A 56,868-nucleotide genomic window follows, 5' to 3' on the forward strand; every position below is an offset into this window, starting at 1 on the left:
GTCGCCCGACCGGTGACGTCGCCTGCGCCGTCGGCCGCGAGGACCTCGAGCGCGACGGTGCCCTCGTCGGCCCCGTCCGCGTCCTCAGCCAGCCCTGCGGCGGCTGCCGCCGCGCCGGCGCCGCGGGTGCGCCGACGCGTCCTGGTCCGGGAGGCCGCCGCTTCCCTTGCCGCGGGACGGTCGGTGTCGCCCGGCTGGCCCGCGGCGGGCCGGCCGCCGCGGCGCGCCTTGCGGCCGCCACCGAGATCCTCGATCTCCTCGGCGGCCAGCCCGGCGCGGGTACGGGCTGCGCGAGGCAGCACGCCGGTCGACCCGGCCGGGATGCCGAGCGCCTCGAACAGGTGCGGGGAGGTGGAGTACGTCTCCAGCGGCGCGTCGAACGGGAGCGCGAGCGCCCGGTTCACCAGCTGCCAACGGGCCAGGTCGTCCCAGTCGACGAACGTGACCGCGACGCCGCTGCCGCCGGCCCGGCCGGTGCGGCCGATCCGGTGCAGGTAGACGCTCTCGTCCTCCGGGCACTGGTAGTTGACGACGTGGGTCACGCCGCCGATGTCGATGCCGCGGGCGGCGACGTCGGTGGCCACCAGCACGTCGATCTTGCCGGCCCGGAACGCGCGCAGCGCCTGCTCGCGCTGGCCCTGGTTGAGGTCGCCGTGCACGGCGGCGGCGGCGAAGCCTCGGTTCGACAGGTCCTCGGCCACCTTGTCCGCGGTGCGCCTGGTCCGCACGAACACGATCGACAGCCCGCGGCCGTCGGACTGCAGGACCCTGGACAGCACTTCCATCTTGTCCAGCGCATGCGCGCGGAAGACGTGCTGGCTGGTGGTCGGGACGGTGCGGCCCTCGTCGGGCTGCTCGGCGGTGACATGCACCGGCCGGATCATGAAGCGACGAGCGAGCGCGATCACCGGACCGGGCATCGTCGCCGAGAACAGCATGGTCTGGCGACCGGCCGGCAGCAGCGAGACGATGCGCTCCACGTCCGGCAGGAAACCGAGGTCGAGCATCTCGTCGGCCTCGTCGAGCACCAGCGTCGCGACATTGCCCAGGTTGAGCGCGCGCTGACGGGCGAGGTCCAGCAGACGACCCGGGGTGCCGACGACGACGTCGACGCCCGTGCGCAGGGCGGTCAGCTGCGGCTCGTAGGCCCGGCCGCCGTACACCGACAGGACGCGTATCTGCCGGCGTGCGCCCGCCCGCTCGAGGTCGGCCGTGACCTGGATGCACAGCTCACGAGTCGGCACGACGATGAGCGCCTGCGGGCGGCCATCGGCGCCCTCGTCCAGGCCGATGACCTTCTGGATGATGGGGATGCCAAAACCCAGCGTCTTGCCGGTGCCGGTGCGCGCCTGGCCGATGATGTCGGTACCGGCGAGCGCGAGCGGGAGCGTCAGCTCCTGGATGGGGAAGGGGTGGATAATGCCGGCGGCCGTGAGGGCGTCGACCGTCTCCTGACGAACGCCGAGATCGGCGAAAGTGATCTTTGGTTCGACGGTCGCCGGGACCTCTACCTGCTCCGAAGAGGCAGGGTCCGCGCCGGCCGGGGCAGCGTCAGTTGCGGAGGTGGTTTCGGTGATGGTTAGGGATGTGGCTGTGACGGACAGCGGGTCGCTCCTGGTCTACTCCTGAGCGGTGTCCGACGTTGAGGCGCCGCTCGCGACGTGCCGGGCCGCGCCAGCGACCCGATCGAGCGGGGTGGGCCAGCGGCCTCGAAACCAGTGATTTCGAAGCCAGCAGGTTGGCCCAGCAGCCCGGGGACCGGGGCGACGCGTTGCCTTCGGCGGCCGATCGGTCTGTGATGACCACCGGCTACAACAAGGATAGCCTGTGTGACCGCTTGATGGGCGCGCTTCGCGACGATCGTGGCCCGTCCAGCGTTACTCAGACGGAACATGACCTGGCCCGTTGCCGTGGGCCGGGTGGCGAGGAGCGAGCGGCACCAACGGGTAACACGTCGGGTGACGACGTTGGATCAATCAGCCTGGGAGTTGAGGTACGTGACGGACAGCACAGTGCTTCCGGGGGCTGCGGGGTCCACAGGGACCGATGGGCACCCAGGTGCCCCTGCCGCTCCGCGAGACCCGCGAACGGCGCCCACGACCGGGCTTCCGCGAACAGTTCCGGACGAGGCCGCGAACCCGGCCCGGGATGACCTGACCGGTGGAATGGCGACCGCTGGCGTGGTCGTCGAGCGGGGGGTCGTCGACGAGGCCGTCGTCGACCTGCTCGGGCTGATCGCCTATGGCGAGCTCACCGCGTTCGAGCGGCTGGCCACCGACGCGCGGATGGCACCGACGCTCTCCGACAAGATCTCGCTGGCGGCGATGGCGGCGGCGGAGTTCACGCACTTCGAGGCGATCAGCATGGCGCTCGCCGGCCGTGGCGTCGACCCGGAGGCGGCGATGGCGCCGTTCATCGGCCCGTTGACGGCCTTCCATGCCATGACCGCTCCGGCCGACTGGCTGGAGAGCCTGATCAAGGCCTATGTGGGCGACAGCATCGCGGCGGACTTCTACCGCGCGATCGCGCACCGGCTCGACGACGACGCCCGGGCGCTCGTGCTCGATGTGCTCGCCGACACCGGGCACGCGGCCTTCGTGGTCGACCGGGTCCGGGCCGCGATTGCCGCCAACCCGGTGGCCGCCGGTCGGCTGGCCCTCTGGGCGCGCCGCCTGGTCGGTGAGGCGCTCAACCAGGCCCAGCAGGTCGCCGTGGAACGCGACGCCCTCACCGGCCTGCTCGTGGGCGTCGGCGACCTGGAGACGGTCGCAGCGATCTTCAACAGCATCATGAAAGCCCACACGGAGCGGATGGCCGCGCTGGGCCTGTCGTCCTGACGCGCCCGGCCCGTCCTCATGGGCGGGTCTGTCCAACCCGGAACCGAACGGGGTCCGTCCTCCCGGAACGCCACTGGGGCGCGACCTCACGGTCGCGCCCCAGTGGCTCGTGATCCCTGTGCCGGCTAGCTCCGAGTTCCAGCTTGCCGCGGTTCCAGTTGGCTTCGAGCTCCAGATCGAGCTGACGCGCTAGGAAGCGCTGATGCTCTAGGAAGAGCCGAAGCCGACGCGGCGGGACTCGGCCTCCGCGATCTCGATGTAGGCCAGCTTGGCGGCCGGGACGACCACCCTCCGGCCCTTCTCGTCCACCAGGGAGAGCAGTCCGTTGTCCGCGGCGAGGGCCGCGGCGACCGCCTCGGCGACCTGGTCCGGTGTCTGAGCGCTCTCGAGCACCAGCTCCCGGCCGACGTTCTGCACGCCGATCTTGACCTCCACCCGGATGACCTCGCCTTCGTCTGCACTGCGGGCTGATAGTTGCCGTCGGTAGTTGCCGTCGGGCCTCCGGCCGCGGGGGGACTTCGCCATTGTCGCGGCCGGGTCCCCAGGGATCGGCGTCAACCGGTCCCTGGTGGAGCGTCTTCGTCCGGGGCGTCCGCCGGATGAGCGACGAACGTGGCCGGCGGGCGCGCACCGCCGCCGGGCGATTACCGGACACACTATGGCCCTGGTAGCCCCGGCGGCTGACCCGAGTCGTCGTGTTCGCTCCCGGCACAGCGGCCATCGCCCGCTCGTGCGTCGCCCGAGAACGGGTCGCGGTGCCGGGCGCGCGAATCAGCCGGCGTCGGCGTCGACGTCCGCGGCCGGCTCGGCGTCGTCGGCGGTGGCCGCGGCGGCCGAGCTGCGGGGGTAGCCGCCGATTCCGTGCCAGGCGAGCTCACTCATCGCCTCGACAGCTCGCTCCGGCGCCACCGTGCCACCGCGTACGAGCCACCAGCGCGAGCACGTCTCGGCGAGCCCAACCAGACCGACCGCCAGCAGGTCGGCCTCGTCCTGGGACAGCCCCGTGTCGGCGACGATCGTCGCGGCGATCGCGCGCACGCACCGGGCGAAGGCGTCCTCGACCCGCTTGCGGACCGCCGGCTCGCTGCGCAGGTCGGACTCCAGCACCAGCTGGTGGGCGCCGCTCGGGTCGTTGACGAAGTCGAAGTAGGCCCGGACCGAGCGTTCCACCCGCAGGCGGTTGTCGGTCGTCGACGCGAGCGCCTCACGCACACTGCTGACGAGCTTCTCGGAGTGCTCGTCGAGCAGCGCCAGGTACAGGTCGAGCTTGCCGGGGAAGTGCTGGTAAAGCACGGGCTTGCTGACGCCGGCCCGCTCGGCGATCTCGTCCATGGCGGCGGCGTGGTAGCCCTGCGCGACGAATACCTCGCGCGCGGCGCCGAGCAGCTGGAAGCGACGGGCAGTGCGCGGGAGGCGGGGCGTCCTGCCTGGGCGCGACTGCGGCGCTGCCGGCTCGACGGTCACAACCACCTCCTGTTCGATCTCGACAACACTACTCACCCAGGTGGCCGGGTGCCCCGCCTCGGGGGGACACGCCACCCGCGCCACCACCAAGCGGCTGTCAGCGGTAGGCGTCCTCGTCCTCCTCCTCCACCTCCAGGCTCTGCTCGACCGCGTCGTACTCATCGGCCTCGGCGGCAACGGGCGGCGGGGCCGGCGGGTCGTCCAGACGGGTCTCGCGCATTTCACGCGCCTGCTCCGCGGCGTCGGCGTCCGGCACGTCGAGCGGAAGTTCGGTCGGTGCGCTCATGGTCCCTCCACGTCATAGCGGGAGACCACGGCATACCCAGGCGAGCGCGGCCTGAACGCCCGTCCGGGCAGGCTCCGACCCGGGCCCCTCGGTGGTCGGCGGTGGTTGGTGGTGGTTGGCGTTGGTCGGCCTTCGGCCTTCGGCGTCGGTCGTCGGGACGGGCGCTGGAGATGGTGCCGATCGTCAGGACAGCAGCGGAGCGAACAGGTCTCCGTGTGCCTGGACGCGGTCGAGGACCTGGCCAGCGGTGAAGGCGAGGTCGCGGGCCTCCTTGGCGGCCGCGACCTCGTCCCAGGTCACCGGGGTCGAGACCGTCGGCGCGGCCCTGGCTCGCAGGGAGTAGACGGAGACGGTCGTCTTCGCGGGGTTGTTCTGCGACCAGTCGAGCAGCACCCGGCCGCCGCGCAGGTCCTTGCGCATGTTCGACACCACCAGGTCCGGATGGTCCTTGGACAGCCGTTCGGCGATGATCCGCATGTCGTCGCGCACCCGCATGCTTTCGCGCCCGTCATCCACCCTGCCGTACACCTGCAGGCCCTTGGACCCGCTGGTCTTCACGCACAGCGGCTCGGGCAGGACGTCACGCAGCAGCAGCGCGACCCGCGCGCAGTCGAGCACATCGGTCCCTGGACCGGGATCGAGGTCCGCGACGAGGATGTCCGGTCTGCCGGTCGAGACCCGCCACATGGGGGTGTGCATCTCCAGCGCTGCGAGGTTCGCCAGCCACACCAGCGTGGCCTGGGCATCGGCCACCAGATAGTCGATCGTGCGGCGGTTCTTCGTCGACCCGGGTGACGGCAGGGTCGCGACCGGCACCCAGTCCGGGCGGTGCGCGGGGGCGTTCTTGCTGAAGAAGCCCTCGCCCGCCACCCCTTCGGGGAAGCGCACCACCGTCAGCGGGCGGTCGGCGAGGTGCGGGAGCAGGACGTCGGCGATCCGGGTGTAGTAGTCAATGACCTCGGCCTTTGTCGTCCCAGTGGCCGGATAGAGCACTTTGTTCAGATTGGACAGCTTCAGCCGCCGACCGGCCACCTCGACGGTGGTGCTCGCGCCGCTCGCCTCACCCATTCGCGCCTCCCGCGCTCTGCCCTCACGTCCGTGCCGACCAGCCGCCGGAACGCCTCGGCACGACCCAGCGTCTCGCGGGAAGCGCCCAGGCGGGCTCATTCCGACCGCACCCGCGCGGACGGCGCGGGGACGCGGCTGGCTGGCTCCCTTGCGCGGCGGTCCGGCTTCCTTCTATCGACGGCGTTCGTGGCCTCCACTCATCGGTGCCGGGCGCGGCGCTGGCCGCCTCGTCGGCGGCCCGGGCTCGGGTAAAAGCGCAGGTCAACGGAATCGAACGAACATATGTTCGAATAAGTTTCCGTGATCCGGCAGACACGACGCGGCGCGTGCCTCACCATGAGAGTGACGGGAGGTGACCTGAAACATGCGTTCGATCTGGAAGGGCGCCATCAGCTTCGGCCTCGTCTCGATCCCTGTGAGGTTGTACTCGGCCACCGAGGAACGGGACGTCGCCTTTCACCAGGTCCGACGCTCGGACGGGTCTCGAATTCGTTACAAGCGGGTCGCCGCGGCCGATGGCGAGGAGGTCCCGTACTCCGAGATCGCGAAGGGCTACGAGCTGACGGACGGCGAGACCGTCGTCCTGACGGACGAGGACTTCGCGAACCTGCCGCTGTCGACGTCCCGAGCGATCGAGGTACTGGAGTTCGTGCCGCTGGAGCAGGTCGACCCGATCTACTTCGCGAAGAGCTACTACCTGGAACCGGACAAGCTGGCGGCCAAGCCGTACGTGCTGCTGCGCGACGCGCTGGAGTCGTCCGGGCGGGTCGCGCTGGTGAAGATCGCCCTGCGGCAGCGCGAGCAGTTGGCGACGCTGCGGGTCCGCGACGGCGTCTTCGTGCTGGAGACCATGCTCTGGCCGGACGAGGTGCGCGTGCCCGACTTCCCGTTCGTGGAGCAGGACATCGAGGTCCGCCCGCAGGAGCTGGCGATGGCGGGCTCGCTGATCGAGACGCTCGCCGGCGACTTCGACCCGACGAAGTTCGGTGACGAGTACCGCGCGGCGCTCCTGCAGGTGATCGACGCCAAGATCGCCGGCAGGGAGATCGTGGCTCCGCCGGAGCAGGAGAAGGCCGCGCCGGCCGGCGACCTGATGGCCGCGCTGCGGGCCAGCATCGAGGCGGCGCGGGCAGGCCGACCGTCGAGCGGCGCCGCGCCGCCGGCCGGGGCCGGCAAGGAAGCGCGAGCCGGTAAGGAAGCGGAGCCGGCCGAAGTGGAGCCGGCCGAGGTCGAGGTCGAGGCCAAGGAGCCGGCGGCGGCCGGGGGTAAGGGCAGGTCCGGCGCCAAGAAGGCCGCCGCCAAGACCGGCTCGTCCAGGTCCGCCCCGGCCAAGACGGCGTCGAAGTCCGCGTCGACCGGGCAGAAGACGGCTCCGGGCAAGAGCGCGCCGGCCAAGACGCCGGCCAAGGCGTCCACTCGCCGCTCGGCCTGACCGCCTTCCGGCAGCGCCGGGAACATCTGGCCTCGCGGGCGCGCTGCATCTCAGGTCGTGGACCTCCACCCTTGGCTGGGCAGGCCGGCGGTGGAGTCAACTGTGGCATCGTCGAAGGGGCTGTCCCCGCCCGGCGATGCCGATAGCAAGGAGCACGCGTGTCCCTTCCACCTCTGGTGGAGCCCGCCGACGGGCTCTCCGTCGACGAGGTCCGCCGATACTCCCGACACCTGATCATTCCGGATGTCGCGATGGACGGGCAGAAGCGCCTCAAGAACGCCAAGGTCCTGGCGGTCGGCGCGGGTGGCCTCGGATCGCCGACCCTCATGTACCTGGCCGCCGCCGGGGTCGGGACGCTCGGCATCGTCGAGTTCGACACCGTCGACGAGTCGAACCTGCAGCGGCAGATCATCCACGGCCAGTCCGACGTCGGCCGGAGCAAGGCGGAGTCAGCGCGCGACAGCGTTCGGGAGATCAACCCGTACGTCAACGTCGTGCTGCACGAGACGCGACTCGACATCGACAACGTCATGGAGATCTTCAGCCAGTACGACCTGATCGTCGACGGCACCGACAACTTCGCGACCCGTTACCTGGTCAACGACGCCGCGGTGCTGCTCGGCAAGCCCTACGTCTGGGGCTCGATCTACCGGTTCGACGGGCAGGCCAGCGTCTTCTGGGCCGAGCACGGCCCGTGCTACCGCTGCCTCTACCCGGAGCCGCCGCCGCCCGGCATGGTTCCGTCCTGCGCCGAGGGCGGGGTGCTCGGCGTGCTGTGCGCGTCGATCGGCTCGATCCAGGCCACCGAGGCCATCAAGGTGCTGACCGGCGTGGGCGACTCGCTGGTCGGCCGGCTGATGGTCTATGACGCCCTGGAGATGAGCTACCGCACGATCAAGGTCCGCAAGGACCCGGAGTGCCCGCTGTGCGGCAAGAACCCGTCGATCACCACGCTCATCGAGGACTACGAGGCGTTCTGCGGCGTGGTCTCCGAGGAGGCGCAGCTCGCCGCCGCCGGCTCGACGATCACCGCGTCCGAGCTCAAGGAGTGGCTGGACGAGGGCGCCGCGATCGAGCTGGTCGACGTCCGTGAGCCAGCCGAGTGGGAGATCGTCCGGATCCCCGGCGCGCGGTTGATCCCCAAGGGTGACCTGCCCGCCCACCTGTCGGAGCTGCCGCAGGACAAGCGGGTCGTCGTCTACTGCAAGTCCGGCGTCCGCTCGGCCGACGCGCTCGCCACCCTGAAGGGCGCCGGCTTCTCGTCGGCCGTGCACGTCCAGGGCGGCGTCACCGCCTGGGCCACCCAGGTCGACAAGACCCTCCCGGTCTACTAGGCCGATCCAGCCCGTCACGAGGGCCCCGGTGCCGACGAACCTGGTCGGTACCGGGGCCCTCGGCCGGTTTGCGGGGCTGTCGGACCTCGCTGGCATGCTGCCCCCATGCGAGGACCTAGGCCTGATGGTCGGGGAGCGGGCGCGCCCGCGAGCGTGTCCGCCGGGCTGGGCACCCGAATCCGTGTCCACGTCGGCGGGCGGCCGGGGGAGTACGCCCGCGCGGTGCTCGACACCGTCGCCCAGATCCCGGCCGGCAAGGTGATGACCTACGGCGACGTCGCCGAGTACGTCGGCGGCGGCACCGGCCGGCACGTCGGCGCGGTGCTCGCCCGCTTCGGCCACGAGGAGGACGTCCCGTGGCATCGCGTGATCCGCGCCAGCGGCGAGCCCAACCCCTCCGCTCCCGTGGAGGCCATCACCCGCCTGATCGCCGACAGCACCCCGCTACGCCCCGGCGGCGACCGCGTGGATCTCCGTCTCGCCCGCTGGGACGGCCAGCCGGCCTGAGGCGAGCCGACCTGACGTGGCCCTGACGCCTGGCCGCGCCGGGTCGGCTACCTGGCGGTGTAGCCGGCGTCGGCCAGGTAGACGCTGCCGGTGACGACGGAGGAGCGGTCGGAGAGCAGGAAGAGGACGATCTCGGCCACCTCGTCGACGGTGGCGAAGCGGGCCATGGGCGCGAGCAGGGCGGCGCCGCGCATCTTGCGCCCGGATTCCTGGTTCATCATCGCGGTATCGACGAAGCTCGGCGCGACCGCGTTGATCCGGATGCCACGGGTGGCGTACTCCAGCGCCGACGTCTTCGTGAGGCCGATGACGCCGTGCTTCGCCGCGGAGTAGGCGGCGGCGTCCGTGAAGCCGACGACACCGAGCACCGACGCCATGTTCACGATCGAGCCGCCGCCCGCCTCGAGCATCGCCGGGATCTCGGCGCGCAGGCAGTAGAAGACGCCGTTGAGGTTGATCTCGATGGCACGCCGCCAGTCGTCGACCGGGATCTTGTCGACGGGCTGGCGCGGCAGGGCGATGCCGGCGTTGTTCACGGCCAGGTCGAGCCTGCCGAACGCGCGCGCCGCCGCCGCGACGGCCTCGGTCACCGCGTCCGGGTCGGTCACGTCCAGCCCCATGGCGAGTGCCGTGGCGCCCGCGTGCTGGAGCTCGTCGGCGGTCTTCTTGGCGGCGGCCTCGTCGATGTCGGTGACGACGACGCGCGCGCCCGCGGCGCCGAGCAGGCGCGCACACGCCGCCCCGATGCCCGCGCCCGCCCCGGTAACCAGCGCCACCTTGTCCGCGCACTCTCCCATACCGTGCAGACTCCCACAGTGAGCGCCGACGGGCCTCGCCGGTGGGAGGCCGGCGCGGGCCAGGCGCGCCGGGCGCGCTCGGGGCGATCGCGAAACTGTCGGAGTCACGTGGTCTGCTGTATCCGTGTCCACCTCGTCCGCCGTCACACGAACGACCGTGACGCCGTCCGCCGTGACGCCGCCGGTCGCCCTGACGCGGCCGGGCGCCGACGTACGCCGCTACCGGCTCGACCGGTCGGCGCCGGCTGGGTCTCGCCCAGCCGAGCCGGCGCGGCTGGACGAGGCCCAGCGGGCGGTGCTGGAGCACCGGGGCGGGCCGCTGCTGGTGCTCGCGGGGCCGGGCACGGGAAAGACGACCACGCTGGTCGAGGCCGTCGCCCGCCGGGTGGAGGCGGGGGTGGATCTCGGCTCGATCCTCGTGCTGACGTTCAGCCGGCGGGCCGCGCGGGAGCTCTCCGAGCGGATCACCGCGCGAGTCGGTGTGCCCGTCGGCGGCGCGGTGGCCTGGACCTTCCATTCCTGGTGCTACGCGGTGCTGCGGGAGTTCCCGCGTCCGGGCGATCTGTCGCCGCGGCTGCTGACCGGCCCGGAGCAGTTCACCCGCCTGCGCGACCTGATCGAGGGCTCGCGCGAGCTCGGCCGGCCGCGCTGGCCGGCGTCGCTCGACGTGTGCCTGCGTACCCGGGGCTTCGGCGAGGAGGTCGAGGCGCTGCTCGCCCGGGTCCGTGAGCTCGGCTTCGACCCCGCCGGTCTGCAGGCGCTCGCCGCCCGCGCGGGGCGGCCCGACTGGTCGGCGCTCGCCGAGTTCTACACGGACTACCTGGACAATCTGGGTTACGACGGCGCGGTCGACTACCCGGAGCTCGGCCACCGGGCGGCGACGCTCGTCGAGGACCCGGAGCTCGGCCAGCCGCTGCGGGCCCGGTACCGGGCCGTCCTCGTCGACGAGTACCAGGACACCGACCCGGCACAGGAGCGGCTGCTGGCCGCGCTGACGGCGGGCGGGGCCGACCTGGTCGCGTTCGGCGACCCGGACCAGTCGATCTACGCGTTCCGGGGCGCGCGGGTGCGCGGCCTGCTCGACTTCCCCAGTCGGTTCCCGCGCGCCGACGGTTCGCCAGCGGACGTGCGCGCGCTCGGGGTATGCCGGCGGATGGCGCCGGCTGTGCTGGCCGCGAGCCGGCAGGTCGCCAGCCGGCTGCCGATGTCGGGCCTGCCAGCGTCCGCCCTGCGGGCCCACCGCGCGCTCGTCCCCGCCGAGCCGGACCAGGCCGGCCAGGTCGAGGCGCTGTCGTTCCCGTCCGAGGCAGCGGAGACCGAGGCGATCGTCGACCTGCTGCGCCGCGAGCACCTCGCGGGCGGGGTGGCCTGGCATGAGATGGCGGTGCTGACCCGATCCGCCGACGCGTTGCCGCCGGTGGCGCGGGCACTGACGGCGGCCGGGGTACCCGTCGACCTGACCGGTGACGAGCCGCCGCTGGCGGCCCGGCCGGCGGCGGCGCTCCTGCTCACCGCTCTTCGCTGCGCCGACGATCCCGCGTCGCTGACCGCGGCGGACGCCCGCGCGCTGCTGCTGTCCCCGCTGGGTGGCGCGGATCCGACCGGCCTGCGGGCCCTTGGCCGCGCGCTGCGTGAACACGCCCGCGCGGCAGAGACGGCCGAGGCCGCTGAGACGGCCGATGTGACCGAGGCGGCGGCAGCCGAGGTCGGTGCCGTGCGCGGGCCGGCCTCGTCCGCCGAGATGGTCCGGGCCGCTCTGGCCGACCCCGCGTCGATTCCGGACGACCTCGACACCGACCTCGCCCGCCCGGTGGCCGAGGCCGGCGCGCTGCTGCGTGAGGTACGCCGTCGGCTGCGGGCCGGCGGCACCCCACAGGACGCGCTCTGGGCGCTGTGGGAGGGCACCGACTGGCCGGCGCGGCTGCGGCGGGCCTCCGCCAGTGGCTATGGCGCGAGGCGACGCGCGGCCGAGGCCGATCTCGACGCCGTCGTCGCCCTGTTCGACGCGGTCGACCGGCTCGGCGAGCGGCGCGGGCCGGGCGGAGGCGCGCGCGGGCTGATCGCGGACCTGACCAGCCAGGACTTCGCCGCCGACAACCGGGCGGGCGCCGAGATCCGCCCGGACGCGGTCCGGCTGCTCACCGCGCACCGCGCCAAGGGCCTCGAATGGGACATCGTCGTCGTTCGCGGGGTCCAGGACGGAGCGTGGCCCGACCTGCGCGCGCAGCACTCGCTGCTCGGCACCGAGCAGCTGGACACACCCGAGCGAGGCGGCCTGCGCCCGCCGGAAACTCCCCGTGACCGCTGGGCCGAGGAGCGCCGGCTGTTCTACGTCGCGGTCACCCGAGCGCGGCGCCGGCTGGTCGTCACCGCCGTCGACACCGCGGGCGAGGGCGCCGCGACGGCCGAGAACGGCTCCCGGCGCAGCGAGTTCCTCACCGAGCTGGGCGTCGCGGTGGCGGACGGCTCGTCCTGGACGCCGCGGCCGCTCACCCTGGCGAGCCTGGTCGCCACCCTGCGCCGGGCGTCGGTCGAGGCCACGGCCAGCCCGGCGCTGCGCCGCGCGGCCCGCCGCCGGCTCGCGGCGCTGGCGGCGGCCGCCGACCATGCCGGCCGGCCGCTGGTGCCCGCCGCGCACCCCGACCGCTGGTGGGGCGTGCGTGACGTCACCTCGTCCGACGTTCCGGTCGTCCCGGCGGACGAGCCGATCCGGCTGTCCGGGTCGTCGCTGACGAGCCTGCGCGACTGCTCGCTGCGCTGGTTCCTGGAGCACGAGGCGCACGCCGGGCGCCCGGCGACGACGGCGCAGAGCTTCGGCCGGGTCGTGCACGCCCTCGTCGACGAGGTCACCGCGGGCCGTACCCCGGCCGACCTCGCCGCCCTGGACGCCCGCCTCGAGACGGTCTGGCGGCACCTCGCCTTCGAGGCCCGCTGGCGTTCGGACCAGGAGCGCGCGGCGGCGCGGGAAGCTCTCGCCCGGTTCCTCGACTGGCACGCGGCCGAGCGCGGCCGGGTCGTCGTGGGCTCGGAGGAGCGGTTCGGCATCGACCTGACCGTCGACGGACGCCCGATCCGGCTGCGCGGCTCGATCGACCGTCTAGAGCTCGACGACGCCGGCCGGGTGCACGTCATCGACTTCAAGACCGGCCGGGCGGCCGTCGGCACCCGCGACCTGGCCGAGCACGTCCAGCTGGGCACCTACCAGCTCGCCGTCCGCGAGGGCGCCGTCGACGACAAGGTCGCGCCGACGTCCACCTCCCAACCGGACCCGGCGGACCGGCCGGAGACACCGGCCTCGCCGGACCGGCCGGAGGCGGTGCGGCCCACGGAGGCCGGCGATCGGCGCGCCGTGCCCGGTGGCGCCGAGCTCGTCCTCCTCCGCCGCGACGCGGACGGGGACCGGGTGGGCCCCCGCGAGCCGGGCGCGCCCACCGGCTCACCCCAGGTCCAGCGGCAGGAGGCGCTGCCCGCCGGACGGTCCTGGGTGGACGAACTGCTCGGCCAGGCCGTGCGCACGATCACCACCGAGACGTTCACCCCAACACCGGGGCCGAGCTGCGACTACTGCTCGTTCCGGCGTTCCTGCCCCGCGTGGCCCGCCGAGGGCAGGCAGGTGGTCGAGTGATGGACGCGTCACCGCTTCCGGAGCAGGCGTTCGACGAGCAGGCGTTCGACGAGCCGACTCCCGGCGTCGCCGAGCGCCCCGCCGGGGACCGTGCCACCCGCCGCGCGGACGAGGCCCTGCCCGCCCTGCCCGTCGGCGCCGTCCCGGTGGCGACCGTCGCGCTCGGGACGCGGCCGGCCCGGCCGGCCGGCCCGCCGCAGCCCGCCCTCCCCGGGTTCGGCGGCGGCGCGGACGCCGACGCGGTCCTCGAGGACTGGTTCGAGGCGGCCGCGCCAGGCGACCGTCCCGGACAGGGGGAGGAGACCGGGGGTGGCGGGGGCGAGGCCACCGCCGTCGAGCCGGGCCGGCTGACCAGGGAGGGACTGCGCGGCCTGCTCGGCGTTCCCTTCACCGAGGAGCAGCTGGACGCGATCTGCGCGCCCGCGGCCCCCGGCGTGATCGTCGCCGGCGCGGGCTCCGGCAAGACGTCGGTGATGGCCGCGCGGGTGGTCTGGCTGGTCGCCGCGGTCGGGGTGCCCGCTGAGCAGATCCTCGGCCTCACCTTCACGCGCAAGGCCGCCGGCGAGCTGGCCGAGCGGGTCCGCCGGGCCCTGGCCCAGCTGCGCCGCGCGCGCCTGGCCGTCGCGGGTGCGGACGGCGGCGTCGGCGAACCGACTGTCGCGACCTACAACTCGTTCGCCAGCCGGCTGGTCGCCGACCACGCGCTGCGGCTGGGCCTGGAGCCCGACTGCGTCCTGCTGCCCGCCGCCGCCCGATACCAGCTCGCCGCGCACGTCGCCCGCGGCTACCCGGGCCGCGTCGAGGCGTTCACCGGCTCCATGTCCGCGCTCGTCGAGGCGGTCGTGGCCCTCGACGGCCAGTGCGGCGAGCACCTCGTCGACCCGGACCAGCTGATCGCCTTCGACCGGCGCTGGCTCGCGGACGTGCTCGCGGCGACGGAACGCGCCCGCGCCCGGCAGAACACGGCCACCCTGGTACGGGACCTGCGCAGGCTGGCCTTCACCGCGCGTCGCCGCCTCGAGCTAGCGGAGCTGGTCAAGGACTACCGCGCCACCCGCCGCCACCGGGAGCTGCTCGACTACGGCGACCAGATCACGCTCGCCGCCCAGCTGGCCGAGCAGGTGCCCGAGGTCGGCGTGCTGCTGCGCAGGCAGTACTCGGTGGTGCTCCTGGACGAGTACCAGGACACCTCGGTGGCCCAGCGCCGGCTGCTGGCCGGGCTGTTCGGCGCGGCGCACCCGGTCACGGCCGTCGGCGACCCGGCGCAGGCCATCTACGGCTGGCGCGGCGCCTCGGCGAGCAACCTCGACCGGTTCCCCGAGCACTTCCGCCAGGCCGACGGCACACCGGCGGCGACCTACCAGCTGTCGGTGAACCAGCGCAGTGGCGGGCGGCTGCTCACCCTCGCCAACGCCGTCGCCGAGCGCCTGCCGACCAGGTCCGTCACCGTCCTGCGGCCACGGCCGGAGTCCCTGCTCGCCGGGCAGACCGTGGTCGCGCTGCACGCCACCTGGGCCGACGAGGTTCGCTGGGTCGCCGGCCAGCTCGCCGAGCGGGTCCTGGCGGGATGCCCGCCACGGGAGTGCGCCGTGCTCGCCCGGTCCTGGTCGGACGTGCCGGCGCTGGTGACGGCGCTGACGGACGAGGGCCTGCCCGTCGAGGTGCTCGGGCTCGGCGGCCTGCTGTCCAAGCCCGAGATCGCCGACATCCGGGCGACGCTGGAGGTGCTCGACGACCCCACGGCGAACCCGTCGCTGATCCGCCTGCTGACCGGGCCGCGGCCGCGGCTCGGCCCCCGAGACCTCGCCGCGCTCGGCCGCCGGGCGACCGAGCTTCTGCGCGCCGCCCCCGCCACGCGAAACCCGCCGGCGCCGGCGGGGCCGGCGGGAGCGGGGGCGCTGGACGACGCGGTCGCGGACGTCGACCCGAGCGACGTCGTCTCGCTGGCCGACGCCCTCGCCCACCCGGGCGACGAGATCTCCGCCGAGGGCGCCCGGCGGGTGCGCGCGCTCGCGGCGGAGCTCGCCGAGCTGCGCGCGCACACCGGCGCGGGGTTGGTAGAGCTGGTCCACCGCGTGGTCGAGGCGACGGGCCTCGACGTCGAGCTGGAGCTCGCCGCGCCGCGCGGGACCCGGGGCCGGGAGAACCTCGCGGCCTTCCTGCGGGTCGCGGCGGACTTCGACCGCTCGGCCGCCGGCTACGACGACGCGAGCGGGCGAGCCTCGCTCACCTCGTTCCTGAGCTTCCTGCGGGCCGGCGAGCAGTACGAGCGGGGGCTGGACGCCGACGTCGCCGGCGCGGGCAAGGCCGTCCAGGTGCTCACCATGCACGGCGCCAAGGGCCTGGAATGGGACGTCGTCGCCGTGCCCAACATCAGCCGTGGGTCGTTCCCCGACAGCACCGTCGGCGAGCGGTGGACGACCTCGCCTTCGGTGCTGCCGACCCCGCTGCGCGGCGACGCCGAGGACCTGCCGGAGTTCGCCGTCGCCGACGACCGGGCGGCGTTCGACCGGTTCGCCGACCAGTGCAGGGAGCAGGCGGAGCACGAGGAGCGCCGCCTCGCCTACGTGGCGTTCACCCGGGCACGCTCGGCGCTGATCACCAGCGGCCACTGGTGGGGCCCCACCCAGAAGAAGCCGCGCGGCCCGTCGTCGTTCCTCGACGAGCTGCGCGGGCACGCCCAGCGGGTGGGCAACGGCCGGGTGGACCACTGGGCCGACATCCCCCTGGAGAAGACCAACCCCGCGCTCGAGACGCCGCCGGAGTACGTCTGGCCGGCGCCGATGGACGCGGCCGCGGGGGGCGCCCGGCGGGAGGCCGCGGACGCGGTCCGCGACCTGCTCACGGGTACGCCGACCGCCGCCGTCCTCGCCGCGGCCGCGGCTGCCGGGGTTCCCGAGGCACCGCATGTGCTGGGGGCTCCGGAGGTGCTGGGGGCCCCGGAGGTCAGGAGCGCCGCCGCCACGGTGGCGGCCGTCGCCGAGATCGCCGCGGCGGACGACCGCGCCGGGATGACCGCGCAGGAGCGGGCGCTGCTCGACGCCCTGGACCAGGAGACCCGGCTGCTGCTCGACGAGGAGCTCGCCGCGCGCGCGCCGGTCCGCCGGGTGCCGCTGCCGACAGGGCTCACGGCGACGCAGGTGATGAAGCTGCGCGCGGACCCGGACGGGCTCGCCCGGGAGCTGGTCCGCCCCCTGCCGCGCCGGCCCGTCCCCGCGGCGAGCAGGGGTATCCGCTTCCACACCTGGGTCGAGGAGATCTTCGATCGCCGCCCGCTGCTCGACCACGAGGACCTGCCTGGCGCCGAGGACGACCACCTCGACGACGCGGAGCTGCGCGTCCTGAAGGAGGCCTTCCTCGCCGGTCCGTACGGCGGTCGGCGCCCGCTGGCCGTCGAGACGCCGTTCGAGCTGCCGATCGGCGGCCGGGTGGTGCGCGGCCGCATCGACGCCGTCTACGACCTGGGTGGCGGCCGCTACGAGGTGGTCGACTGGAAGACCGGCGCGACCGCCGCCGACCCGGTCCAGCTCGCGCTCTACCGCCTGGCCTGGGCCCGGCTGCGCGGCATCCCGCCGGGCGCCGTCGACGGGGCCTTCTACTACGTCAGGGACAGCCGCCTGACCCGCCCGGAACTGCCGACCGAGGCGGACCTCGTCGGCCTCCTGCGGCCGCCCCGCACCCCCTGAGCCGCCCACCGATCGCTGAGCCGCCCACCGATCGCTGAGCCGGCTACGGACCGCCGTCGCCGGCCGACGCGAGGTCGACGAGCAGGGCCCGGTGGTCGGAGATCGCCGTCTGCTCGGCCCGCGCGGCGACGACCGGCGGTACGGCGCCGCGGGCAAGGACATGGTCGAACTGCACCCGCGCGGCGTGCGCCGGGTACGTCGGCGCGGCGGCCAGCCGCCGCCAGCCGGTGAGCACCCGCGGCAGCGGCCCCGGCAGGTTCAGATCGCCGAGGATCACCGTCGCCTCGCCGACGCCGTCGGGGGTGTCGTCGGCGCGCAGGGCCCGGGTGAGGCGGCGTAGCTGCGAGGCGTTCCAGCCGGGAACGAAGGACAGGTGCGTGCTCGCGACGGTGAGCGACCCGGCGGGTGTGGCCAGCCTGGCGACGATCGCGACCCGCGGCTCGTCCGCCAGCAGGATCAGCCGCGGCCGCCCGTCCGGCCCGGGCACGGCGATCGGCGAGCGCACCGGCGCCCGCCCGAGCGGCACCACTTGCCACCCACGGACGGGAAAACGGCTGATCAGCGCGATGCCGTAGGCGGGCTCGTCGGGGGAGCGGACCCCGTCGGCCGGCCGCCAGCCGAGGCCCGGGATGCCGTACACGGTCGCCGCGAACCGCCAGGCATCCTCCCCGGCCCCCAACGCGTCGGCCGCGACCGCGCCCAGATCGGCGCCCCCGGACCGGGGCTGGCCGACATCGACCTCCTGCAGCGCCAGCACGTCGCAGCGCAGGGACGTGACGGCCGCGCGGAACCGTGCCAGGTCGACGTTCCCGTCCCTCGGCGAGCGGCCGTTCATCACGTTGAACGTCCCCAGCCGCACGGTCCGCACGGTAACCGATCGGCCCCCGCTGGCCGCGGGCGCGCCTGGCCAGGAAGCCGGATTCGCCGGTTGCGCGAGGATGGTCCGGGTCTGAGCGCGGGACGGTGTGGGAGGAGCGGTACTGATGCGACTTGTCATCGACAGCGACGGCGGGATCGACGACGCGGCGGCGATCGTCTGGCTGTGCGGGCGGCCGGACGTCGAGATCGCGGCCGTCACCGCGGTGGGCGGCAACGTCGAGGTGCGCCAGGCCGCCCGTAACCTGCGGATCATCCTCGAGGCGGGTGGCCGCCCCGACGTCCCGGTGTACGTCGGGGCGGAACCGACGGACCCGGCGCCGCCCATCACCCGGCCGGTGTTCATCCACGGCGAGGACGGGCTGGGTGACGTCGGGCTCGCCGACCCGCGCCGCGGCGCCGACGAGGACACACCCGCCGTCGAGGTGCTGGTCAGGGAGATGCGCCGGGGCGCGTCACTGCTGACGCTGGGGCCCCTGACCAACCTGGCGGCGGCTGTACGCGCCGACGCGGCGGCGGCCGCCTCGAGCCGGCTGACGCTGATGGGCGGCAGCGCGCGCGCCCAGGGCAACGCCCGGCCGAGCGCCGAGGCCAACGTCGCGAACGACCCGCTCGCCGCGGCCACGGCGCTCGCCGCCGGCTGGTCGGCGCCACCGGTGATGGTCGGCCTGGACGTCACCCACGAGGCGACCCTGCGCGACGTCGAGTTCGCCGCGCTCGCGGCGCGGCGGACCGCCGCGTCGGCCTTCCTCTACGGGCCGCTGTCGTTCTACCGCCGCAACGCCGGCTCGCTGTGCGCCGAGGGCGAGACGCCCTGCCACGACCTGCTGGCGGCGATGGCCGTCGTCCGACCGGACATCCTCGGCGTCGAGACGCTGCCGGTCGCGGTCGACACCGGTGGCAGCGCCGCCTGGGGCCAGACGGTCGTGGACCTACGCCAGTTGGGTTGGCGGCGCCACCGCGCCGAACCCGAGATCTCCGCGATCCCCGCGGCGTCCGGGGCCGCTCCCGGCCGCGGGCCGGACGGCAACGCCGACGGCATCGGAGCTCCGGTCTCGGTCGGTCTCACGGTCGACGTCGACTTCTTCCGCGCGGCGATCCGCGAGCTCGCGGGTGAGCCGCGAACCTGACCTAGTCGGCGGGGACGGGCCGGCTTCGAGGGCCTTCGCTCTCGTCGTCGTGCCCGCCCTCGTCGCCGATGATCGTGGCAGCTCCGGCGCGCAGGACGAGCTCCAGCTCGAAGCGGGCGTCCGGGTCGTCGAGGGCGTCACCGAACAGGTCGCGCAGCTGTAGGACCCGGTAGCGGACGGTCTGTGGGTGGATGTGCAGGTGGCGGGCTATCAGCGCGCGCTGGCCGCGCAGGGCCAGCCAGTGCAGCAGTGTCGCGGCGAGCCGCTGCCGGGTCCGCTCGGGCAGGCCCGCGAGCGGGGCGAGCCGGCGATGGGTGAGGTCGGCGAGCAGCGTCGGGTCGCGGGTGAGTAGCAGCGTCGCGAGGTGGTCGTCGGTGAACAGCGGGTTCCCACTCGGATCCGCCGGCAGCAGCCCGTCGTCGCGCGCCTCGCGCGCGAACCTGACCCGCTCGGCGCTCGCGGCCGCCCGCGCCCAGGGCACCGCCGGGCCGACGACGGCCGAGCGGCCCGCGAGCTGTCCGGCCAACCGCTGGCCGCGCGTGTCGTCCCCGTTCACGAACAGCCACAGGTCCGAGCCATGTGTGGTGTTCGGGCAGCCGGTGGGCAGGCCGAGCTCGTGACGGCTGCCGGCGCGCGCTGGTACCAGCACCGCGGCGAGGCGGTCCGGGATCCGCACCGACCCGGCCTGGGCCATCTCCTCGACGGCCGCCGGGTCGGCCCCGGACAGCAGCAGCTCGCCGATCCGGTCCCACAGCCGCTCCCGGGCGCCCGCGTCCGCGGACTGGGCCAGCGCGTATCCCTCGGTGGACGCGGCGCAGACGCCGTCGATGTAGCCGAAGAGCGTCTCGCCGAGGGTTACCAGGCCGGCCGCGTCCAGCCCACCGCGCAGCAGGGCCGCGTCGGCGAACCGCCGCCACGCGACCCGGGTACCGATCCGGTAGGCGGCGAGCAGGTTGTCCAGGGAACGGCCGGCGTGGAACTCGCCGTGTCCCAGCCGCACGTAGATCTCGCGGCTGGCGGCGACGTCGGCCGGATCGTCCGGGCCGCCGTTGACGATCGCGAGGAACCGGCGCAGCGCCTCGGCGACACCCGCCCGTACCCCCCGCCCGAACCGCCCCTCCAGTGGGCGGGCATAGGCCGGCACCTCCGCCGCGATCGCCGCGATGATGTCCTCGCCCACGGAGGCCAACTCGGAGCTGAGTAGAGCCCTCAGGCCGGCCGGAAACTGTCCCTCAGGAACAGTCGCATCCACGACCTTCACGGTAGCCGCCCGGGCCGCCGATCTGCCGGCGCCGCCCGCGCATGCGGGCGGATGCACCGTCTGCCTGGTCTCCTACGGCGTCGCGACCGCGTAGCCCATCTGCGTCAGCTGGTCAGCGGCTGCCTCGGGGAGGCGCCGGACGGCGGCGCGGAGCTGACGGGTCAGGAAGGCGTCTCGGGATCGGGCCAGCACATCCCGCCAGCCGCCGCGCGCCTCGGTGATCCGCTCCACGATCAGGAACTCGACGACGTCCTCGACCGTCGGCCGGAACCGCCGGCCACCGGTCGGTAGGTGCAGATGACCCAGCTCGTCCTTGGCGTCCGGGCATCGGGTCAGCAGCGACGTCCAAGAATCGGACGTCGCGGGAATCTGGAGGTGCGAGTCCGGGTACCCGTCCCGCTTGTCGCGTTCGTAGTCGTAGTGCAGCAGGACCTGTGTCAGCTCGGCGTCGGCGTATAGCCCGACGTAGGACGTGACGACCATGAGGTGCTCGCCGAAGCCGTCGACACTCGTCACGAAGCTAACGTCGAGCCAGCACCGAGGCGCGCGGCCTACCGAAATCGGAATGCCTCGGGGTCCCACGAACCGCTGATTGTTCGGACGATAGCTGACCCAGGCATGGTCGGTGTTTTCCGTCGACAGTCGTCCTCCTATCCGGATCCCACTGCAGATCGTGCCGTTGAGGAACCTGCTCAGGTCGTCGGAGAACCTCTGTGTCTCACGCAGGAGGTTCACGCCAGGGGAGGAGGCTCTTGACGATATGCCAGGACCGGTGGGCCGCCGCGGACTTGAACGCTCCGGTTCTGGCCTGCTCCTCGAGTTCTTCATACGGATACCCCGCGACCTGTAGGGCGTTCAGCCACGCCTGATGCAGGTCCTCGGCGGTCACCTCGACCACGGTGTCTTCGTCGTCGAAGGAGTCGTCCTCCTCCAGAGGTATGGCGGCGGTTGTCATGATGCCCCTCCGTCTCTCGGCCGTACCTGTCCCCTGTATCCACGGTAGTACCAGGCGGCAACTGGTTTTGCCGCCCGGTTGAGCTCGTGGTCACCCCATCGTGCGCGCGTGACGCCTGCTGCCGCCGCCGCGCGGGGCGCAGCCGAGTGTTCCTGTCAGGGATCCCGACAGTATCTCCGTCTCTGGACATGTCGCCACTATAGGGCGGCCGGCGGCGATGTCAAAGAGCTGGACAGTGCACCGGGATTTAGTTCATGGATCGCCAAAACCGGCTCGGCGGGCGGCGAGAATTGCTGCGGCGCGATCTGTGGCGTGGAGCTTTACGAGGATATTTGAAACGTTGTTCGCAACGGTTTTCGCGGTGAGGCCAAGATGGCGTCCAATTCGGCCGTTGGGCCAGCCGTTCGCGAGTAGGGCGAGGATCTCCCGCTCCCGGTCGGTGAGCTCGGGGAAGGGCTTGGCGGCTGGCCGCGGTTCGGCGAAGGTGCGTAGCACCCGTTGCGCGACGTCCGGCCCGAACACCGCGTCGCCACGCGCCGCGGCGCGGACGGTGCGCACGACGTCCTCCTGCTGGGCGCCCTTGAGCAGGTAGCCGCGGGCACCGGCGCGCAGCGCGGCGAAGACGAACTCGTCCTCGCCGTACATGGTCAGCATCACCACCGCCACCGACGGATGCGCGGCCGCGATCCGCCTGGTCGCCTCGACCCCGCCGATCCCCGGCATCTCGATGTCCATGAGGACGACGTCCGGGCGCAGCCGCCCGACCAGCCCGACGGCCTCCTCGCCCGAGGTCGCCTCGCCCACGACGGTGAGGCCGTCCATCGAGTCGAGGAGCACCACCAGCCCGTCGAGCACGATTCGGTGATCGTCCACGATCGCCACGCGGATGTCCGCCGCCGAGCCCTCGGCCCCGCCGCCAGGCACCGCCGCTTCCGGGGGGCTAGCGCCCTCGTTCGTCTCCGTCATCCCGCGCTCCCGGCCAGCTGGACGCTCGTCGCGCCGACGACGCCGACGACGCCCGTGACCTTTGCGTCGTCCGTGGCGGCTGAAGTGTCCATGACCTCCGTGCTGCCCGCGGGCCGTGGCACGGCGCTGCCGGCCAGGGAGAGGGGAAGCTCGACCAGGACGCGGCCGCCAGCGGCGGTCGGCCCGGCGTTCCAGGCGCCGCCGAGCGCCGTGGCCCGTTCCCGCATCGAGGTCAGTCCCACCCCCGGCGACCAGGCGGTCACGGTTCCAGCGGCGTCGCTCGCCCGGCCGTTGTCGCGGATCTCGATGGTCAGCGTCTCGGCGCAGCCGATCGTCACCTCGCACCGGGTGGCGCCCGCGTGCCTGGCGACGTTGGTCACGGCCTCGGTCACGATCCGGTACGCGGCGACCTCGACGGCGGCGGGCAGCGGCGGCAGCGTGTCCGGAGCCGCCAGCGTCACCGGCACCGCGGTGCCGCGCAGCGTCTCACGCAGCGCCGCCAGCAGGCCGAGCTCGTCCAGGGCGGGCGGGCGCAGCGCGTAGACGAGCCGGCGCAGGTCGCCGAGCGCCGACGTGAGGTCGCGGCGCACGTCGGCGAGCAGGTTCGTAGCCCGGGGCAGGTCCCGGCCGGCCAGGTTGCGGGCCGCGTCCACCTTGCTCGCCGCGGCGGTGAGGACCGGCCCGAGGCCGTCGTGCAGGTCGCGGCGCAGCCGGCGGCGTTCCTCCTCGGCGGCGCTGACGATCCGTTCCCGGGAGCGCGTCAGCGCCTCGGTGAGCCGGACGTTGCTGGCGGCCACCGCGACCTGGCGGGCGATGTCGGCGAGCAGCCTGGTTTCGCGCGAGCCGAGCGCGTTCTGCCCGGATCGCAGCCCCACGACGAGCGCGCCGATGTCCTCGCCCTGGTGCACGAGCGGGAAACGAGCGGCGGCCTCACGCCCGGAACGGTCGGCCTCGCGCCCCGCGTCTCCGGTGTCCGCATAGGTGATGGCCCGGACCGATCCGTCGTCGCCGCGCAGCTCCACGGTCGCGCGCGGCAGGCGCAGGGTTCCGGCGAGCGCTTCCACCAGGCTTGGCAACAGCGCCTCGACGCTGCCGGCGGCCTCCAGCCGGGCCGCTACCCGGGTCGCCACCGTGTAGGGCTCGTCGCGCTCGCCGTAGAGGAAGCGGTTGACGATCCGCTGCACCCGCGAGTGGGCCGGAGCCAGGCTGAACGCGGCACCGAGGGCAGCCGCCACCGACCAGGGGCCGCCGACCGCCTGCCCGAACGCGGCGAGCACGGCGGCGCCGGCCGCGTACACCGCGGCGACGAACGCGGTGAGCAGGACGTAGACGAGCGCGCGGTTGAGCACGATCTCGATGCCGTACACCCGGTTCGCGAGCACCACGGCGACGATGACGACCAGTTCGACGACGGTGCCGACGTCGGCGATCATCTCGCCCGCCGGCAACGCCACGACGAACGGCGTCCCCACGATGGCGATGACATTGACCACGGCCAGCCAGCGCAGCACCTGGCGTAGCTCGCCCTCGGCCCGCAGCCAGCGCACCACCATGACGACCGACCCGAGCAGCAGTCCCGACGCGAACAGGAGCACCGGCAGCCATTCGGGGAAGGGAACGCCGATCGGGTTGGTGAGGTTCGCGTACCTGGGCGGCGGGTCGACGAGCTTGCCGGTCCACAGCGGCCCGAGCAGCCAGCCCACGGCGCACAGCCCGATGCTGATGGCGGCGAGCCAGCCGATCCGCCCGCGCGGGAACCGGCCGTAGGGAAAGGTCGCCCAGGTAGTCGCCATCACGACCGGCTCGGTCGCCATGGCTGCGGGGGTGATGATCGACACGGGCAGCGCGCCCGGCAGGTCGTGCCCGCCGTACACGGCGACCATCAGCCAGCCTCCGCCGGCCGCCCCCCCGGCGTGGGCGAACGCTGCGGCGAGTGCCAACCAGCCGAACGGCACCTCCGGCCGGCGCGAGGCCAGCAGCCAGCCGGCGACCAGGAAGGGAACCGCGAGTGTGATCTGGGTCCAGCCGGACCTGCGCGCCGAGTCCCCACCCGGAGCGATGACCCCACTCGGGGTGGCGAGGACGAGTACCACGCCGACGGCGACCAGCGCCAGGATGGTCAGGGCGAGGGCATGCGCAAGCCATCGCCACCGTGACCGCGGGTCGGTCGGCCGCGGCTGGTCCTGAGAGGTCACATCCACGCCTGCTCCCTGTGCTCGGGCTTCCCGGGCGCGGGTCGGTCCATGTGATCGCACCAGGTCGCACCAGTGTGGGGCACAGGCGTTCCCGTCCGGGCCGGGAAATCCTCCCGGCGCCGGCGGGACGGCGTACACGTGCCGGCGGGAACGAGGCGCCCGAATGATCGCCCTGCCACAGCGACCGGTCAGCCGGACCGGTCCGGCCAGGATCCGATCAGGAGACAACGATGAAGACCCACAGCATCGGCGGCCAGGCCCGCCGTCGCCCGCGGCCGCGCGACAACAGCGGAGCCTCGCGCGGCCGCGGGCTCTTCAGTCGACACAGCTGGACCGTCACCGCTGGCGCTCTCGGCCTCGGCGCGGCCGTCCTGCTCGCCGCCTGCTCCGACTCGTCCGACTCTGCCGAGTCGCCCGCCGCCGCGGGTACGCCCGCGGCGGCCACGGCCAACGACACCCAGGCGGCCTGCGCCGCCGTGCTGGCCAGCGACTGGGTGAACATCCCCGGGATCGATCCGGACGGCCCGCCGGCGTCCGCGGCCGAGCTGGCCGCCTGGGCGACGCCGCTGCAGACCCAGGTCACCGCATTGCGCGCCGGTGTCCCGGCAGACCTGACGAGCAAGGTCGACGTGCTGGCCACGGTTGTGCAGGGCGCGAAGGAGGGGAAGCCGGTCTCCACCGAGGACGCCTCGCTCAGCGCCGCGCTTACCGCCGTCAACGGTTGGGCGCACGACTCCTGCGGCTACACCACCCTCGACGTGACCAACAGCGACGGCACCGCCCTCGCCGGCGTGCCGGCGACACTGCCCGCCGGCCCGGTGGCGATGAAGTTCGCCAACACCGGCACCGATCCGGCGAAGGCCGGCTTCATCCTGCTGCTCGGCAAGGTCCGCGACGGCCAGACCGCGACCGCGGCCGACGTGCGGGCCGGCAAGGCCAGTCTCGAGGACATCGCCGACGTCGTCGCGGTGGCCCAGCCCACCGGCTCCGACCCGGCCTACGGCCTGGCCACGCTCAGCCCCGGCCGCTACATCGTCGCCACTCCCGTCGGGCCGCCTCCGGAGTTCGCCACCATCCTCGCGAGCGGTTTCGAGGTCAGCTGACCCCGCTGCCCCGTCGGCACCACGGGTGCCGGCCGGTCCGGCCGTGCGCCCGGGCGGCGCACGGCCGGAGACCGGACCATTCCGATTCCTCATCGCGGACCGGCGTCGCTCGACGCCGTGACCACATCCCGCGCTCGAAGTGATCCAGTCCTGGGCTGCGATCAGTCCTGGACGCCCTGGAAGGAACAGTTGCCATGCCCACCTCCGCAACGCCCGCCGTACCGCCCACCTCGCCGGTTGGCCGGCTGCTCGCCGCGGCCTGTCTGCTCCTCACCGGGTTGGGCGCCGTCCTGGCGACCACCGTTCTTCCCGCGAGCGGGGACGGCGATGACGTCGCCTCGATCGACAGGTTCGCCGCGCATGCTGGCCGGGTCGACGCGGGACTTGCCGCGGAGATCCTGATCCTGCTGCTCGGCGCGGCCACCGCCGTGACCGCGCTGCTGGCGTTCCCCCGGGCCCGCCGGCTCGCCGGTGTCGCCGGCTGGCTCGGGATCATCTCAGGCAGCGCCTGGGTCGGCCTGGTCAGCGCCGACAACGTGCGCGCGGCGGCGGCGGAGACCGACCACGCGGCCGGCGCCGCGCTGATGCACCAGCTGAGCGGCTCGGCGCAGTTCCAGGCGTTCGTCCTGTTCAGCCTCATCGGTGGCCTGGTCTCGATGGTGTGCCTCGGCATCGCGCTGTGGCGGTCGCGGGCCGTGCCCCGCTGGGCGGCGGCGCTGTTCGTCGCCTACGAGCCGGTCAACTTCGCCGGCGGCGGTAGCGGCGTCGTCGGCACCGTCGCGAACGCGCTCCTGCTCGTCGGGTTCGCCGTCTGCGCCGTCACCATCCTGCGCGGCGGTCTCCCGGCCCTCGCCCTTGGCGCGAGCCCGATCGCCGACCCGGCCATCGCGACGGCCTCGACGGCCTCGGCCACCCCGACCACCCGGGCCCCAGCCCACTGACCTTCACCTGGCTTTGGCGGACGAACCGCGTCATCGGCGCTGTGTTCCGTCCGCCAAAGCGCGTGGGCGCCCCAGGCCCGCCGGTTGGCGCTACCGCTGCCGGTGAACCGTCCTGGGCAGTAGCGTGACCAGATGTGTCCTCACGTACCGGCACCGGCCCGACGGCGTCCGCAACGATGACCTCGTCGCTTCCCTCGCCCGCCTATCCACTGGAGAAGACCCGGCTCGACAACGGACTGCGGGTCGTACTTGCCCCCGACACGACGGCGCCGGTCGTGGCCGTCGCCGTGCACTACGACGTCGGCTTCCGGTCCGAGCCGGAGGGCCGTACCGGGTTCGCGCACCTGTTCGAGCACATGATGTTCCAGGGCAGTGAGAACGTCGGGAAGGCCGAACACCCGAAGTACGTGCAGGCCGCCGGTGGAATCTTCAACGGTTCGACGCATCCGGACCACACGGACTACTACGAGCTACTTCCGTCCGGTGCGCTCGAGCTCGCGCTCTTCCTCGAGGCCGACCGGATGCGGGCCCCGAAAATCACCCGCGAGAACCTGGACAACCAGATCGCCGTTGTCCAGGAAGAAATCCGCGTAAATGTGATGAATCGCCCATATGGCGGCTTCCCCTGGATCACCCTGCCACCGGTCGCGTTCGACACGTTCCCGAACGCACACAACGGCTATGGCGACTTCAGTGAACTCGAGGCGGCGAGCCTCGACGACGCGGAGGACTTCTTCGAGAAGTTCTACGCCCCGGGCAACGCCGTCCTGACGATCGCGGGTGACTTCGCCCCCGACGACGTGTTGAAGCTCGTGGAGCGGTACTTCGCCGACATCGCCGCCCGCGCGGTGCCGGATCGGCGCAGCTTCGCCGAGCCGATCCGGTCCGAGGAGCGGCGGGGTGAGCTCGTCGACAAGCTCGCGCCCCGGCCGGCGCTCGCGATCGGGTACCGGGTGCCGGACCCGGACACCGACCTGTCCGCGTTCCTCGCCAACTTCCTGCTGACCGACGTGCTCACGTCCGGCGACGCGAGCCGCCTCGAGCGGCGACTGGTGCAGACCGACCGCTCGGTGATCGGCGTGAGCAGCTACGTCGGCACCTTCGGTGACCCGTTCGACCAGCGCGACCCGCTGCTGCTGACCGTGGAGGCCCGTCACCCGGCCGAGTCGCCGGCCGCCGGGATCCTCACCGCGATCGACGAGGAGCTCGACCGGCTCGCGACCGACGGCCTCGCCGACGGCGAGCTGGAACGGGTGCGGGCCCGCGTCGCTTCGGGGCTGTTGCGCGAGGCGGACGACGCGCTGGGTCGGGCGCTCGCGTTCGGCGCCTTCGAGCTGCACCGGGGCCGTCCGGAGATGCTCAACGAGCTGCCGGCACTGCTGTCCGAGGTGACCGGTGACGCCGTCGCGGCGGCCGCGGCAGCGCTGCGGGCGCAGGGACGCTCCGTGCTGGAGCTGAAGGCCGGGGCGGCGTCGTGACGACGAGCGAGCGCCCGGGGACTGGTCAAGGACAACTAGCGACGGGACGGCGGGGGCTTTGACGACGACGACCGAACGGGCCGGGGTCATCCCGGCCGTCCGCCCGACGGTGCCGGCGGAGCTCCCGACCGTGGTGGAGCGGACGCTGCCGAACGGGCTGCGTGTGCTGGTGGTCGCGCGCACCAGCGTCCCGCTGGTGGAGCTGCGGCTGCGGATCCCGTTCACCGGGCTCGGCGCGGACCACGCCGCGCGGGCCGAGCTGCTGGCCGAGACGCTGTTCACCGGTACGGCGAAGCGGGACCGGGTCGAGATCGCCACCGCCGTGCAGGCCCTCGGTGGATCCCTCTCCACCGGCGTCGACGCCGACCGGCTCGCGGTCGTCGGCTCGGCGCTGGCCACCAATCTCGACCCGCTGCTGGGCATCCTCGCCGAGGTGCTGACGGAGGCGAGCTACCCGGACGACGAGTTCAGCGGCGAGCGCGACCGGGTGGTCGAGGACGCCACGATGGCGCTCAGCCAGCCGGCCGTGATCGCCCGGGAGGCGCTGCTGCGCCGGCTGTTCCCCGGGCACCCGTACGGCAGCGCGGTGGTCGAGCCGGCCGTGCTCGCCCGGGTGGGCGTCGGAGCGGTCCGTGATCTGCACACGGCCAGGATCTCGCCGCGCGGCGCGATCCTGACCCTGGTCGGCGACGTCGACCCGGCGGCGGCGCACGACGCCGTCGAGGCGGCGCTGGGCGGCTGGTCCGGTGGCGAGCCCGAGGCCGTGCCGGCACTCCCGGCGCTGGCGACCGGTCCGATCCTGATCGTGAACCGGCCGGGCGCGGTGCAGACGAACATCCGCCTCGGCGGCGGTGCCCTCGACCGGCACGAGCCCGGCTACCCGGCTCAGCGGCTCGCCAACACGATCTTTGGCGGCTACTTCAGCTCCCGCCTGGTCGACAACATCCGCGAGGACAAGGGCTACACCTACTCGCCGCGCAGCGGCGTGGACCACTACCTGGCCGGCTCCCGGTTCACGGTCGCCGCCGACGTCGCGACCGACGTCACCGGCCCGGCGCTCCTGGAGATCTTCTACGAGCTCGGCCGGATGGCGGTGCTCGCGCCGTCATCCGACGAGCTGGAGGCGGCCCGGCAGTACTCGGTCGGGACGATGGCGCTCGGCAGCGCGACGGCCGCCGGCCTGGCCTCGACGCTGTCGGGGCTCGCGGGCGCGGGCATGGGGGTCGAGTACCTGCGTGACCATCCGGCGGCGCTGACCAGAGTGACCGCCGAGGAGGTGCTCGCCGTGTCCGCCGGCCTGCTCGCGCCGACCAGGCTCATCACGGTGCTCGTCGGGGACGCCGAGAAGATCACGGGCGCGGTCGCGGCGCTCGGGTCTGTGACGGCCGTGGCCGACTCGTCCTCCCAGCGGAGCTCCTAGCCAGTCCTGCGCGGGCCGGGGTGCGGCGCCACCCGGGCCAGCGACCAACCTTGGAACCGTCCCCTGGCCGCTGGCCGCCGGAATCGGTCTCACCGATTCCGGCGGTCCGCTTCGTCCTTCGCGTCAGTGGCGAGTCGGGGTGGCACGCGGTGGGGCGGGCCGGGGCGCTGAGCCCGGGCCGGGACCCGGCCCGGCCGCGGGCCCCGGTCCCGGCCGGCCGCCGAGCTCTCCCGGCAGCGCGATCCGCGGGTCGCTGACCGAGTCGACGACCTGGCGGGCCAGGTCGTGCACCCGCCTGCCCATGCCTCGCGCGGTGCGCCGCAGCCGCTCGAACGCGTCCCGCGGCTTGATGTGGTGGCGCTCGGCCAGCACGCCGATGGCCTGCTCCACGATCACCCTGGAGGCGAGCGCGTGCTCCAGCTGGACCACCGACAGCCGCAGCTTCTCGACCTCGCCGAGCTCCCGGTCGGCGCGGCGCGGCCGGCCGGGCGGGTTCAGGTCTTCGGCCAGCAGATCGGCCAGCACCATCGCGGAGATCAGGTCACCCACCGGCCGGACGTCCGTGCCGGGGCCCTCGACCACCCAGCCGGCGCTGGTCCGGCGCAGCCGTAGCTCGCCGTCCGTGGCCGGTGCCGCGCCGGGCGGCGCCGTCGACGGCTGCGCGGGGCGTGGGGGCGACCGGCCGGGGAGGCGGCGCGGGCCGGGGTCCCGGCCGGGGTGGGGGTCCGGGCCGGGGCGCCTTGCCCGTTCCGGCGACACCTGCGCCGGGCAGGGCTTGGCCTGGCCCGTCGTGCCCCGCGCCGGAGACCGGCGACCCCGCCGGGGTCGTGGGCTCCGCCGACGGCGCGGGTCGCTGACCAGACCCCGGTCGCGGCGCTCCGAGTACGGCGGGGTTGGGGACGGCGCTCGTGGATGGGCCACCGGCCGGGCTCGGCGCCGCCGGTGAGGGCGCCGCCGCCGGCGATGCCGCCGAAAGGGGGGCCGCCGCGGGCGGGGCATCGCCAGTTGGCCACGCGGCACCCAGACCGTCGGCTATGCCGCGGAGCAATGGCAGCGCCGTGGGCACAACTTCGACCGCGCCACGGTCTAGACCGACCAGCAACCCGGCGAGCTCACCCGTCCGGGTAAGGACCGGCACGACGACGTGACTGCCCACTCCGAGGCGTTCGTGTTCGACCGTGTCCGCCAGGCTCGGTTCCATCCCCACATTGGTGCCAATGGCTGGGGCACCGTCAAGCACGCGGGCGACCAGACTCGCCGACCGCGGGTACTGCGTTCCCGGTTCCAGACCAGGCAGCGTCCCAACCACCTCTAGGTAGGTGGCCGTTGTCGTGGAAATTTCCACGAACCCGGTCGCCTCCATGTGGTGGAGGGCTTGCGCGGCCCGCGCGGCAGCGTCCACGGTGCTGCGCGCCTGTCCTGAGGGTGGTGACGACACAGGCCGAACTCTCCCACAAACTTCACGGGCAGTGACGGACACCGTCCCATGAGCCGGCCGTGTATGCGTCCGGAGGGCGTCGAGCACCGATTTTCTCGTTGCTCTGCGTATCCGTTATGCGGCAGAAGTGACCTTCTCGGTGACCTGACGGAGGGACGGATTCGTCATCACAGTCCCATCCGGGAAGACGACCGTGGGCACGGTCGCGTTGCCGTTGTTCGCATCGCGGACCAGTTGCTCGGCAGTGGGGTCGGACTCGATGTCGACGACCTCATACCGGATGCCTGCATCATCCATCTGGCGCTTCAGCCGCTTGCAGTAGCCACACCAGCTGGTGCTGTACATCGTGAGCACTGATCATCCTCTCGCCTCGGCCGAGCAAAGCGCGGCCTGCCTGTAGCCCTGCCGTCACGAGCCAACAACCGACATACCCGGTCAGACGGGGATGCATTCCCACGCCGCGACCACCCGCGACCGGGTGCCAGCCATCCACAACCCGCCGACGGCCCCGCCGCTTCCCACCGCCGCCGGTGACTACGTTTCAGGTCATGTCCGGTGAGCTGGCCGCCGTCTCGCGCACGTCCCGTACGTACCGCCCGGCCGGGTCGGCCGGGTCGGCTGATGCCGACCAGCCGCCCCCGGCCGCCGACGGGGCGCCCGCCGACGGCTCACTCGACGGCCGCGTCGACGGGTCCGAGGAATGGCGGCTCGACCCGGAACAACGCGCCGCGGTGCTCGCGCCGATCGGACCGGTCTGCATCCTTGCCGGTGCGGGAACGGGCAAGACCAGGACGATCACCCACCGGATCGCCCACCTCACCCGGCAGGGAGTGCCCGGCGGGCAGGTGCTCGCGGTGACCTTCACCAACCGGGCCGCCGGCGAGCTGCGCTCCCGGCTGCGGGGGATGGAGGTGGAGGGGGTGCAGGCCCGGACGTTCCACGCGGCGGCGCTGCGCCAGCTCGGGTACTTCTGGCCCAAGGTCGCCGGCGCGGCGCTGCCCGCCCTCGTCCAGAGCCGCATCCCCCTGATCGCCAAGGCCGCCGCCCGGTCGTCCCGGCGCCCCGACCGGGGGGAGCTGCGCGACCTCGCCTCCGAGATCGAGTGGGCGAAGGCCACGATGGTGACGCCCGAGGACTACCCGCGCACGGCCGAGGCGGCGGGGCGCGAGACCGTCTGGCCGGCGGACGCGGTCAGCCGGTTGTACGCGGACTACGAACAGGCCAAGCGCGCGGCCGGTGTGGTGGACTTCGACGACCTGTTGCTGCTGACCGCGGCGATCATCGAGGAGCACTCCTGGGTCGCCACCGAGCTGCGGTCGCGGTACCGCCACTTCGTCGTGGACGAGTACCAGGACGTCAACCCGCTGCAGCAGCGGGTGCTCGACGCCTGGCTGGGGGACCGGGACAGCCTGTGCGTCGTGGGTGACCCGCACCAGACCATCTACTCCTTCAGCGGCGCCTCGCCGCGCTACCTCGTCGGGTTCCCGCGCCGCTTCCCGGCCGCGACCGTCGTCCACCTCGTCCGCGACTACCGCTCGACCCCTCAGGTGGTCGGCCTCGCGAACGCGCTGCTCGGCGCGGCCCCGTCAGGCCCCCCAGGTCCCGCGGGCCCGACGAGCCCGGCGGGTGCCCGTCCCGGTGGGGACGCCGGCCGCGCCGCCGTCTCCGCCGTGGGTGGGGTGGCGGCAGGGCAACCGGGTCTCGTCGCGATGCGTCCGGACGGCCCGGAGCCGGCGCTGGTCGAATGCGTGGACGAGGCGGACGAGGCCAGGGCGGTGGTGGCCCGGATCCGGACGCTGCTCGCCGGCGGAGTACCGGCCAGCGAGATCGCCGTGCTTTACCGGATCAACGCGGCTTCCGAGGCCTACGAGGAGGCGATCGGCGCGGCCGGCATCCCGTACCTGGTGAAGGGCGGCGAGCGGTTCTTCGAACGGCCGGAGGTGCGGGACGCGGTGCGGCTGCTGCGCGCCGCGTTGCGCTCCGCCGAGACGGACCGCCCGGCGGGGCTCGCGGAGACGGTCGCCGACGTGCTGCGGGGCGCCGGCTGGCGGGCGACGGCGCCCACCGTCGGGGCCGAGCGGGAACGCTGGGAGAACCTCGCCGCCCTGCACCGGCTGGCCGTCGACCTGGTGGTGGCCGAGCCCGACGCCGGGTTGGAGCGTTTCGTCGCGGACCTCGCCGACCGGACGGCCCACCAGCACGTCCCCACCGTCGAAGGGGTGACGCTGGCCTCGTTGCACGCGGCCAAGGGCCTGGAATGGGACGCGGTGTTCCTCGTCGGCCTGACCGACGGGATGGTGCCGATCGTGCACGCGCAGACCGACGAGGAGATCGCGGAGGAACGGCGGCTGCTCTATGTCGGCGTCACCCGGGCGCGGGAGCACCTGGCCCTGTCCTGGGCGCTCGCGCGCACCGCGGGTGGGCGGCCCCGGCGGCGGTCGCGGTTTCTCGACGGGCTGCGCCCGGCCGGTGCCAGGCCTGCGGCCGCCGGCCGCCGGACCGCGGGGGCGGGCCCGAGCGGGGGCGGCGGGGAAGGCGGCGCCGCTAACGGGGCGGCCAGGCCAAAGGGGCGGGCCGCCGTGCGCTGCCGGGTGTGCGGCCAGGCGCTCACCGGGGTAGCGGCACGCACCGGCCGGTGCGCGACCTGTCCCCGCCAGGTCGACCGGGACCTGCTCAACCGGCTGCGGGAATGGCGGGCGGGGAAGGCGCGGGAGCTGGGCAGGCCGGCCTTCGTCATCCTCACCGACGCGACGCTGGAGGCGATCGCCGAGAGCCGGCCCGGCACGGTCGCCGAACTGGTCGCCATCCCGGGGATCGGCCAGGTGAAGCTCGACAGCTACGGCGCCGACGTGCTCGCCCTGGTAACCGGGCCACGCTGACCGACCGCCGACCGCCGACCGCCGACCGCCGACCGCCGACCGCCGGACGCCGGACGCGACGGCCGGATGCCGATCGCCGGACGCCGGCCGGCGGATCGCCGGCGCCTCACGGGCGCGCGCCCACCTCGTCGGTGACGGTACCGGCATGAGTCATTGCTTGACGTAACGGACGATTGGTTCGGCTCGACGGGTGTTACCCGTGGTGTCGCCTGGCCGACTTGAAAAATAAGTTGTCGCCGTTCCGAGGTCCCCCTACCGTTACCCATGAACACCGGAGCTGGTGCTCGCTGAGCGCTGGGCCACGGTCCCTGGGTCACCATCCCGCGGATCACCGTCCCAGTGATCGTCGTAGCTCCGGGTCTTGGAACCGATGACGGATGTCGGCCGCGAGAGCGGACCGGCCGCGCGAAGGGAGGCGATAGGGGTGCTCAGTGGCATTCGTATCGCGGTCTTCGGCGCCGGCTGTGCCGAGCTCGGGGCGGTCATCGCGCGTCCGCGCGAGGTCGGCGTCCTGTCAGGTCCCGCGCGCGGATCGCTCGAAACCGCCGTGGCAGGCGGTTTCTGGCGTGGACTCGGCGTGACGGACGCACCGGCCTGGCGGGGCGGGATGGATATCCCGGCGTCGGCCCTCCCGCTCATGGCGGATCTGTCGGCGGCCACCGAGCCGATGGCATATGCGCTGGCGGATGAGGCCCGTCACGGCGTCGTTCCGGCCGCGAAGCCGACCGTCGCCCCGGCGGCACGGCGTGGCGCGAGCGTCATCGCCGCGGCCGCACGGGACAAGTCCGCCTTCCAGACGGCCGCCATTGCCCACACGAACAAGCTCCAGGCCAAGACCCAGGCGTCCACGCGACGTCACCCAGACAGCAGGGGTCCGTCCCAGACGGAACCGCCGGTGTAGCCGGCACCTAGGCCAGAACCCGAGGCCGCGGACCCCACTGGGGCCCGCGGCCTTTGTGTTTTTCCCTTCTGACCGCACCGAAGAGATTCCCGTGTCGGAGGTGACACCGGTGTTCGACCCCTCGATCGTTGCCCGGATCGAGCGGGAGCGTCTTTCGCTTCCCTGCTGGGACGCTGACCCCGACCTGTTCTTCGCGGAGTCGCCGGCGGACGTCGAGTCCGCGAAGGCGATCTGCCGCGACTGCCCTATCCGCCTGGCCTGCCTGGCGACCGCGCTCGACCGCCACGAGCCCTGGGGCGTGTGGGGCGGTGAGCTCGTGGTCACCGGCGTCGTGGTCCCGTACAAGCGCCCCCGCGGCCGTCCCCGCAAGGTGATCGCGGCCTAGACCCCGTGACCGTGCGATCATGAATTTCGATCACACAGCCGACGGGTTTCCCATCATCCGTACCTTCATCGCTGGCCGCCTGGCCGCCCGCACGGGGCGAGCCAGGCGGCCAGCTCCATCTCGTACCCCGACCGCGCCATCAGGTGTTCGGTGATTCGCCCCTCGGGGGTGAGGCGCGCGTCGCCTCTCGGTACGGTGTGCGCCAGTAGTGTTCCGATCGTGCCAAGCAGTGAGCGGACCTACCCCGTCCAGACCGGCGCCGGGCGGAACCCGTCCGGCTCTCTCACCTCGTCGCGGTCCGCTCAGCGGGCCCTGGCCACGGACGTACTGACGTCCCCCGAGCTGGATCACATCGTCGACCTGGTCGCCTGGGTCGACGACGGCTGGCTGCACGTCGCCAACTCCCACGGCGCGGCTCGGGTGCCAGCCGCCGCGCCCGACGGCCCGTGGCAGGTGCTGCGCGGCCGCAACCCGGTCGAGACGCGGGACCCGCTGCACGCGGTGGGGTGCGCCGAGGCGCTCGCCGACCCGTCGCCGCCGAACGAGCGCAACTCGTACCCGCTCGCCGGGCCACGGCTCGCCTCGGTCTTCGCCGACCCGACCCGCTCGCCCGACGTCGTCGTCATGCACACCCCCGGTCACTACTGGCCGGAGCGCGGCGGCCACCTCGGCGAGCACGGATCACTCGACGCCGGCCAGTCGCGCGCTCCGCTGGTGCTGTCCGGCGCCGGTGTGCGCGCCCGCGGCCTGCTGGCGTGGCACGCCAGGGTCGTCGACGTCGGCCCGACGCTGGCCGCGCTCGCGGGCGCCCCGATGCCGGACGTCGAGGGCGCGGCGCTGGCCGACCTGCTTGCCGACGACCTCGCCGGGACGGCGCTGCCGCGCCACGTCGTCGGCCTGCTCTGGGACGGCACCAACTGCAACGACCTGCTCGCGCTGGCGGCGCGGGGCCGGCTGCCGAACGTGGCCCGGCTGCTCGCGCGCGGCTGCGCCCTGACCGGTGGCGCGGTGGCTGAGTTCCCGAGCGTGACGCTGACCAACCACACGTCGGCGCTCACCGGCGTCGGCCCTGGCCGGCATGGAATCCTGAACAACGTCTACTTCGACCGGGCCACCGGCGAGCAGGTCGTCACCAACGAGGTGAGCGTCTGGCACACCGCCTGCCAGCACCTGCGGCCCGGTGTCCGCACGGTGTTCGAGGCGATCGCCGCCGCCCGCCCGGACGCGATGACCGCGTGCGTCAACGAGCCGATCGACCGAGGCGCCACCTACTCGACCTTCGAGCTGGTCCGGGCGCTGGAGAGCCTCGACGGCGCCGGCGGGATGGCCGACCATCTGCCGCGCGGCGACGACGACCCGCACACCAGCCAGGAGTGGGCGACCGCGGACCGGGACTACGGCTGGTCCAGCCGGGTCGACGCGCTCGGGCTCAAGCAGGTGCTCGACCTGTGGGGAAGCGAGGACCCGCCGGCCTTCACCTGGTGGAACACCACCGTGACCGACACCGGCCACCACGGCGGGGGGCCGTACTCGGCCGAGGCGCGGGCCTCGCTCCTGGACTCGGATCGCCGCCTCGGCGTCTTCCTGGACCTGCTGGACGCCCGCGGCCTCACCGATCGGGTCGCGATCATGCTCACCGCCGACCACGGCAGCGAGGGCGCGCGGACCACCTGCACCGGCGACTGGGACGAGGTACTGCGCGCCGCCGGTGTCACCTTTCGGGACGAGGCCTATGGCTTTCTCTACCTCGGTGAGCGCGATGACCTCGGCCGTGGCGAGCTGCCGCCCGAGCAGCGCCGCCCCGGTGACACCGAGACCACGCGCTGACGCCTAGCGCTCCGGCTGGTCCGGCTGGACCGCCGCGGGCTCGGTGCCGCGCTGGCGCGGTGTCCGAGGTGCGCGGGGCGCGCGGGCCCGGCGCTGAGGCGGCGGGTCGAACAGGATCGGGTCGATCGGCCTCACGGTGGCGCCGGCGCCACCGCCGGGCGTGACGGCGACCGTCGGCAGCGGGCGGCCGGGACGGTTCGCCCTGGTCGCGTGCCGGGCGGCGGCCGAGCCGGGTGGCGCGAAGCCGGGCTGCCAGCGCTCCATCTCCGCCCTGAGCGACGTCGTGGCGCCGAGCTGGCAGAGCAGGCCAATCCCGCTCATCGTGACCCGGTGGATCAGCAGGTAGGACGGCGGCAGATTGAGCTGGCGGGAGACCTGGGCGGCCGGCGAGCGCCAGTCCGCCAGCCGCAGTGCCTGTTCTCGCAGCCACTGGCGGGAGAACGTGAACTCCTCCTCGGCGAGCGCGTCGAGCAGCGGGCCGAGATGTTCCAGGAGCTCCTGGGCGTCGACCGTGACGTTCGGCCGGATGAACCCCTCCCGGCGCAGCCCTTCGATCACCTCTTCGGCGGCGTCCTCCTCCGCGAGGGCCGCGGCCTTGCCCACGCCGGCCGCACCCGTGCCCGCGCCTTTCGTGCCCGCGGCGGCGACAGCGCCGCTGGTGGCGGTGGCGCGACGGGCGTCGAGCGCGAGCCGGGTCAGCCGGCCCATCACCTCGGGCAGCCCGTCCGGCAGCCGCGCCACCGCGCCGAAGTCCAGCACGCCGAGCCGGCCGTCGGCCAGCAGCCGGAAGTTGCCGGGGTGTGGGTCGGCGTGCAGCAGCCCGGAGCGCGCCGGGCAGGAGTAGAGGAACCGGCACAGCAACAGCCCCGCCCGGTCTCGCTGGGTCTGGTCCCCGCTGGCGATGACGTCCGCGAGCGGGAGGCCGTCGAGCCACTCGGCGACGAGCACGTGGTCGCTGGCCGCGAGCGGCCAGGGGATGGCGATGTCGGGGTCTGCCTGGTAGGCCTCGGCGAACGCGCGCTGCCAGCTCGCCTCCAGCCGGTAGTCAAGCTCCTCGGCGACCCGCGCCCGCAGCTCCTCGATCAGTGGTTTGACGTCCAGCCCCGGCGCGAGCGCGCCGAACAGGCGCGCGGCGCGGCCGAGCTGGGTCAGGTCGGACAGCAACGCCGGACCGGCGCCCGGGTACTGCACCTTCACCGCGACGGGCCGTCCGTCCGACCAGACCGCCCGGTGTACCTGCCCTATGCTGGCCGCCGCCGCGGGCACGTCGTCGAACGAGGCGAACAGCTCCCGCCAGTCCGGGCCCAGCTCGGCGGCGAGCACCTTGTGGATGGTCGCGGCGGGCAGCGGTGGGGCGGCTTCCTGCAGCTTGGTCAGCGCCGCCCGGTAGGGGCCGGCGACCTCGTCGGGCAGCGCGGCCTCGAAGACCGACAGCATCTGCCCCAGCTTCATCGCGCCGCCCTTGAGCTCGCCCAGGACCCGGAAGACCTGCTCGGCGGTGCGCTGCTGGAGTTCCGTCGCGACGGCCTCGGCGGGTCGGCCGCCGAGACGGCGGCCGACGCCGAGCGTCGCCCGGCCGGCGTAGCCAAGGGGGAGAGTGGCGAGCCGGGCCGTCCGCACGACGGCCCGGCGGGGGATGTCGGACACCCCCCCATCGTCCACCTCCCGCGCAGCAGGCACCCCGAATTCGGAGATCACCGGCCGGCGGGGCGGTGCGTCGACGTACCATTCCGCCGGCCACCAGACCGGACGCGAGGTCTCGGCGACCGGGTGTGGGGCGGCTGGGGCGCGGTCAGCCGGAATCCGGCCGCGTCGAGGCATCGGCTGCGCCGCAGGGGCAGTCGGCGTGTGGCCGCCAGCTGCGCCGGCGGACGCGCCAGTCGGGGGTCGCGATCTCCAAGGTTCCCGCGGCCGTGGCCGGCAGCGTCGCTGCGGTGGGCCCGGCGTCGAGAAAGGCGAGCGCCTGGGCGGCCGTGAGCGCGCTGACCTGTGCGGCGAGCGTCACATCACACGGGTCCGGGCCGCTCTCGGCGCGCCGGGCGAGCTGCATGGCCAGCAGCGGCCAGGCCTCGTCAGCCGCGTACCGCCGCAGGTGCTGGCAGTGCAGGCACGACGTTCGCCCAGGCACGACAAGCGGCCCGACCACCCCGGTGGTCTCCCGGATGCCGGTGAGCAGATGAGGCACCCCGGCGCGCGCCAGTTCCAGCGACTCGTCGGGGCGTAGCACGGGCACCCCGACCGGGGCCAGCACGACCAGGTTCGGGTGGAACGGCGCGGCGGCGTCTCCGGAGCCCCCTGGGGCGCCGGGGGCCGGCTGCCGGGTCACCCGGCCCAGCGCCGCCATCGCGGCCAGTGCGCGGGGCCGGCCAATGGCGTCGAGACCCAACCCGCCGGGGGAGACGTCGGCTGGGCCGGCCAGTCCGGCATCGTCGACGACCACCCGCCCTACGCCGGCGGCGACGAGCAGCGTGGCGATGTGCGCGCCGACCCGGCCGGCGCCCCGGACGCGGACCCGGGCGCCCCGCCGCCCGGCGAGCACCCGGTGCGCGCCGCCGGGATGGTTGGCGGCCAGCGAGAGAGCGGCGAGATCCGGCCGCAGGCGATCGCGGTCGAGAGCGGGCAGCGGCGGTTGCTCGACGCCGTCCGGCGCGGCGTCGTCGAGCAGCCCGGCCTCGCCCAGCAGACCGAGCAACGCGGCGGTGGCCTGGTCGGCGCCGGTGGCCGGCCGGGTGCCGGCACGAGAGCCGTCCAGGGCATCGAGGGCGGCGACGTGCCCGGGTGTCACCCCGGGCAGGACGAGGGCGCGGGACGGGTCGACCCCGAGCTGCAGGGTGGACCCGTCCCGCCACAGGCGGCGCAGGCCTGGCTTGAGCATCGGGCGCATGGCGCACCTCCTCGCCCGGGCCGGCGCCGCCCGGCGGACGGCGAGGCGCTGGACGCACGTCGCGGGATGTGGGCGCGGTCCCCCGGACCGCCGGCCCTGACAGCGCGCACGATCGCACAGCGCTCGCCGTCTCGGTATCCGCGCGCGCACGACTGTGGACAGTGGCGGTTTGACAGCCACGTCAGCGCGTCGTCGGCGGTGTGCGGTGACCCGCCTCCGCCGCGTCCACCGCCCGGGCGTCAGGCCTTGCCGAGGATCCGGTTGATCGTCGACCCACAGACCGGGCAGGTCCCCCTGGCCATCCGCCGGCCCGACTCGCTGATCCGCACCTCACCCTCGTAGTGGCGCTTCTCCTTGCACTTGACGCAGTAACCCTCGTAGCTGTCGGCCACGTGGATCTCCCTTCCCAGGTCCGACACCCGGCCACGTCGCCGGGCGCGGACGCCCAGTGGTGCTCGGACACGGTGCTCGAGACGGCCGACGGCGGCGCTCGCCGCGTGGCTTCGCCGAACCCGGGTGGGCTCGCGTCGGCTGGCTGCCCGCCCAGGACGAGCCGGGGGGCGCGAAGGGAGCAGGGTCGCGTCCCGGCCCCTGGCACGGGCCGTCTCGGGCGCGGGGCCGATCCTCAGCTGGCCGGCCCGCGCCCGCCGCCCGGATCTCCTGTCCACCCAGAGGTCTGTGCGGTCTGTCCTCTGGGCCTGGCGGTCACGCGGCGGCAGGACCCATCCTCCCGAGCCGGACACCAGGCGTGGTCAGTGGGCCGCTCGGCGGCACGGTCCCGAGACCACCGTCCGGGCAGCGGTGACCGCCCGGCGCGTCCGCCGAGGGTCCGGCGTTCGCCGGGGAGGAGACGCCGGCGGTGGTCCGCGCGACCCTGCTCCGGATCGTCACGGATACGTTGCGTGCGGGAGCGGGACGTCTGTGGCGAAGCCCGACGCTCGCGCTTTCTCTCCGCGAAACGACCGAACCACCGAAGGCTTCCTGGTGGTGACGCTGAGGTGATGTCAGGTCGGCCTAGTCGACGGGCCGGTATCGCCGCACGGCACCCGGGACCGGGTAGGCGGGCGGCTGATCCCGGTTGGCAACCGTTGGCCCGGAGGTGTCCGCGCCGGGACGCACCCGGCGCGCTCCTTCAGCAGGGGTGCGTCACCCGCCGGCTATGCCGACGCGTCGGGATCCGGCTCGTCGGGACCCTCGTTGGGAGGCGTGTCCCGCAGCTTCTCGATCTCGGCGATCGGGTCCAGCAGGCTCGCCGTGGCGCCGGAGACGAATCCCTCCGGGTTGGCCAGGTCGTCCGCCGACGGCAACAGGTCCGGATGGCCCCAGACGGCGTCGCGCCCGTCGGAACCGCGCGCCACCCGCAGCGCCTCCCACAGCGCCGCGGCCTCTCGCAGCCGCCGCGGCCGCAGGGACAGGCCCACCAGGGTCGCGAAGGTCTGCTCGGCAGGGCCGCCCTCGGCTCGCCGCCGACGCACCATCTCGCGCAGCCGGGCGGCGGCGGGCAGGTGCTCGCTGGCCGCGATGTCGGTGACGTGGTCGACCCAGCCCTCGACGAGGGCGAGCGCGACCTCCAGGCGGCCGAGCGCCGCCTCCTGCTCCGGCGTCGTGGCGTCGGCGAACACGTCCTCGCCGAGCGCCTCGGAGAGCTTCTCCGGATCCGTGATCATGGTGGGGTCGACCATCCGCATGACCTGGCCCAGCGCCTCCTGATCGACGGTGATGCCGCGGGCGTACTCCTCCACGGTGCCGAGCAGGTGGGCGCGCAGCCACGGGACGTGGGCGAACAGCCGCGTCGCCGTGGCCTCTCGCAGCGCCAGGTAGATCCGGACCTCCTCGGCCTCGATGCCGAGGCCCTCGCCGAAGGCGGCGACATTCGCCGGCAACAGCGCGGCCGTCCCGACTGGCGCCAGCGGGAGCCCGATCTCGGTCGACGACACGACCTCCCCGGCGAGGGTCCCGATCGCCTGGCCGACCTGGGCGCCGAACAGCATTCCGCCAACCCGGTTCATCATCTCGACGACCGGGCCGCCGGCCGCCATCAGCTGGCCGAGGTCGAGGCCGGGCGGCAGCGCCGCCGCGACCTCCGGCGGCAGGCCCTCGGCGCCGCCGAGCTGGGCGAGGCCACCGGACAGGCCCGCGCGCATCGCCTCGACCACCTTCGTGGCGACCGGGTCGCACAGCGTCCGCCAGACCGGGAGCGTCGCCTCGATCCACTGCTGCCTGGACCAGGCACGGGCCGTCGATCCGCCGGCCGGCAGGGAGGTGACCGGGTCGAGCCAGATGTCGGCGATGCGCAGCGCGCCGGCGACGTTCTCCTCGTCCGCCGCGGTGATCGCCGGGTCGTCGGAGCCGACGGTCCTGGCCGCCACCTGCCGGGCAAGCTCCCAGTTGACCGGGCCACCCTGCCAGGACAGCAGTTTCTCCAACTCGGCGAAGAACGGCGCCGCGCCGCCGAACGGGCCGAGCGGCCCCTTCTCAGGGTCCCCGCCCCCATCACCTGGGGTGAAGCCGAACGGAAACTGGCTACTCATCGGCTCGACACCCTCGCTGCGTGCTGTGCGGACATGTATCCACCGTAGTGCGGCGTCGGCCGTTTCGGGCGCCGAGCGCCCGTACCAGCGACCCATCGGGCGTGGGCCAGGCCGCCACCAGACCTCATGATCAAGAAAGCCTCGGTTTGGTCACAACGGCTACCGTCGCCGTATGGACATCTCCCTGGCCGCCTCCTCGGTCGGTGCGGACGGCGGTGCGCTCGTCGTCGCCGAGCTGCGGGACTCCCCGCTGTCGGTGGACGAGTGCCTGGCCGCGGTCTCGCTGCCCGGGGCGGGCGGTACCGCGCTGTTCGTCGGGACCGTCCGTGACCACGACGACGGGCGTCCCGTCGTCGAGCTGGAGTATGTCGCGCACCCGCTCGCCGAGCGCGAGATGACAGCCGTCGCCCGCGAGGTCGCGGACGGCGCCGCTCCGGGGGCGACCGGCGCCCCCGCGAGCCGCGGCGTGCTGGCGGTCGCCGTGGTGCACCGCACCGGGCTGCTGACGATCGGGGACATCGCGGTCGTCGCGGCCGCGTCGGCGGCGCACCGGGCCGAGGCCTTCGCCGCGTGCCGCCAGCTCATCGACGAGGTCAAGGGCCGGGTGCCCATCTGGAAGCGGCAGCTGTTCGCCGATGGCACCTCGGAATGGGTAGGCGCCTGCTCAAGTGGGCACCTACGATAGAGCTGGGCCTGGACAGATCCTGATCATCTACCTCGCTGATCCCAACTCTCCTGGTCAACCCCCTTTTCGTTCGCTTCCCCTTCCTCGCGTCGAGGCCGCCATGTGGTTGCTTCTGATTCCCCCCGCGGCGCTACTGCTGGCGCTGCTGTGGACCGCGCTGCGCGGTCGTCCGAAGCGAGCCCGAGAAGCGATGATCACCATCGAGGGCTACCGCCGGAGCATGGACGCGCTGGCGAGACCCGTCGATCCCTCCGCCGGAAGCGCCCCGAAGGACGCGGTCTATCCGGGCGACGCCGTCCGGGGGGCCAAGGCTGCGGCCCCTGCCCGCGAGGCGATGGCTGGGCGGCCGGCCAGGCCCCCACGGGTGGAAGCCGTCGTCCCGGCCGCGCGGGTCGTCGACGACCAGGTGCCGGGGGACAGGGCGTCGGGGGACCGGATGCCGGAGGACAGGGCGTCGGAGGACAGGGCACCGAAGGACTCGGCGGACGCCGAGCTCGCGCGGCGGCGGGCGGTGCCGGAGGCGACCGGACCGCTGGGAAGCGAGCCGGCTCGCTAGGCCGGACGCGCGGACATCCCTGGTCAGCGCCCGGGATGTCTGCGTGGGCCAGGGCCGGTCGGTGGGAGCCACTGTCGGGATCTAGGCCTACGTAGACTGCGGGACATGGCCCGCAGGACTCAGACCCTGGTCGTCGCGTCGGTGCTCGCGCTGGTGCTGGGGATAGCGGGGCTGTGGCTTCCGGTGCCGTTCGTGACGCTGGCCCCGGGGCCGGTGACGGACACGCTCGGCAGCGTCAAGGGCGTGACGCTGATCGACATCAAGGGGCGCCAGACGTACCCGACCAGCGGGAAGCTGGAACTCACCACCGTCGAGGAGACGCCCCGGCTGAACCTGCTGGGCGCCCTCGAGGACTGGGTCGACGGTGATCGCGCGGTCGTTCCCCGGGAGCTGATCGAGCCGCCTGGCTCGACCCAGGAGCAGATCCAGCAGGAGAACACCCAGGCGATGCTGGACTCCCAGGATCAGGCGACCGCGGCGGCGCTGACCGAGCTGGGCATCGAGTCGACCGGCACCTCCGTCGTCGTGGTCGCCGTGCCCACCGACTCGCCGGCGACGGGCAAGCTGTCGCCCGGTGACATCGTGACCGAGGTCAACGGCACACCGGTGCATTCCCAGGTCGAGCTGCGTGGAGAGATCGGCAAGGCCAAGCCGGGCGAGGATGTCAAAATCACCTTCCAGCACGGCGCGACGTCGTCCTCCTCGTCGTCCTCGTCGAACGGTGGCGGCACCCCGACGACAACCGTCATCACCACCGGAACGGCTCCCGACGACAAGACCCGGCCGATCATCGGGATCACGACGACGGAGAAGCGGACCTACCCGTTCACCGTTCGAATCCGGATCTCGGACGTCGGCGGACCGAGCGCGGGGCTGATGTTCGCCCTGGGCATCATCGACCTGCTCACGCCGGGGCAGCTCACCGGCGGCCGGATCATCGCTGGTACCGGCACGATCGACACCACCGGCAAGGTCGGCCCCATCGGGGGCATCCAGCAGAAGATCCTCGGCGCCCGCGGCTCGGGCGCGACCGTGTTCCTCGTCCCCGCGGACAACTGCGCGGACGCGAAGAAGATGGCCCCGAGCGGTCTGACTCTGATCAAGGTCGACAAGCTCTCGAACGCCCTCGACGCCCTAGAGAAGCTCGGCGGCCCCCAGAGGTCATCGATCCCGACCTGCTGACTGTGCTGATGGTTCGCTCCGTCCGGGCGGCGCGCTCCGGCCCCGTACTCGCTTCGCTCCCATGGGACCTCCGCGCGCCGTCCTCCTGCGCTCACGCGCGCTCCTGCGACCTCCGCTGCGGCACCCCTACGTCGCTTCGCTCGTAGGGATGCCTCCGCGGAGGCGCGCCTCCGCGCCAGCTCGGTCGCGATCCGCTGGAACGTTGCGAAACCACAGCAGGCTCGGCGGGGCCACGTCGCTTCGCTCGTGGCTGGGCCTTACAAAAAAGTGGCGAAGAGGCCGTCGAACAGGGCGTCGGCGATGTCGGGGTCGACGACGATCTCGCGCTCGTCGTTGCGGCGGCGCAGGCACGAGGTGAACTTGCCCGAGCGGGTGACCGCGACGGCGACCCGGATGTCCTGGCGCTCCGGATGCCTGGTCGCCCAGACGTCGATCTCGTGATCCTCGTAGGGAATCTCTTCCTCGGCGCTCGGCGGCAGTACCACCAGCTCGGTGACGAGCACGCAGCCCTCGACCTCGTCCGGCCACCCGATCGTGCCCAGCATCTGCTCGAGCGGGCCCTCGGGGAGGTTCTCCTGCTCGATGGGGGTCAGCTGCCGTGACGCCGCCTCGCCGAGGTGATCGGTCAGGCTCGGGTCGTAGGCCAGCAGGTCCGCGGTGTGTGCGAGCGCGAAGAGCCGGTGAGGCTGGTTCCAGCCGCCTGTGGCGACGTACCGCTCGAGCTCGAGCACGACCTCGGTCAGCTCCGGGAGATTTGGGCTCGTCACGGGCCCATCCTCTCTGATCGGCCCAGACGCCTCTCGGGCCACCCCGGACTGCTGGCGTAGGTTGCCCGTAGTGGGCCAAAGCCCGAGCGCCAGGTCGACTCGGGGGAAGGCGGGCCAGAGCCTGAGGGCACGGAGGATGCACTGTGGCAGCGCAACCGTCTGAGCGGGGAGCGCCGAAGGGCGCGGTCCGCCGGCCGTTCATCACCCGGCTACGCGTGATCGTGCCGCTGCTCGTGGTCGTCCTGTTGGTGATCTTGTTCTTCGCGCTCACGCCGGTCTACACCGACCTGCTGTTCTATCGGTCGGTCAACTTCAGCAAGGTCTTCACCACGGTCCTGTGGACGCGGGTGCTGCTGTTCGTGCTGTTCGGCGCCGTGATGGCGGTCGCCGTCGGCACCAACCTGGTGCTGGCCTACCGGCTGCGCCCGCCGGTGCGGCCGTTGTCGGTGGAGCAGCAGAACCTGGAGCGTTACCGGTCCGCGGTCGAGCCGTACCTGCTCATCGTCCTGCTCACGGTGACGGCGCTGTTCGGCCTCGCGGCCGGCCTGTCGGCGGCCGGGCGGTGGCGAACCTGGCTGCAGTGGGTCAACGGGCAGTCGTTCGGCGTGCGTGACCCGCAGTTCCACCGGGACATCAGCTACTACGCCTTCACGTACCCGTTCTATCGGTTCCTGTTCGGCTTCCTGCTGAGCGCGGTGATCCTCTCGCTGGTGGTGGCCGTGATCACCCACTACCTGTTCGGGGGCATCCGCATCCAGCCCCCGCGGGAGCGGACCGCCAGCGCGTCGATGGAGCGGGTGACCCCGGCGGCGAAGGCACACCTGTCGGTGCTGCTGGGGCTGCTCGCGCTGCTCAAGGCGTGGGGCTACTACCTGGACCGGTTCGGGTCGGTCTTCTCGTCGCGCGGGGTGGTGTCGACGGGCGCGGGCTACACCGACGTGCACGCCGTGCTGCCGGCGAAGCTCATCCTGCTGTTCATCTCGCTGGCCTGCGCGGGCCTGTTCATCTACAACATCTTCCAGCGCGGGTGGACGCTGCCGCTGCTCGGCGCCGGAATCCTCGTGCTGTCCTCGGTCGTGATCGGCGGTATCTACCCGGCGATCGTCCAGCAGTTCCAGGTGAAGCCGAACGAGGCGTCCCGGGAGGCGCCGTACATCACCCGCAACATCGAGGCGACGCGCGCGGCCTATGGGATCGCGGACGTGAAACCGCAGGACTACCGGCCGGCGACGAACGTGAGCGCGGACGCCGTCGCCGACGATGTCGGAACCGTCTCCAATGTCCGGCTGCTCGACCCGAACAAGCTGTCGCGGACCTTCACCCAGCTCCAGCAGTTCGGCAACTACTACGGCTTCCCGGACACCCTCGACATCGACCGGTACACGGTCGGCACCGGCTCGGGCGCCACCCGTGACTACGTCGTCTCCGTTCGCGAGCTCGACCAGAGCGGGCTCGCGCCGGCGCAGCGCAACTGGATCAACGAGCACCTGATCTACACGCACGGCAAGGGATTCGTCGCGGCGCCGGCGAACACCGTCGAGGGCGGTAAGCCCGTTTTCACCGTGGGAAACCTGCCGCAGACCGGTCCGTTCAACATAACCAAGAACCAGATCTACTTCGGGGAGCTCTCACCGGAGTACTCGATCGTCGGCACGAAGCAGGCCGAGATCGACGGCGCGGGTGACTCCCAGAACCAGGCGACCACGAGCTACGACGGCGATGGCGGGGTCTCGATCGGCTCCATGTTCAACCGTTTCGTCTTCTCTGTCCGCTTCGGGGAGAAGAACATCCTCTTCTCGTCCGACATCACCGACCATTCGCGGATCCTCTATGAGCGCAACCCACGCGACCGGGTCGCCAAGGTCGCGCCGTGGCTGACGCTCGACGGTGACCCGTACCCGGCGGTCGTGAACGGCCGGGTGACCTGGATCCTCGACGGCTACACCACGTCGGACGGCTACCCGTACTCCGACCGCAACGCCCTCGGCGAGGTCACCGCCGACGCGGTCACCGGGCAGAACCGCACCCAGCAGGGTTCGAATCAGATCAACTATCTCCGCAACTCGGTCAAGGCCACCGTCGACGCCTACGACGGGACCGTGACGCTCTACGCCTTCGACGAGAAGGACCCGGTGCTGCGGACCTGGATGCGCGCCTTCCCCGGCACGGTGAAGCCGGCCAAGGAGATTCCGACCGCGTTGAAGGCGCACTTCCGCTACCCCGAGGACCTCTTCAAGGTGCAACGGGACGTGCTCGCCGACTATCACGTGACCAATCCCCGGGCGTTCTACTCGCAGGAGGACTTCTGGGGCGTCTCGCCGGCGCCGGATGACGCGAACAAGGATCAGCCGCCCTTCTACGTGTACAGCCAGCTGCCCGGCCAGAAATCGCCGTCGTTCAACCTGACGTCGCCGTTGATCTCCAGACGGTCATCGAAGCTGGCCGCGTACGTCGCTGTCTCCAGCGATCCGGGTAACTATGGGAAGTTCGAGGTACTGCGCCTGCCGCAGGGGGTGACGATCAACGGGCCGGCCCAGGTGCAGAACCTGATAGAGACCAACGGCCCGGCAGCCCAGAAGCTCCTGGCCTGGCGAGGGAACAGCTCCAACACCACGATCGAGACCATCGAGGGCAACCTGCTCACCCTGCCGGTCGCCGGCGGCCTCGTGTACATCGAGCCCTACTACGTCCAGGCCAGAGACGCGTCCAGGTATCCGACCCTGCAGGGCGTCGCGGTCGTGTTCGGCGACAAGGTCGCGTTGGAGGACTCGCTGCAGGCCGCGCTCGTCAAGGTGTTCGGCGACGGGGCCGGAGCGGCCGCGGCCGGCGCCGGTACCACTGGCGGAGGCGGCGGGACCGGGCCGCCGTTGGCCCAGGACGGCACCACCACGTCACCGTCGCCCTCACCCTCGACGAGCGCGTCACCGACCCAGGCTCCCGCCGGCGCGAGCCCCGAGCTGCTGTCTGCGATCACCGACCTCAACAGGGCCCGCACGGACGAGGAGCAGGCACTCGAGAAGTCCCCGCCGGACTGGGCGGCCTTCGGCGCGGCGCGGACGGCCGAGGACAAGGCGATCGCCCGGATCAACGGGCTGACAGGCGCCAGCACGCCCTCGGCCTCGCCGTCACCCTCGGCCGCGCCGCCGTCCACGACGACACCGTCGCCCAGCGCCGGTCCGTCCGGCTAGCGGCATCGCGATGGGGCCGCCCAGCCGGCGGCCCCATCGTTTTGACAGCCCCCGCCGACCGTCTGATACGGTGGTTTCACCGACGCGGGGTGGAGCAGCTCGGTAGCTCGCTGGGCTCATAACCCAGAGGTCGCAGGTTCAAATCCTGTCCCCGCTACGAATTCAGGCCCGGAGATCGTGGATCTCCGGGCCTGAATATTGTGATGCGTCAGATCTCCCCTCCCGCGGACACGCCCAGGGCTGCGTCCAGCTCGGCGCGGGTGGGCGGGTCGGCACCCTCCCTTCCCACCGTCAGCGCCGCGACGACGGAGGCCTGGGTCAGTACGTCGAACCACCCGCTGTCGTCGAGAGTCCGGAGAGCCTCGCGCCGCGCGGACCCGAGCAGGCCCAGGCGCCAGAGCCGGTCGATCACCCCCGCGCAGAAGGCATCTCCCGCCCCGATCGTGTCCACGACCTCGACCCGGTGGGCGGGCGCGGCGACGACCGCGCCCGGCGTGACGCACAGCGACCCGCGGGCGCCTAGCGTCACCACCACCGCACTCGGCCCCAGCCCGAGGAGTCGTTCGGCGGCCTGGGCAGGCGCCAGCCCCGGCAGCAGGTGCGCGAGATCCTCGTCGGACGTGGTGACCACGTCCGCGAGTCGCACGATGCGCTCGACCCGTGTCCGCAGACCCTCGACGGCTCCCATCGCGGCCGGGCGTAGGTTGAGGTCGTAGGTAACGGTCGCGGCTGGGGCCAGGCCGCGGATGAGTTCGGCCACGTGCTGGGCACCGGGCGGGAGCACGGCACCGAACGATCCGGTGTGTACCACCACGGGCCGCGCGGCTGGAGGGTCGGGAGCGACGTCCCAGTCGAGGTCGAAGACGTATGACGCGTTGCCGTCGGCCCGCAGCCGTGCCTGGGCAGTCGACGTCCGCGGTCCGCGCTGGGCGAGCAGCTCGATGCCCTCGTCGCGGAAGTGCGCCGCCAGCCGCGCGCCCCGGCGGTCCGTCCCGAGCCGGGTGGCCAACGTCACCGGATGGCCGAGCCGGGCCAGCCCCACCGCGACATTCGCCGGACTTCCGCCAGGTCGCTCGCGAAGCGAGCCGTACGCGCCGTGCAGCACGTCAACGAGCGCCTCGCCGACGACCAGTGCGCTCCCGGGCCTCACCGCGCCCTGGCCACGGCAGCCGCGGTCATCGCCTGGAGCGGCATGCCGGCGTCGATCGTCATGGCGCCGCACGTCCCGGGGTCTCGGCCAGCGTCGTGGCGCCGGTCATGATCGCGACGGCCTCGGACATCGTGTGCGACCTCGGCGTGATCACCCCGGCCGACCGCCCGAGCCGCTGAATCTGGATCCGGTCCGCCACCTCGAACACGTTCGGCATGTTGTGGCTGATCAGAATCACGGCGAGCCCGCGTTTCTTCACCTCCTCGATCAGGCGGAGCACCTGGGCCGTCTCCTTCACGCCCAGCGCGGCCGTCGGCTCGTCGAGGACGACGAGCTTGCTGGCGAAGGCCGCGGCACGCGCCACCGCGACCGCCTGCCGCTGGCCGCCGGAGAGGGTCTCGACCGCCTGGCCCATGTTCTGCAGGGTCCCGATGCCGAGTTCGGTCATCGAGCGCTCGGCGCTGGCGCGCATCTCCTTCTTGTCGAGCATGCGCAGGACGGAGCCGAGGACGCCCTTACGGCGCACCTCGCGCCCGAGGAACAGGTTGCTCGCGATGTCGAGGGCCGGTGCCACCGCGAGCGTCTGGTAGACGGTCTCGATTCCGGCGGCCCGGGCGTCCTGCGGGCGCTTGAACTGCACCGGGGAGCCGTCGACCAGAATCTCGCCGGCGTCGGGGATGTAGGCCCCGGTGAGACACTTGATCAGGGTGGACTTGCCGGCGCCGTTGTCGCCGATGATGGCCAGAACCTCGCCCGGGTAGAGGTCGAGGTCGACGCCGTCGAGGCCGACCACCCGGCCGAAGGTCTTCACGAGCCCGCGGGCCTCGAGGGCGGGGACCCGGCGTTCGGCCGCGGCTAACGGCTTGGTCATCGTTGTGCTCATGCTCGCACTTTCCTGATCCACTGGTCGACACCCACGGCGGCGATGACGAGGATGCCGATGGCCAGCACGCGGTACTGGTCGTCGACCCCCGCGAGTGACAGGCCGCTGCGGAACACCCCGACGATCAGTGCGCCGATCAGCGACCCGACCACGACACCGCGGCCGCCGAAGAGGCTGGTTCCGCCGATCACGACGGCCGTGATGCTCTCGAGATTCGCGTCTGTCAGCGCATTGGGGCTGGCGGCCCCGGCGCGGCCGATGAGGATCCACGCGGTTATCCCGAAGATCACCCCGGCCGCCACGTACACCGACAGCAGCACCCGGCCTACTCTGATGCCCGCGAGCCTCGCCGCCTCCGCGTCGTTGCCGACTGCGTAGACGTGCCTGCCCCAGGCCGTCTGGCCGAGCGCGTAAGCCGCGAGGACGTACATCACCGCGACGAGCACGACCCCGGTGGTGATCCGGAACCGGCCCGCGCCGAAGGTGTCGCCCGTCCAGCTCAGCACGTCGGGCATGGACGACGCCTGGATGCTGCGCGCCTTGGAGTAGAGCAGCCCAAGCGCCGTGAAGACGCTCAGCGTGCCGAGCGTGGCGATGAATGGCGGCACCTTCAACCGCATGACGAGCAAGCCGTTGACGAGGCCGCCCAGCGCGCCGAGGGCGACGCCGATCGCGATCGCGAGCCCGCCCGGCAGGCCCTGCTCGGCGGCGAGCTTGGCCATCACCATCATGGAGAGCAGGGTGAGCGCGCCGACGGAAAGGTCGATGCCCGCCGTCAGGATGATCAGCGTCTGGCCGATCGCCAGCGCCGCCACGATCGCTACCTGCTGGAGAACCAACGAGAGCGACTGCGCGGAGGAGAACCTCGGGTTGACGATCGTGAACACGACGAACGAGGCCACCAGCACGAGGATCGGGCTGATCGTGGGATGCCCGTGCAGGAGGTGCTGAACCGACTGCGTCGGCGACCGGCGCCGAGCGGCGAAGGCCTCAGCCGCCATGGCTGGCTGGTGCGGGATGGTGGTTGACACAGGTTCCTCCGTCCCGGTCTCAGCTGACGGTGCCCCAGCAGATCTTGCTGGCCTCGTCGGTTCCGATGCTGTCGACGCCCGCCGCCGGCTTGTCAGTGACCAGCGCCGCGCCGGTGTCGAAGAAGTCAAGGCCCGGCGAGGTGGCCGGCTTCGCGCCGCCCTTGGCGATCTGGGCGATGGCCTCGACGCCGAGCTGGGCCATCTTGAGCGGGTACTGCTGCGAGGTGGCCGCGAGCGTGCCGTCCTTCACCTTGCTGACGCCGAGACAGCCGCCGTCGACAGAGACGATGGTCGCCTTCTTGCCCGCCGCCGCGAGGGCCTCGGACGCCCCGATCCCGGCCGGCTCGTTGATCGAGTAGACCAGGTTGATGTTCGGGTTCTTGGCCAGGCAGCGCTCCATGGCGCTCTTGCCGTCGGGCTGGGCGCCGTTGGTCGGCTCGTTGCAGGCGATCGTGTACCCGCCGCCGCTGTAGGTGCCGGTCTTGGCCTCGTCACCGTTCTTGGTCTTGTCCTTGACGTCGATCCCCATGCCAGTCAGAAAGCCCTGGTCGCGGTTGTAGTCCACGGAAACGATCTTGTCGTTGAAGAGGTCAAGCATCGCGATCACGACGTCTTGGCCCTTCATGGTCTTGGCCGCCCACTGGCCGATGAGCTCGCCGGCCTTGAAGTTGTCGGTCGCGTAGGTGATGTCGACGGTGTCGGCCGGGTCGGGCGGGGTGTCGAGCGCGATCACGTAAAGGCCGGCGTCCCGAGCCTTCTTGATCGCGGAGTTCACGCCCGGCCCGTTCGGGGTGATGAGGATGCCGTCCTGGCCGGCCGCGATCGCGTTCTCGATGAGCGTGATCTGGCCTTCCTCGTCGCCGTCCTCCTTGCCCGCGCCGACGGTGAGGTCGACGCCCTGTTCCTTGGCGGCCTTCTTGGCGCCCTCCTGCATCGCGACGAAGAACGGGTTGATCGAGTCCTTGGTGATCAGCGAGACCGAGACCGTGTCGGACCCGGAGCCGGACCCGGAGCCGCCACAGGCCGCCGTGGCGGTGACGGCGGACAGTAAGACGGCCGCGCAGGCGATTCGGTGAACGCGGGAGCGGACCCGGCCGGACGCCGTGGGTCGGGTGTGGCGGGTTCGGTGCATCGTGGCGGCCCTTCTCTCGGCTGTCCGGCTGACCTCGGCCGGACCAGACAACGTTGTCAGGCGATAGTTCTAGCCGGATGGCCCCGTGTCAAGCCTCATATGTCTGGATGCTGGGTATGATTGACAGCGTTGTCAGGACCCGGTCCCACTGGTTTTCGGAGGGAGGCCGCGCATGCGCAAGCGCGCCACCATGACGGACGTCGCCGCCTTGGCTGGCGTGAGCCTCAAGACCGTCTCGCGGGTCGTCAACGGCGAGCCGGGGGTATCACCCGATCTGGTCGAGCGGGTCCGCCGAGCCGTCGAGCAGCTCGACTACCGGCACAACCTGGCGGCGAGCAACCTACGGCGCGGGGTGCGCACCCAGACGATCGGCGTGCTGCTCCATGACCTCCGTAACGAGTACGCCGCGGAGCTGCTGCGCGTGATCGACGACCATGCCCGGCCGCTCGGCGTCGCGGTGCTCGCGTCGAGCCTCGACGACCACGAGGACCGCGAGCAGGTTCTCGTCCACGACATGGTCACGCGGCGCGTCGACGGGCTCGTGCTGATGCCGGCCAGCCCGGACCAGAGCTACCTGCTCCCGGAGGTCCGAGCGGGCCTCCCCGTCGTCGCCGTGGACCGGCCCGCGGCGGGCCTCGCGGTCGACACCGTCGTCGTCGACAACCGGGACGGCGCCCACCGGGCGACCGAGTACCTTCTTGGCCGAGGCCACGTTCGCGTCGCGTGTCTGACCGACCGCGGTCGGCTGTGGACCGCGCGGGAGCGGCTCCGCGGGTACATCGAAGCGATCACGGAAGCTGGCCTGCCCGTCGACGAGCGGGTCGTCGTCAAGGACCTGGCTACCGCCGCCGATGCGACGGCGGCGACCCGTGCGCTCCTCGATCTCGCCGATCCGCCTACCGCGGTGTTCGCCGGCCGCAACGACCTGTCGGTCGGCGTCGTCAGGGCGCTGCGTGAGCGCGCCCTCGAGCGCAGGGTCGCGGTCGTCGGCTTCGACGACTTCCCCTTGGCCGATCTGATGAGCCCGGCTGTCACGGTGGTCAGCCAGCAGGTGGCCGAGATCGGCGCGACCGCGGCACAGCTGCTTTTCGCCCGCATGCACGGCGAAGCGCCCACGCCACGGACCGTGGTGGTGCCGACCCGGCTCATCGAGCGCGAGTCCGGGCTGATCCCCGTGCCGGTCACGTCTGCCTGACGGCAGCCCGCGCCAGATCGCGCTCGCGTCCTCCTGGCGTGCGAGCTGATCTGAACCGACACTGCGTTCGAGGAACGGCCACCGTGACATCAGGGCGACGAGGCGTCCACGGCGTCGGTATCCTCCGGGCCCGCGCCCGGGACGAGGCACGCCCGCCGTCGCTGACCGAGCCGGCCGCGTTGCGTGGGTAGGTCTACGAGCTCCTCGAGACGGCTTCCTTTGAAGTCCGCCGTTTTGTCCACGTGCCGAGGGGCGTGTATAGTTGTCGTAACGACGCGGGGTGGAGCAGCTCGGTAGCTCGCTGGGCTCATAACCCAGAGGTCACAGGTTCAAATCCTGTCCCCGCTACCAACAAAGGACCGGATACGGGTCCCTGCAGGAAAAGCCGGCGCAGATGCGCCGGCTTTTCCTGTTTCTGAAGGCTGTCCTCCGGGGTGCGCGGGCCGAGTCAGCCGGCCGCTCGGGCGAGGTCGGCGCACATGGCGTCCAGGCTCTCCAAGTAACGGTCCACATCGGCGTCGGTGTGCTGGACGGAGAGGGTCCATTCCTCCTCGCGTCCCGGGGCCATCAGCACGCCGCGGTTGGCGTTGTAGAGCCAGGCGAGCTCGGGCAGCGCCGCGTTCTGGTGCTCCATGAACGTCGTGTAGTCGCGGATCGGCGCGTCGGTGAAGTGGACGCAGCCCTTCGAGGAGATACCGACCGTGTAGCCGGGGATGCCGTGGCGGGCGAGGAGCGCGTCGCACCCGGCGATGAGCCGGTCGTTCAGACGGTCGAGATGCGCGTACGCCGCCGGGGTGAGCACGTCGAACAGGCTCGCGCGCGCCGCCGCCATCGTCAGCGGGTTGCCGTTGTAGGTGCCGACCTGCTTCACCCTCCCGGCCGCCACGACCTCCATGATCTCCTCGGTGGCGCCGATCGCGCCGGAGGGCAGGCCGCCGCCCAACGCCTTGGCGAGCGTCACCATGTCCGGCGTGACGCCGAACCGCTCGGTAGCGCCGCCGGGCGCGACGCACAGGCCGGTCTTCACCTCGTCGAAGATCAGGACGATGCCGAGCCGCCGGGTGAGGTCCCGGACCGCCTCCAGGTAGCCGGGCTCGGGCAGGATGACGCCGAGGTTCATCATCGCCGCCTCCATGATCACGCAGGCGGGCTTGCGGCCCTCGTCGATGAGCCGCTCGATCCGGCGCTCCATCGCGGCGGCGTCGTTGAACGGCACGGGGACGGTGAGGTCGATGACCGCCTCCGGGATGCCGGCGCCGTAGCCGAGCGAGTTCATGTCGTCCGCCGGGCCGATGTCGGCGTAGGGGGCGCCGATCGAGACCATCACGTAGTCGTGGTGGCCGTGGTACGAGCCGAAGATCTTGACGATGGTCTCCCGGCCGGTGAGCCCGCGCGCGATCCGGATCGCGTCCATCGTCGCCTCGGAGCCCGAGTTGACGAAGCGCCACCGCGGCAGCCCGAACCGGCGGGCCAGCTCCTCGCTCACCACCACGGCGTCCTCGGTCGGCATCGCGAAGTGGCTGCCCAACGCGACCCGTTCCGAGACGGCGCGCACGATCGCCGGGTGCGCGTGGCCCTGCACCATCGAGCCGAACGCGTTGTGGAAGTCGGCGTACTCGTTGCCGTCGACGTCCCAGACCCGCGAGCCGCGCCCGTGGGTCAGGTAGATCGGCCACGGGTCGCGCTCCTGGTACGACGACGGGACGCCGCCGGTCATGGTGCGCAGCGCGCGCTCGTGCAGCGCGCCGGAGCCGGGGGTGGCCGCCTCCAGCCGCGACTCCTCGCGGCGGGCGAGCTCGGTGGCTCGCTCGGTGAGCGTCGCCGCCGAGATCCCCGCGGCCTGTTGGTTGCGTGTGTCAGCCGTGGTCACGGCGGCCCTCCAAGGCTCGCGACGAACAGTTCGATGCTGAAAGCGTAGCCGACTGTCCGGTCAGCGATGGAATCCGTCGATAGATTCCCCTTTCGTCACCGCATCGTGGTCAGAATCGAGTGGTCATACGATGACGTGCGGCCGGCGAGGAGGAAACAGTGCAGATGCGCAGGGCGCCGAGTGGTCGTTCCTCGTCCGAGCCCCTGCTGGACGACGTCAACAAGGCGATCATCGAACAGCTCCAGCAGGACGGCCGGCGGTCGTACGCGGCGATGGCCGCGGCGGTCGGGCTGTCCGAGGCCGCCGTGCGCCAGCGGGTGCAACGGCTGCTCGACGCCGGAATCATGCAGATCGTCGCGGTCACCGATCCGTTGCGGGTGGGTTTCCGGCGTCAGGCGATGATCGGGGTGCGCGTGACCGGCGACACCAGGGAGGTCGCCAACGCCCTGGCGGAGCTGCCCGAGGTCGACTACGTCGTGATCACAGCCGGGTCGTTCGACCTGCTGCTGGAGATCGTCGCGGAGGATGACGAGCACCTGATCTCCTTGGTCAACGACCACATCAGGGCGCTTCCTCAGGTCAGGGAGACCGAGACGTTCGTCTACCTTCGCCTGGTGAAGCAGACCTACACCTGGGGTGTCCGCTAAGACGCGGTCACTCAAAGCGCGGTCACTCAAAGCGCCGTCCGGCACGGCGTTGTCCGTTAAGACGCCTTCTACCAGGGCGCCGTCCACGAAGGCTTGGTAACTGTCGGCCTGACCGCGCTCGTCACCGACGGCGGGGCGGGGTGCGCCAGCCGCCGGGACCGGTCGGGTCGATGGTGTCCGCGGCGGCGAGGAGCGCCTGAGCGAGGGCCCGAGCCTCGGTTGGGCCCAGGTAGGCGACCGCGAGTGTGTCGAACATCGGGGAGACCAGGCGAAGCAGAATGATGGCCCCGTTGTCGCGGCCCGCTGGCGGTTCCGGCCGGACCGTGATCTCGGAACCGCCGAGGCGGGTCACCATCGTGTCGTCGGCTGGTTCACG

Annotated in this window: 47 protein-coding genes and 2 tRNA genes (1 of these 49 cut by a window edge); 24 read left to right on the plus strand and 25 right to left on the minus strand. The window is 72.8% G+C overall.

The window, feature by feature from the left end; all coding sequences use genetic code 11:
- On the minus strand, positions 1–1,418 hold a 1,418-nt coding region (locus tag FRCN3DRAFT_RS43790; RefSeq protein WP_106410426.1), incomplete at its 3' end, for a DEAD/DEAH box helicase.
- Positions 1,419–2,165: 747 nt separating this feature from the next.
- Here FRCN3DRAFT_RS43790 and FRCN3DRAFT_RS0210345 point away from each other — a divergent pair.
- Positions 2,166–2,837, plus strand: a complete 672-nt coding sequence (locus FRCN3DRAFT_RS0210345) for a ferritin-like fold-containing protein (RefSeq protein WP_007519747.1) — start codon at positions 2,166–2,168, stop codon at positions 2,835–2,837.
- A gap of 207 nt (positions 2,838–3,044) precedes the next feature.
- Here FRCN3DRAFT_RS0210345 and FRCN3DRAFT_RS0210350 read toward each other — a convergent pair whose 3' ends face one another.
- The 4 genes from FRCN3DRAFT_RS0210350 to ligD form a co-directional block, all read right to left on the minus strand.
- Complete coding sequence (locus tag FRCN3DRAFT_RS0210350) at positions 3,045–3,272, minus strand: DUF3107 domain-containing protein (RefSeq protein WP_007519746.1); 228 nt, start codon at positions 3,270–3,272, stop codon at positions 3,045–3,047.
- A 336-nt stretch (positions 3,273–3,608) separates the two neighbouring features.
- Positions 3,609–4,301, minus strand: a complete 693-nt coding sequence (locus FRCN3DRAFT_RS0210355) for a TetR/AcrR family transcriptional regulator (RefSeq protein WP_007519745.1) — start codon at positions 4,299–4,301, stop codon at positions 3,609–3,611.
- 97 nt (positions 4,302–4,398) lie between these two features.
- Entirely contained in the window at positions 4,399–4,587 is a 189-nt protein-coding gene (locus FRCN3DRAFT_RS0210360) for a hypothetical protein (RefSeq protein WP_007519744.1), read from the minus strand.
- Between the two features lie 183 nt (positions 4,588–4,770).
- Complete coding sequence (ligD, locus tag FRCN3DRAFT_RS0210365) at positions 4,771–5,655, minus strand: non-homologous end-joining DNA ligase (protein ID WP_007519743.1); 885 nt, start codon at positions 5,653–5,655, stop codon at positions 4,771–4,773.
- 364 nt (positions 5,656–6,019) lie between these two features.
- Here ligD and ku point away from each other — a divergent pair, with 364 nt between their 5' ends.
- The 3 genes from ku to FRCN3DRAFT_RS0210380 all read left to right on the plus strand — a co-directional run bounded on the left by ku (position 6,020) and on the right by FRCN3DRAFT_RS0210380 (position 8,928).
- A complete protein-coding gene (gene ku, locus FRCN3DRAFT_RS43795) occupies positions 6,020–7,087 on the plus strand; it encodes a non-homologous end joining protein Ku (RefSeq protein ID WP_007519741.1) in 1,068 nt (355 codons plus the stop codon).
- Between the two features lie 158 nt (positions 7,088–7,245).
- Entirely contained in the window at positions 7,246–8,421 is a 1,176-nt protein-coding gene (gene moeZ, locus FRCN3DRAFT_RS0210375; RefSeq protein WP_007519739.1) for an adenylyltransferase/sulfurtransferase MoeZ, read from the plus strand.
- A 105-nt stretch (positions 8,422–8,526) separates the two neighbouring features.
- Positions 8,527–8,928: an MGMT family protein gene (locus FRCN3DRAFT_RS0210380; protein ID WP_051466216.1), complete on the plus strand. Its 402-nt coding sequence runs from the start codon at positions 8,527–8,529 to the stop codon at positions 8,926–8,928.
- Positions 8,929–8,975: 47 nt separating this feature from the next.
- Here the strand turns inward: FRCN3DRAFT_RS0210380 and FRCN3DRAFT_RS0210385 are convergent, their stop codons facing one another.
- Positions 8,976–9,725: an SDR family NAD(P)-dependent oxidoreductase gene (locus FRCN3DRAFT_RS0210385; RefSeq protein ID WP_007519735.1), complete on the minus strand. Its 750-nt coding sequence runs from the start codon at positions 9,723–9,725 to the stop codon at positions 8,976–8,978.
- A 124-nt stretch (positions 9,726–9,849) separates the two neighbouring features.
- On the opposite strand from FRCN3DRAFT_RS0210385, the gene FRCN3DRAFT_RS0210390 reads away from it, so the two are divergent.
- Both FRCN3DRAFT_RS0210390 and FRCN3DRAFT_RS0210395 read left to right on the plus strand, forming a co-directional pair.
- The gene (locus FRCN3DRAFT_RS0210390; protein ID WP_232793996.1) at positions 9,850–13,350 is read left to right on the plus strand and encodes an ATP-dependent helicase; all 3,501 of its coding nucleotides are present in this window, start codon (positions 9,850–9,852) and stop codon (positions 13,348–13,350) included.
- The gene (locus FRCN3DRAFT_RS0210395; protein ID WP_007516013.1) at positions 13,350–17,036 is read left to right on the plus strand and encodes an ATP-dependent helicase; all 3,687 of its coding nucleotides are present in this window, start codon (positions 13,350–13,352) and stop codon (positions 17,034–17,036) included. Before FRCN3DRAFT_RS0210390 ends, FRCN3DRAFT_RS0210395 begins: the two co-directional genes overlap by 1 nt.
- Before the next feature lie 43 nt (positions 17,037–17,079).
- On the opposite strand, the gene FRCN3DRAFT_RS0210400 is transcribed toward FRCN3DRAFT_RS0210395, so the two are convergent.
- A complete protein-coding gene (locus FRCN3DRAFT_RS0210400; RefSeq protein ID WP_027140444.1) occupies positions 17,080–17,895 on the minus strand; it encodes an endonuclease/exonuclease/phosphatase family protein in 816 nt (271 codons plus the stop codon).
- A 124-nt stretch (positions 17,896–18,019) separates the two neighbouring features.
- On the opposite strand from FRCN3DRAFT_RS0210400, the gene FRCN3DRAFT_RS43800 reads away from it, so the two are divergent.
- Complete coding sequence (locus tag FRCN3DRAFT_RS43800) at positions 18,020–19,042, plus strand: nucleoside hydrolase (RefSeq protein WP_007516011.1); 1,023 nt, start codon at positions 18,020–18,022, stop codon at positions 19,040–19,042.
- Position 19,043: 1 nt separating this feature from the next.
- Here the strand turns inward: FRCN3DRAFT_RS43800 and FRCN3DRAFT_RS0210410 are convergent, their stop codons facing one another.
- From FRCN3DRAFT_RS0210410 to FRCN3DRAFT_RS0210430, 5 genes are all read right to left on the minus strand, one after another.
- Positions 19,044–20,294, minus strand: coding sequence for a PucR-like N-terminal domain-containing protein (locus FRCN3DRAFT_RS0210410; RefSeq protein ID WP_051466802.1), 1,251 nt, complete (start codon positions 20,292–20,294; stop codon positions 19,044–19,046).
- 81 nt (positions 20,295–20,375) lie between these two features.
- A complete protein-coding gene (locus FRCN3DRAFT_RS0210415; protein WP_051466217.1) occupies positions 20,376–20,819 on the minus strand; it encodes a hypothetical protein in 444 nt (147 codons plus the stop codon).
- Positions 20,820–21,021: 202 nt separating this feature from the next.
- Positions 21,022–21,258, minus strand: a complete 237-nt coding sequence (locus tag FRCN3DRAFT_RS43805; RefSeq protein ID WP_007516008.1) for a hypothetical protein — start codon at positions 21,256–21,258, stop codon at positions 21,022–21,024.
- Positions 21,259–21,510: 252 nt separating this feature from the next.
- Positions 21,511–22,224 carry a response regulator gene (locus FRCN3DRAFT_RS0210425; RefSeq protein ID WP_007516007.1) on the minus strand — a complete coding sequence of 238 codons (714 nt, stop codon included), beginning with the start codon at positions 22,222–22,224 and terminating at the stop codon, positions 21,511–21,513.
- Entirely contained in the window at positions 22,221–24,425 is a 2,205-nt protein-coding gene (locus FRCN3DRAFT_RS0210430; protein ID WP_007516006.1) for a sensor histidine kinase, read from the minus strand. Before FRCN3DRAFT_RS0210430 ends, FRCN3DRAFT_RS0210425 begins: the two co-directional genes overlap by 4 nt.
- Positions 24,426–24,649: 224 nt before the next feature.
- Between FRCN3DRAFT_RS0210430 and FRCN3DRAFT_RS0210435 the strand changes: the two genes are divergently transcribed.
- The 4 genes from FRCN3DRAFT_RS0210435 to FRCN3DRAFT_RS0210450 all read left to right on the plus strand — a co-directional run bounded on the left by FRCN3DRAFT_RS0210435 (position 24,650) and on the right by FRCN3DRAFT_RS0210450 (position 29,361).
- A complete protein-coding gene (locus tag FRCN3DRAFT_RS0210435; RefSeq protein WP_007516005.1) occupies positions 24,650–25,522 on the plus strand; it encodes a hypothetical protein in 873 nt (290 codons plus the stop codon).
- 194 nt (positions 25,523–25,716) lie between these two features.
- On the plus strand, positions 25,717–26,463 hold the full coding sequence (locus FRCN3DRAFT_RS0210440; protein ID WP_007516004.1) for a DUF4386 family protein: 747 nt from the start codon (positions 25,717–25,719) through the stop codon (positions 26,461–26,463).
- 176 nt (positions 26,464–26,639) lie between these two features.
- Positions 26,640–27,941, plus strand: a complete 1,302-nt coding sequence (locus FRCN3DRAFT_RS0210445) for a M16 family metallopeptidase (RefSeq protein ID WP_007516003.1) — start codon at positions 26,640–26,642, stop codon at positions 27,939–27,941.
- A gap of 58 nt (positions 27,942–27,999) precedes the next feature.
- Positions 28,000–29,361, plus strand: coding sequence for a M16 family metallopeptidase (locus tag FRCN3DRAFT_RS0210450; protein ID WP_007516002.1), 1,362 nt, complete (start codon positions 28,000–28,002; stop codon positions 29,359–29,361).
- A 123-nt stretch (positions 29,362–29,484) separates the two neighbouring features.
- Here FRCN3DRAFT_RS0210450 and FRCN3DRAFT_RS56050 read toward each other — a convergent pair whose 3' ends face one another.
- Positions 29,485–30,120, minus strand: coding sequence for an ANTAR domain-containing protein (locus tag FRCN3DRAFT_RS56050; protein ID WP_232793997.1), 636 nt, complete (start codon positions 30,118–30,120; stop codon positions 29,485–29,487).
- A gap of 385 nt (positions 30,121–30,505) precedes the next feature.
- Between FRCN3DRAFT_RS56050 and FRCN3DRAFT_RS56055 the strand changes: the two genes are divergently transcribed.
- Positions 30,506–30,676: a hypothetical protein gene (locus FRCN3DRAFT_RS56055; RefSeq protein WP_232793998.1), complete on the plus strand. Its 171-nt coding sequence runs from the start codon at positions 30,506–30,508 to the stop codon at positions 30,674–30,676.
- A gap of 237 nt (positions 30,677–30,913) precedes the next feature.
- Here FRCN3DRAFT_RS56055 and FRCN3DRAFT_RS0210460 read toward each other — a convergent pair whose 3' ends face one another.
- Entirely contained in the window at positions 30,914–31,153 is a 240-nt protein-coding gene (locus tag FRCN3DRAFT_RS0210460) for a mycoredoxin (protein ID WP_007515999.1), read from the minus strand.
- Positions 31,154–31,347: 194 nt separating this feature from the next.
- Between FRCN3DRAFT_RS0210460 and FRCN3DRAFT_RS0210465 the strand changes: the two genes are divergently transcribed.
- The 4 genes from FRCN3DRAFT_RS0210465 (at position 31,348) to FRCN3DRAFT_RS0210480 (ending at position 36,791) form a co-directional block, all read left to right on the plus strand.
- Positions 31,348–33,678: an ATP-dependent DNA helicase UvrD2 gene (locus FRCN3DRAFT_RS0210465; protein WP_007515998.1), complete on the plus strand. Its 2,331-nt coding sequence runs from the start codon at positions 31,348–31,350 to the stop codon at positions 33,676–33,678.
- Between the two features lie 577 nt (positions 33,679–34,255).
- Positions 34,256–34,579, plus strand: coding sequence for a hypothetical protein (locus FRCN3DRAFT_RS0210470; RefSeq protein ID WP_131803457.1), 324 nt, complete (start codon positions 34,256–34,258; stop codon positions 34,577–34,579).
- 91 nt (positions 34,580–34,670) lie between these two features.
- Positions 34,671–34,964: a WhiB family transcriptional regulator gene (locus tag FRCN3DRAFT_RS0210475; protein ID WP_035924614.1), complete on the plus strand. Its 294-nt coding sequence runs from the start codon at positions 34,671–34,673 to the stop codon at positions 34,962–34,964.
- A gap of 219 nt (positions 34,965–35,183) precedes the next feature.
- On the plus strand, positions 35,184–36,791 hold the full coding sequence (locus FRCN3DRAFT_RS0210480) for an alkaline phosphatase family protein (RefSeq protein ID WP_106410428.1): 1,608 nt from the start codon (positions 35,184–35,186) through the stop codon (positions 36,789–36,791).
- Between the two features lie 3 nt (positions 36,792–36,794).
- On the opposite strand, the gene FRCN3DRAFT_RS0210485 is transcribed toward FRCN3DRAFT_RS0210480, so the two are convergent.
- The 4 genes from FRCN3DRAFT_RS0210485 to FRCN3DRAFT_RS0210500 form a co-directional block, all read right to left on the minus strand.
- Positions 36,795–38,438, minus strand: a complete 1,644-nt coding sequence (locus tag FRCN3DRAFT_RS0210485) for an ABC1 kinase family protein (protein WP_007515994.1) — start codon at positions 38,436–38,438, stop codon at positions 36,795–36,797.
- Positions 38,439–38,583: 145 nt separating this feature from the next.
- Positions 38,584–39,675, minus strand: a complete 1,092-nt coding sequence (locus FRCN3DRAFT_RS0210490; RefSeq protein ID WP_007515993.1) for a hypothetical protein — start codon at positions 39,673–39,675, stop codon at positions 38,584–38,586.
- A gap of 239 nt (positions 39,676–39,914) precedes the next feature.
- Entirely contained in the window at positions 39,915–40,067 is a 153-nt protein-coding gene (locus FRCN3DRAFT_RS53965; protein WP_007515992.1) for a DUF5679 domain-containing protein, read from the minus strand.
- Positions 40,068–40,832: 765 nt separating this feature from the next.
- The gene (locus tag FRCN3DRAFT_RS0210500) at positions 40,833–42,206 is read right to left on the minus strand and encodes a zinc-dependent metalloprotease (RefSeq protein WP_007515991.1); all 1,374 of its coding nucleotides are present in this window, start codon (positions 42,204–42,206) and stop codon (positions 40,833–40,835) included.
- 172 nt (positions 42,207–42,378) lie between these two features.
- Between FRCN3DRAFT_RS0210500 and FRCN3DRAFT_RS0210505 the strand changes: the two genes are divergently transcribed.
- The 3 genes from FRCN3DRAFT_RS0210505 (at position 42,379) to FRCN3DRAFT_RS0210515 (ending at position 44,629) form a co-directional block, all read left to right on the plus strand.
- Positions 42,379–42,891, plus strand: coding sequence for a molybdenum cofactor biosynthesis protein MoaE (locus FRCN3DRAFT_RS0210505; RefSeq protein ID WP_007515990.1), 513 nt, complete (start codon positions 42,379–42,381; stop codon positions 42,889–42,891).
- A gap of 100 nt (positions 42,892–42,991) precedes the next feature.
- On the plus strand, positions 42,992–43,447 hold the full coding sequence (locus tag FRCN3DRAFT_RS43815; protein ID WP_007515989.1) for a hypothetical protein: 456 nt from the start codon (positions 42,992–42,994) through the stop codon (positions 43,445–43,447).
- Positions 43,448–43,552: 105 nt separating this feature from the next.
- Positions 43,553–44,629 carry a YlbL family protein gene (locus FRCN3DRAFT_RS0210515; protein ID WP_007515988.1) on the plus strand — a complete coding sequence of 359 codons (1,077 nt, stop codon included), beginning with the start codon at positions 43,553–43,555 and terminating at the stop codon, positions 44,627–44,629.
- A 257-nt stretch (positions 44,630–44,886) separates the two neighbouring features.
- Here FRCN3DRAFT_RS0210515 and FRCN3DRAFT_RS0210520 read toward each other — a convergent pair whose 3' ends face one another.
- Positions 44,887–45,396: a PPA1309 family protein gene (locus tag FRCN3DRAFT_RS0210520; protein WP_007515987.1), complete on the minus strand. Its 510-nt coding sequence runs from the start codon at positions 45,394–45,396 to the stop codon at positions 44,887–44,889.
- A 143-nt stretch (positions 45,397–45,539) separates the two neighbouring features.
- On the opposite strand from FRCN3DRAFT_RS0210520, the gene FRCN3DRAFT_RS0210525 reads away from it, so the two are divergent.
- Entirely contained in the window at positions 45,540–48,584 is a 3,045-nt protein-coding gene (locus FRCN3DRAFT_RS0210525; protein WP_007515986.1) for a UPF0182 family membrane protein, read from the plus strand.
- Between the two features lie 83 nt (positions 48,585–48,667).
- A tRNA-Met gene (locus FRCN3DRAFT_RS0210530) sits at positions 48,668–48,741 on the plus strand.
- 51 nt (positions 48,742–48,792) lie between these two features.
- Here the strand turns inward: FRCN3DRAFT_RS0210530 and FRCN3DRAFT_RS0210535 are convergent.
- Genes FRCN3DRAFT_RS0210535 through FRCN3DRAFT_RS0210550 form a run of 4 tightly spaced genes read right to left on the minus strand, consistent with a single transcriptional unit; the run spans position 48,793 to position 52,780 of the window.
- Entirely contained in the window at positions 48,793–49,734 is a 942-nt protein-coding gene (locus FRCN3DRAFT_RS0210535) for a carbohydrate kinase family protein (protein ID WP_007515985.1), read from the minus strand.
- Positions 49,735–49,792: 58 nt separating this feature from the next.
- Positions 49,793–50,617, minus strand: a complete 825-nt coding sequence (locus tag FRCN3DRAFT_RS0210540) for an ATP-binding cassette domain-containing protein (protein ID WP_007515984.1) — start codon at positions 50,615–50,617, stop codon at positions 49,793–49,795.
- Complete coding sequence (locus tag FRCN3DRAFT_RS0210545) at positions 50,614–51,648, minus strand: ABC transporter permease (protein WP_007515983.1); 1,035 nt, start codon at positions 51,646–51,648, stop codon at positions 50,614–50,616. The genes FRCN3DRAFT_RS0210540 and FRCN3DRAFT_RS0210545 overlap by 4 nt, the downstream gene beginning before the upstream one ends.
- 19 nt (positions 51,649–51,667) lie before the next feature.
- Positions 51,668–52,780 (minus strand): substrate-binding domain-containing protein, encoded by a 1,113-nt coding sequence (locus tag FRCN3DRAFT_RS0210550; RefSeq protein WP_007515982.1) that lies wholly within the window; start codon positions 52,778–52,780, stop codon positions 51,668–51,670.
- A gap of 172 nt (positions 52,781–52,952) precedes the next feature.
- Here FRCN3DRAFT_RS0210550 and FRCN3DRAFT_RS0210555 point away from each other — a divergent pair, with 172 nt between their 5' ends.
- On the plus strand, positions 52,953–53,975 hold the full coding sequence (locus FRCN3DRAFT_RS0210555) for a LacI family DNA-binding transcriptional regulator (RefSeq protein ID WP_007515981.1): 1,023 nt from the start codon (positions 52,953–52,955) through the stop codon (positions 53,973–53,975).
- Between the two features lie 274 nt (positions 53,976–54,249).
- Positions 54,250–54,326: transfer RNA gene (locus tag FRCN3DRAFT_RS0210560), tRNA-Met, on the plus strand.
- 97 nt (positions 54,327–54,423) lie between these two features.
- Here the strand turns inward: FRCN3DRAFT_RS0210560 and FRCN3DRAFT_RS0210565 are convergent.
- Complete coding sequence (locus tag FRCN3DRAFT_RS0210565; RefSeq protein ID WP_232794279.1) at positions 54,424–55,806, minus strand: aspartate aminotransferase family protein; 1,383 nt, start codon at positions 55,804–55,806, stop codon at positions 54,424–54,426.
- 197 nt (positions 55,807–56,003) lie between these two features.
- On the opposite strand from FRCN3DRAFT_RS0210565, the gene FRCN3DRAFT_RS0210570 reads away from it, so the two are divergent.
- Positions 56,004–56,492 carry an Lrp/AsnC family transcriptional regulator gene (locus tag FRCN3DRAFT_RS0210570; protein WP_007515978.1) on the plus strand — a complete coding sequence of 163 codons (489 nt, stop codon included), beginning with the start codon at positions 56,004–56,006 and terminating at the stop codon, positions 56,490–56,492.
- A gap of 121 nt (positions 56,493–56,613) precedes the next feature.
- On the opposite strand, the gene FRCN3DRAFT_RS0210575 is transcribed toward FRCN3DRAFT_RS0210570, so the two are convergent.
- Positions 56,614–56,868, minus strand: partial view of a hypothetical protein gene (locus FRCN3DRAFT_RS0210575; protein WP_007515977.1) — the 3' portion only. The gene runs 15 nt beyond the window's last position; only the last 255 of its 270 coding nucleotides appear in the window; the start codon falls outside the window, past its right edge; the stop codon is at positions 56,614–56,616.

The sequence above is a fragment of the Pseudofrankia saprophytica genome (genome assembly GCF_000235425.2).
Classification (GTDB): Bacteria; Actinomycetota; Actinomycetes; order Frankiales; family Frankiaceae; genus Pseudofrankia; species Pseudofrankia saprophytica.

Bases quoted from the DNA above. Each gene is read 5' to 3' on its own strand.
- FRCN3DRAFT_RS0210425 (WP_007516007.1), bottom strand. From the start codon at position 22,224: ATGACGGAGACGAACGAGGGCGCTAGCCCCCCGGAAGCGGCGGTGCCT.
- FRCN3DRAFT_RS0210360 (WP_007519744.1), bottom strand. From the start codon at position 4,587: ATGAGCGCACCGACCGAACTTCCGCTCGACGTGCCGGACGCCGACGCC.
- FRCN3DRAFT_RS0210500 (WP_007515991.1), bottom strand. From the start codon at position 42,206: ATGAGTAGCCAGTTTCCGTTCGGCTTCACCCCAGGTGATGGGGGCGGG.
- FRCN3DRAFT_RS0210345 (WP_007519747.1), top strand. From the start codon at position 2,166: ATGGCGACCGCTGGCGTGGTCGTCGAGCGGGGGGTCGTCGACGAGGCC.
- FRCN3DRAFT_RS43815 (WP_007515989.1), top strand. From the start codon at position 42,992: ATGTGGTTGCTTCTGATTCCCCCCGCGGCGCTACTGCTGGCGCTGCTG.
- FRCN3DRAFT_RS0210440 (WP_007516004.1), top strand. From the start codon at position 25,717: ATGCCCACCTCCGCAACGCCCGCCGTACCGCCCACCTCGCCGGTTGGC.
- FRCN3DRAFT_RS0210465 (WP_007515998.1), top strand. From the start codon at position 31,348: ATGTCCGGTGAGCTGGCCGCCGTCTCGCGCACGTCCCGTACGTACCGC.
- FRCN3DRAFT_RS43805 (WP_007516008.1), bottom strand. From the start codon at position 21,258: ATGACAACCGCCGCCATACCTCTGGAGGAGGACGACTCCTTCGACGAC.
- FRCN3DRAFT_RS0210555 (WP_007515981.1), top strand. From the start codon at position 52,953: ATGCGCAAGCGCGCCACCATGACGGACGTCGCCGCCTTGGCTGGCGTG.
- FRCN3DRAFT_RS0210380 (WP_051466216.1), top strand. From the start codon at position 8,527: ATGCGAGGACCTAGGCCTGATGGTCGGGGAGCGGGCGCGCCCGCGAGC.
- ku (WP_007519741.1), top strand. From the start codon at position 6,020: ATGCGTTCGATCTGGAAGGGCGCCATCAGCTTCGGCCTCGTCTCGATC.
- ligD (WP_007519743.1), bottom strand. From the start codon at position 5,655: ATGGGTGAGGCGAGCGGCGCGAGCACCACCGTCGAGGTGGCCGGTCGG.
- FRCN3DRAFT_RS0210445 (WP_007516003.1), top strand. From the start codon at position 26,640: ATGACCTCGTCGCTTCCCTCGCCCGCCTATCCACTGGAGAAGACCCGG.
- FRCN3DRAFT_RS43800 (WP_007516011.1), top strand. From the start codon at position 18,020: ATGCGACTTGTCATCGACAGCGACGGCGGGATCGACGACGCGGCGGCG.
- FRCN3DRAFT_RS0210435 (WP_007516005.1), top strand. From the start codon at position 24,650: ATGAAGACCCACAGCATCGGCGGCCAGGCCCGCCGTCGCCCGCGGCCG.
- FRCN3DRAFT_RS0210505 (WP_007515990.1), top strand. From the start codon at position 42,379: ATGGACATCTCCCTGGCCGCCTCCTCGGTCGGTGCGGACGGCGGTGCG.
- FRCN3DRAFT_RS0210490 (WP_007515993.1), bottom strand. From the start codon at position 39,675: ATGCGCCCGATGCTCAAGCCAGGCCTGCGCCGCCTGTGGCGGGACGGG.
- FRCN3DRAFT_RS0210550 (WP_007515982.1), bottom strand. From the start codon at position 52,780: ATGCACCGAACCCGCCACACCCGACCCACGGCGTCCGGCCGGGTCCGC.
- FRCN3DRAFT_RS0210540 (WP_007515984.1), bottom strand. From the start codon at position 50,617: ATGAGCACAACGATGACCAAGCCGTTAGCCGCGGCCGAACGCCGGGTC.
- FRCN3DRAFT_RS0210385 (WP_007519735.1), bottom strand. From the start codon at position 9,725: ATGGGAGAGTGCGCGGACAAGGTGGCGCTGGTTACCGGGGCGGGCGCG.
- FRCN3DRAFT_RS0210515 (WP_007515988.1), top strand. From the start codon at position 43,553: ATGGCCCGCAGGACTCAGACCCTGGTCGTCGCGTCGGTGCTCGCGCTG.
- FRCN3DRAFT_RS0210395 (WP_007516013.1), top strand. From the start codon at position 13,350: ATGGACGCGTCACCGCTTCCGGAGCAGGCGTTCGACGAGCAGGCGTTC.